We start from the raw sequence: 57,671 nt of genomic DNA, 5'->3' as shown, positions 1-57,671 counted from the left end.
TCAAGAAAAGATGCCATTCAAAATTTATCGGATAAAGCAACGTTTACTTTGCATCTGGATTACGCGGATTTTCAAGGAGAAAACAGTCTTGAAGTAACACTTATTCTGCATTGGAGTCCAAAAGCAGGTGCTAATGATGCAATTATCCAACAAAACAATGCAAATCTGGCTAGTTTCAAAGCGAAAGAAAAAGCAGAATATGAAAAAGCCTACGTGGAAAATGTTAAAGATAGGGTGACCAAAGCAAGTAAAATTCAATCGCGCGATAGTGATGAATTAAGGGAAGAAGAGCGTATAGTGGTGTACCGCCAGCTTGTTCAGGGGATGCTTTTAAACGATGTTCCACTGCCTGATGATCGAACTCGCCATGTTGTCGCAGAGCTTGTTAATTCTATTTTTGATATTGATAAAATGCTGTATTTTGTTTCGCCAGAATGGTGGCGGCCACGCTTACATCGCAGCAAACAACAGTTACAAGAAACACCAACACCCGTATTTAACCCATCAGGCCCAGTACTTAGTGGCGTCAATAAAGTGTTGCAGAAGGGATTGATGAACAAAATAAGCATTGCCGACTTAAATTCTGAAAACAATATTATGAGTTCCAGTACCGTGGGTTGGGGAGGTGTAAATGATCTACAAAGGGATAATTATTACATTACGGAAGATTCAGATCCTGCCAAATTAGGAAGTAGTTTGGGATGGTTGCTGCAGCTTGATGGGGATAATATGCGCAATGCATTTTTAAATGCGCCATGGGTCAAAGCGGTAATTCCTATCAGACCAGGCAAAGAAGAGGCGGCCATTAATTGGTTAAAAGGTGTTGAAGGCATGAATGGGATAACTGATGATGTTATTTATCATACCAACAATTCAGATGAAAAAGACATCAATGGCAATCCATTGGATGGGCAAAAAATGATAGATGTCATTATGGACTTAGCCAAAAAAATACAACAGAAATACCAGGAAGGAATCCAGACGGGAAAATACCCCAAACCGGGTGAAGTATCAGATCCCGCATTGGTTGATGACAGCAATACCGTAACGGCAACACCTATTGATAGAGTCTACGAGCATGGATTCTTTCCCTTACAAGGAGGCTTTCGTGCAAACGTGGGTAAAAACTATGAAATTTTTGATCAATGGATAGAAATTCTGCCAACCGATCAAATTGTTCCGGTCGAAGTAAAGTACGATCCCAAAACGGGTAGGCAGATCTAACCATGGCTAATAAATGGTTAAAAATATTTCCGGAGGCAACACGGAATCGTATTGACTATTTTGTCGATGGGGCGAATGCGTTTACTGCGATTGTAAAAGCGATTAAGACAGCAAAAACCCAAGATCATTATATTTACATTCTTGGGTGGATGCTGGATGTTGATTTTCCTCTTATTGAGAGCGATCAAAAGTCCACTTTGTTTGATTTATTAAATACCGCTACGGCGAGTGGAGTCGAGTTGCGGGTATTAATCTGGAATAACCCAAGTGTCGAGCTGCAACAACTGAACTTGAAGAATATTCCTAGATTAAATGGCCTTTCTAATACATATGCTCTCTTAGATGATCATACGTACTCCACGTCCGAGTCACAGCAATTTATCGGCCAATTCGTCCCTTTTATTATGCAGAAATTTAATCGATTTAAATCGATGTTCAAAGAGCTGGATCCCTTTTATGTCATCCTTCGCTATTGCTTATCCAAGAATGTAGGCAGCCATCATGAAAAAGTAATTATTGTGAAAGGGGGGGAGGGGCTCATTTCTTTTTGTGGTGGAATGGACATCAACAAGAATCGATTTGATGTATACCACAAGGACTATTCAAACGTTCATGATGTGCATTGTAAAGTTCAAGGACCAGCAGCGTATCAAATTCTCCAGAAATTTAAAAAAAGATGGCATAACCATCCTAGTACAAAAAATGTACTTCTCAAAGGTGAAAATGAAACGAAGCCAGATGAAATCACTTTTGGTGATTTTCATTATGGGAAAGTTGTTGGCACTTATAATGATCCCAATAGTAATGATAAAGATCGCAGTTTGAAGGACGCTTATTTTTCTATCATAGCAAACGCGCAAAAATATATTTATATTGAGGATCAATACTTAGTCAATGTTGATGTAGCAACGCAACTCAATAAAAAAATTCAAGAATCAAATTTTGTCAGTTTAATTTTAGCCATTCAAGACTCGCAAGAAACCACAGACATACTGATTCCTGATAGAAAAAGAGGAGAGTTTTGGGATGCGTTACTCAACGGGGTGAATCAACAGGTTAAGGATAAAGTGGCGCTTGTTTTAATCGATCGCGTCAATGCACCTAAAGAGAATTACCATCCGGCGATGCATTCCAAGATAATCATTGCAGATGATGAAATCGCAATTATTGGTTCTGCGAATGTGAATCAGCGTTCTTTTACTCTTGATAGCGAAACGTCGATTGTCATTTTTGATGATAATGGCAGTTTATTTAAAGATTCTTTGGCCAGAAAATTGAGACTGGAAATATGGAAAGAATTTGCCAGTAAAATGATGGCGCCTGATTCAGTCATTGCATCTTGGGAACAGTTTTCTAAAATTTTAATGAATAAGACCATACATCCACTGATCTTAATTCCCTATCTGAATAGCATTGAAGATCTGGATAAGCGAATTATCGACTACATTCATAATAGTGGTGTCATCGCACCAATTGCAGCCAATATCTTGGTTGGCGACAGCAGTGACTTATCTGTTGCATTGGCTAATGTTTCGGTAGTGCTTAGCCCTTTTCAGATTGTGCAAACATTTAATAATCTGTGGGATTATGTGATTGATCCTCAGGTTAAGTAATACCCTCATCTGCCCTCTTCTCCCCTGGTGGGGAGAAGGGATATTTAGTAAATGGAATGAATATAAAAGAACCCCCTCTCCCATTTATGGGAGAGGGGCAGGGGTGAGGGCATTCATTTACAGATCATTAAAAAAATAATTTTGTCTCATTATAAAGTACAAAGATGAGTTTGATTAATTTCTGTAGATGCGCTAACTCCCATCAAGGTCATGGCGATTCCCATTTCATTGCGAATCAGATCAAGCATATGTTCTACCCCTGCTTGCCCGCGTGCCGCCAAAGCATAGACAGTAGGCCTGCCTACGAACACGGCTTGAGCACCAAGGGCTAGCATACGCACTACATCGAGTCCTGAACGAATTCCTGAGTCAACAAGAATTGTAAGATCAGAACGGACCTTATCTACAATCATAGGCAGTGCTTTGGCGGTAGATAATACGCCATCAAGTTGGCGTCCGCCGTGATTGGAGACAATAATTCCATCTGCGCCGAATGCTTTTGCATCTTTTGCATCTTCTGGATCAAGGATTCCTTTAATCAGCAAGGGTCCTTTCCAAAACTGGCGTATCCACTCTAGATCGCGCCAACTGATTGAAGGATCAAAGTTGTTATTTAACCATCCCATATAATCTTCTAAGCCTATGTTTTTTTTTAAATAGCTAGAGATGTTTCCCAGCTCATGTGGACGTCCCATAAGGCCAACCTGATAAGCCCAAGAGGGTTTCATCATGGCTTGGAGGACGCGACGTGTGCGAGCAAATGGACCAGACATACCTGAGTGTGCGTCTCGATAGCGGGCACTTGGCGTGGACATATCCACTGTGAACACGAGATGAGTCACGCCACATTCCTGGGCTCGTTCAAGCATATTCTGCATAAAACCACGATCTTTCAGTACATACAGTTGAAACCATACTGGTTGAGGACTGTGGACGGATACTTCTTCCAAGGAAGATACTGAAACTTGTAGATAAGGTAAAGGGGATCCCTTTTTGTGCAGCAGCTTTGGCAGCTTGGAGCTCACCACGTCGGGCATACATTCCCGTAAGACCTATGGGACTTAAGATGACAGGCATTGCCAGTTTTTGTCCTAAAAGTTCTGTGTCAAAATGGAGCTGTCCTACATGTTTTAAAATACGTTGCCGTAAGGTTACCTTGGTAAGATCTTCGACATTGGCTTTTAGTGTTTGTTCCGCAAAAGCGCCGCCATCAATATAATCAAATAAAAAGCGAGGGAGTTTCCGTCGCGCGGCTTCACGGTAGTCAGTGATAGAAGAAATAATCATGTTCAAGTCCAATGTGAAATTAAAACCTTAGTACCTGGTTTTAAAAAGTAAAAAATTTTATCGTTCAAAAATATATTGGGCTAAGGACTCGCTTCTTAAAATCATACTATATCTCAAACTCATTGACAGATTAAGCTTTTGATATTGCTAAATATAAGCGTGATGAGAGGTTTGGGAAGTTAATATTGAGTTAAGAGTATTCGTCTATAATTGAATTATACCTGTTTGTAGGAGAAGTATTGTGGGTAAAAAGCGAAAACTTGCAGTCTTTGATGTTGATGGCCCTATAAATCGCGGATATCACAAACCCCAAGATACCTCTAATGATATCTACTATGTATCACCTAATCAAGATGAGGCAGCAATAGGTGCGGGTGATTTTGTTGCCATCAATATGCCTTTTGTAAAATTAACATTAGATATCTTACACCAAAATAATGTCCATCCAGTAATTGGCTCTCAACGTATTCAAATGGCAGATGACGATCCACGCTATGGAAGCTATATTAAAACCATGTATGGGGCTCTTGATCATTTTTTGGGAAAAGATAGGCCTTTCCTCAAAGAAGATATTGCAAGAGACATTGGTAAAGCGCTTCGAGAGACGAATACTGAACAGTCAAAGAACGAATTATTGAAAGCATATCAGGAGCGTTTGGGTGTAGCAGCCGAAGACATTATCTTTATTGATGATGATTTAGTTTATAAAAACGATGCGGAGCAAGCGGGGCATTTATTTGTTCATGCACCAGTTTCAATTAAGACTAAATGTAGTGTCGATGACAACGCTTACCTTTATGAAACACTTTTACGAACTGTTCCTGCTCATGATATTTATCGCAGTATTGAACAATCGAAGGCGAGCAGCCAGGAAAAAAATGAGTTTAAAAAGCAATTGTTAACGTATCAATTAGAACACCTAAACCAAGTGACACAGTGGCAACAGCAAGTATTGACTGATGAGGGACTACTTACTAAGAAGGACGTCTCAAAAGCGGTGCTTACCCCCAAGGAACAAGCCGCAAAGGCAACCTTACAAGGTATTCAATACCTTATTATGGATACTAAATGGGATATTGGTATGTTTGGTGGAGAAAAAATCGTTGATGAAGTTACAGGAATTAAGAATACCGTCCCTAAAGGAATGAATGAAGTCTTAAAAACAATTGAGCAAGCTAAAAATGGAGCAATAACTTGGAATGAAGCATTAACACAAGTTGAGAAACAAATTAATGAATCAGCTACTAAAAAAGATCATGGGGTCTTTAATCGAAGAGGAGAAACCTCACAACTTTTTTACGACAAAGCAAAAGATGTACTGAAACAATTGCGGGAGGGCGAAGTGTCGCAAGATGCTGAGCAAAGAAAAGACGATGGTATGCATTTGTAATTAGTTTGTCATTTACTTACAGTATTCGATATTCATGCTTCTGTAATAATAAAAAATTTCAGCACTGTAATAATGGAAGTTCATCATCTTTGGAGAGCGTCTTGAAGACGCTCCGCTAGTACGGCTACTTTGGGGTTGCTCCTCGGGTAGCGCATATTAGCGCAGTGTCATATGGTTATTTTCTTTTTATTTTGATGGTTGCGGGATGTTGTTGAGTTGCATTTTTACAAGGTTGGTAATTGCTTCAAGCATTTGTTGGCATGACTCGGGATTCCCTGGCGATTGTTTGTAAATAATATTCGCCAAAAATGCAGAGAGGGCTTGCGATATGATGTTGTTATTACGCAAATTGGGTGGTAGTTTTTCCACGGATTGAATTAAAGAGGACAATAAGTTTTGTCCGATAAAATTCATCGCTTTGGAATAGTCCTCATTGGTTAAGGTTCCATCTGCTTGCGTATTTTCGTCTCTGTTCATGCTTTATCCTGTGATTTTAACTAAGTGAAATTATAAAGTTTGTCTTAAAGCACTTCAATGTGGAAGAGACTTTTAATTGAAGCATGCATGCGTATTGCATAGACGAGTAGGCAAAAATCCCCTAGATTGGAATGAGAGAATGCCCATGAAAGTAGCCTGTACGCTGTTGCTAATAGAGGCTACATGTTTTTTAAGTACTTAAACCTCTTTGCCTGGAGTCTGATGGGGTGGAGGAGTCTTCGGGATTTCTCAGGTTATTCATGTTTTGACGCATACCACTGGTTGCCTCTTGCGATTTTGTTGCCAGCCACGAGTCAATATAAGCTTGTCCCTCTTTGAGTTTTGTTTTATCTCCAGTAGCAGTTGCTAAAGCCTCTTTTATCTGCGTTTTGATTTCTTCTAAGGTCCCTTGAAAGAGATGGCCACTACCACAGGAATACATGTGATAATTCGTGGGCTTACCGTTTTGATCTAATTTGGCTAAATGGAATTCGCGAGGCGAAGTTGCAGTTGCTTGCCCCTTTAAGAATTCAGTTGCTGATTCATGTGAACTAAAACCCAATGAACCATCTCTGTTAGGTTCTTTGTTGAACTTTTCTTTGAAATCCGCAACTAATTTGGGCATGTCTACACTCATTTTTTGTGATTGGAGTGTTATTTTTTGTCTATGTTGCTCTTGTTCAAGCTCTAACTCTTGCAACCTCTTTCTTTCTCTTTCGCGTGCTTCTCTAGCTCTGCCTCTTATTAATCGTTCCATTTCTGTATCAGACGTTGACATAAACAAATCTCCAAATAACGGCAGTATAAAAATCAAAATAAATTCAATTTGTAACAATATAGATCAAAAAAGAGGTGTGGCATTCAAGGAACTGCACTTTATTGCGATTTTTTTACAATTAATCGAGGGATGTTAGGCATCTAATTTGCATTTAATAAAAGGCTCTTTATGTGATCCAGGATCTTGATGTTATGAAGATGTATATTGCTCAATGTGATGCAACACAATTCAAAATTTATTCAACTTTTCTTTAAAAATAGTTATTAATCCATTAGCATTCATATTTTTTTATGAGTAAATTATGAGTTATGCTTTATTGCCTGAAAATGTTACAAGTAGTTTTGTAAAAGAACTCCGTGAGTTATCTCAAAATCATCATAAATATGAGATCAACCGTTTATTAAATAAGAATGCAAATTATGGAGGCTTAAAAAAAAGTAAGGAAGAGATTTTGGCTATAGCAAAAAATGGAAATAACTTTTTTTCTGCTGTTAATGATCTTTATAACATAATGCAAGAAGCAGAAGCAGAATTTTTTAAATCAATTCTCACAAAAGCAGCTCTGGTCATGCAGGCACCTACAAAGAAAAATCGCGAAGCATTACGAGCTGAATTCAATAGATTCAAAGCACAAGTACATGAATATAAAAATTCCCATCCGTTTTCGACAGGTCTAGGCAATATATTGATAAATAGCCTAGCCCTAACATTAGGAATTGCTTTAGTAATAACAAGTATCGCACTAGCAGCTCCTGTCAGTGTACCTGGATTAGTAATTGGGCTAGGCCAGGTTTTAATGAGTTCACTAGGGGTAATTACCACGGTTATATCTGCTAATATGCTAGCTCAAAACGCAAGTATGCACTATCGGTTTTTTAAAAATGAATATGAAAAACGTTCAGAATCTTTTATTAATGATATTGATTCTGATGACTATGAAGAATACCTCAAACATGCACAATTTATTGGTGGCGCATAATGCGTCACGCTATTAGAACCATGGCCCATCGGGAGTAATGGAACGGTCAACTGACTTAAGGGGAGGGGCCAAACAAAGCCCACCAATGTTCCAAGAGAGCAAAATTCAAGCATATATCTGCGTTGTTAGTTACACCATATTATCTAAGATATTGCTTATCTTGTTATGGTGAGAATTCACACCCACATTTAACAAACACAGTGTTTTCAGGCCATCACTGACTAAATTTATCAACGGAACAGATTGCAAAAGAACTGTGTTTAAATAAGGAGAATGCGCATTATATGGCAAGTATACTTAGCAGTGGCATGGTTGATAAAAAACCTCAGAGCAAGCTATCTGGCGAGGTAGAGTATGATGAGGTCTATGTTGCCGCAGGACACCAAGGCAATCCTTCTGCAGTCAAAAAAAAGAGACGCCTAGGCCGACGAAACCGACTTCGAGGCGCATGGCGCTGGTGAATATGCTCGGGACGAAGATGGTGGGTTTTCATGAAGTACATGTTAATACGATGGAAGGATTCTGGTCTCTTTTGCGATCCTGGCTTAGACCACACAGAGGGATTTCACAAGAAAAACTACCAATCTCTCTTGGGTTTTTCGAGTTTGTGCATAACGTAAGAAAAAGAGGGAGAGCACTGCTTGGGTCGTTAGTTCAATTGTTGGTAATATAAGACCCCGGATCACATAAAGAGCCTAATAAAATACTAAAGTGCTCATCTAAAATTTTATAGTAAAGGATTTTGATAATGGTGTAGATAACGGGTTGCTAAGTGGTAGGCCGCATAATCTGTAATATGTCCAGAATCACGAAATACAGGAATGCCATTAATCTCCGCATGACATCTGCCTTTGGGGCATTGCACCTTTTTGGGGTCAATAATGATTAATTGCGAATATTTGTTTTTCATACGTGCAAATAAATCATCCTGCCAGGGCTGCCAATTGGCCGACATATCAAAATCACATTGTTGGGGATCGTATTTGCTTCGTTGTTTGATGTGATTAAAAAAACAATCATAAGAGTCACGTACCGCGATGGATTTGAGCAAAATAGGCTGGGAGCCCGATGCAACAATAATGTGTAACGCTTTATCTAAAGCTTTTTCAATGCGTTCTTTCACTAATTCGACTGGTTCATTTGTAATTAATTTATTACCCAAATAACCGTCCCAATTTTGTCCCAAGATCACAAAATCATAATGATTTGTTTTGATCATCTGATAATAACGTTTTATCTGAGCATGGCATGCAGTATAAACTTCTTTATTCCAATCATATTGTTCGATTCCAGGTAAAGAAAGACATGCAACAGTCGAATGCGCAAGAATGGATATGTTTGCTTCTCGTGCCAGAGTATCCATAAATCCCCACAAATGATTCGCGTGTGAATCACCAAACATAAATCCTTTTTTGCTGTTTGCATTCGTTGCACCCAGGGTGCATTGGGTGTTTACGTCCACGTTTTTTTCCTGAAGACACAAAACTCTTTGGGGATTTGCATAGTCTTTTAATTGACTGCTAATGCGAGCCATTTCTTCAAAACGCTGCGGATATCCTTCATATTTTCTAATTTCATGATCACTGATATGCATGAAGATGACGGGGACTACGAATAAATAAGTAACACTATAACCAAAGTGAAGCTTATGAAGCTTGCGAGTAGGTTTCTCAATAAATCGCCAAGAACAATAAGCAATGATGAAAATGAGACCGAAAGCAAGTAATAAAACGGGCGTGGTTTCTGAGAACCCTAAATAACGAATCAACACAAATACGGGCCAATGCCAAACGTATAATGAATAGGAAATTAAACCTATAAATACTAGTGGTTTTACTGAAAGCAAGCGACTGAGCAGTGGTTTAGGGTTCAGTCCCCCTGAGGCAAGCAATACCCCAGTTGCCAAACATAAGATAAGCGCATACCAGTTGGGGAATCCTGCATTAACTTGTTCATGGGTAGCGATATAAAATAAACAGAGGAGCGCAATAATATTGATGAGCTCTACAAAATATTTATTGAATGTAAAACGATTCGAACTAAAAACAATGCAGGCACCAATTAAAAATTCAAAAATACGACTTAACAGTTGGTAATAGGTTTTTGTTGGTTCTTTAATGGAGAAAAATAAAGCCAAAACAAAAAAAAGTAGCGTCAGAAAATAGATGACTTTGGCAATATGTTGTTTGCTTACTATTCGATAAAGAGCGTACATGACGACAGGTAAGATCAGATAGCACTGCCACTCTATAGATAATGACCAGGTATGTAATAAAGGCAATTGGTTTATATTCGGTGAAAAATAACCCTTGGTTGCGTTTTCAAAAAAAACATTGGAAATAAACAGGGAGGTTTTGCGAGCACTCTTGGCATATTGAATCAAATCTTCAGGTAAGTAAAAAATTAAAGTCAAAAGTAGCGTTGTAACGATTAAACAGATAAGTACTGGTTGCAAACGCCAGAGCCTACGATTATAAAAATCAATAAAAGAAAAATGATTTTTTTGTAATGAATTATGAATGATGCTTGTGATTAAAAATCCAGAAATAACAAAAAATACATCAACACCAATAAAGCCAGAAGGGACTACTTTGAGACCTGCATGAAAAAATAAAACAAAGAGAATAGCAATGGCTCTTAAGCCATCAATATCCGGCCGGTATTCCATGTGATAAATCCTGGATGGAAAAAAACATAAGTTATAACATCTTAGGAAACGAAGTGGTATCCTGTTGGATGAATTTTGCTACGTGTTAATCAAGCTTCATAATGGAGTTTGGGGGAGTGCGAGTTCATTTCAGCAAACGCGGGGCTTAAGAGCCCTGTCGACGCATACTGTCTATAATTCAATCATCGCACAATCACTTATTGATGAGAAAGCGTATCAACCGAATTTTCCTCCGCAAGTTGTTGTTCAATCGTCACTGGGGAGATATCGCTCATCGTATCAACAGGGGAGTAGGCCCCATGACCTGCTCTTGGCAGTTTGGATTGACGCCCCTCATTTAATTGTCCTTCGGGATCTAAGATAATGAGATCATCGCCTGTTGCAGTTAAGTTAAAAACGGCGCTACTGCCAAATAACGGGGTAGGATTCACTCCTTTTTGCGTTAATAGTTTAAATGTTTGTTTATAACATAAACTGGGTTCTTCCTCGTCACTTCCTGCACCTACCAGGGTTACTTGATCTTTTAAGTGTGGCCAAGCGAGATTTCTTCCAGTAAGACTTTGCACATCTGAAAGTATTTTGTCCAATTCTTCTTGAACCGCCAATTTTGTGGTGCGAACGCCATAGATGTGGGCTACATAATAGCAAGGGTTTCCGCTTTGATCTGGGGGGGTAATCAAGACCCCCACACAGTCTACAAACCCTTCAGTGCCTAAGATGTCCAAATCACCTTGTTTAAATCCTGCTCCTGCATCAGCGCCTACCCGATAACAACTTAACCCACTCATACTCTTAAGCTGATGTGAGTTGGATGAGCTTGAAAATTCTTTGCATTTCTTTAAAAGCAAGGCAAATTCTGGTTCTGAAGCTTCCACCTGTTTCTTCTGTAAGGTTTTTAAGAGTATTGCTATTCTCCAGTTTTCATCGTTGGCAAGGTCAATTTTTGACATTTCATCTATCGCTTCACCGAGTTTGCCGCAGGATGAAAGTTTTCTATAATACTCTGATGAGTCACTGAGCCGGATCTTATCTGTATCCAGTAGAACGATCTCATGGTGATTTTTTTCTACAACAATCTTGACCATGATGTTACCTTTTTTGCAAGTAGATGTATAATTATACATCTTGTGCGTGGATTGTGTAAATATAATGATCATGTGGGTGGGAATGTGGATTATATGATTTATGATAAGTCAAAAAATAGTCTAAATCCGGTGGAGTATCCGTTACTCTTTACCTTTAGACGTTGCCCCTTTGCGATCAGGGCAAGAATGGCACTCCTGTACTCTAAGATTAAAGTTGCACAACATGAGGTTGAACTTAAACATAAACCTCAAGAGATGCTTTTGGTCTCACCCAAAGGCACTGTCCCAGTGTTAGTTTTAGAAGATGGTCGGGTTATTGATGAAAGCATTGATATTATGATTTGGGCTTTAACACAATCGGATCCGGAAGGATGGTTATGCAGCGAGCTCGAAGATCAAAGTAATGAATTAATCCATTTGAATGATGTACACTTCAAACCCATTCTGGATAACTATAAATACCCGCAACGCACAGAGAAAAATGATCCACTATATTATCGAGAAAAGGCGAGCCATTATCTCGATAAATTAAATTCTTTATTAATGAAACAACGCTTTCTTTTAGCGGAGCGGATCAATTTAGCCGATGTTGCTATATTTCCCTTTATTAGACAGTTTTATATGGTTGATCCACAATGGTTTGCCCGCAGTGGATATCCCTATGTACATGCTTGGTTACAGTACTTTTTGAACTCGGAATTGTTTCTTGCGGTGATGAAAAAACTAACACAATAAATAGGCGTTCTGATCTGGTAATGACGCTGCGTTAATAATCGCTATTCTAGTGCTCATTTTTATTATTTAACTGTACGTGCTGCTGTTCTATAAACTGCTTGTCTTCAGGAGTTAGGTGCAGTGGATTATTTTGCTTTGGCTGTGTAAGCAGTTGGATCTGGGTAAGATTGATTAATACCCGCGCGTGATGATGTCCAGTGAGTGCATGAAATAAGGTGCCTTTGATTCGAACGTGATGACCTTCCTTAATTTGCTCCCAGAACTGTTTTTCTGGGACAACAAGTTGGAGCAGTGAAACATTTTTTTCTGAGGAATTATCGTTACTGCCTTTTGTTGCAGGAGAAGCTTCTACATCAATTGGTTTATCTAAGATGATGTAGGTCCCAGTTTCTGCGGTATCACCGTTTTTGATGTCAGAATAATTTGGTGCTCCTGGAAATTGAAGTGTTTTAAGAACTCCAGTCAACACAACCGTTTGGGGGTCGTAGTAAACCGTTTGATTCTTTGCCAAAATCACAGTAGGGAAAAGCATAAGAAAGATTATTAGACGGATCATATAGTTTTGAATAACAATGAAATATGCTTAGTAAAATTATATCCCTAAATTTATTAAGATACACTATTAAAAAATCAAGGGTAATTTTTTAGTATTTAGGCTTTTGTAGCCTGGGTGCAGCGCAGCGGAACCCGGATTTCGGCATTGCCCTCCACCCAGCTATATTATGAAGCTGATTTTATTAAGCATTGTGATGCAGCCATTGGGCTAATGCCTCGACTCCTGTTTTTAAATCCTCTTCATTTCCGCCAAACGACATGCGCACATAACCCTCTTTACCAAAGGCAATTCCTGGCACAAGGGCAACATGTGCCTTTTCCAGGGCCTGTTTACAAAATTCTTCTGAGTTTTCTTCTGCAAAACCCAGATTTTTTATGGAAAGAAATAAATAAAGCGATGAAGCAGGTGGTCTTATGCTTATGCCAAACGCTGTATATAAGGCATTAATTATCGCATTTCTTCTTTTTTGCATGCATTGTTGTACCCAGATGTTTATATGATTTGCCTCGTTTAAGGCGGCCATGGCTGCCCATTGGCTTAACGTGGTCACGCCGCTGGTACTTTGGCTAACCAAGGTAGTTAAAGGTTGGATAATGGATTGAGGCGCGAAAACAAAACCAATGCGCCAGCCCGTCATCGCAAAATTTTTTGAGCAGCTTTGAATAACAACTACCCGCTCCTGAAATTGCGGAAACGAACCACACGATACATAGGCCTGTTTATCGTAGGTGAGGGCACTGTATACTTCATCCGCGATAATAAGCAGATTGTGTTCCTGAGCAACGTGGAGTAGTTCAGCGAGCTCGTCTGCAGAATATAATGCACCCGTTGGATTGGTGGCGTTATTCAGAATAAGCAGTTTACTTTGTGGTGTACATGCTTTTTTCAGTGCATGCGGGGTCAACTTCCATCCTTCTGCTTCTTTAGTGTCAACCATGACCGGAGTGCCGCCAAATAACTGGGCCATGGCTGGATATGAGACCCAATAGGGCGCTGGAATAATCACTTCATCGTTTTGTTGTACTAATAATTGCATCAGTAAATAGATGCCAAATTTTCCGCCATTCACGACAAGACAGTTTTCTTTTGTAAACGAACAACCATACATTTTATGCATCCACGAACTGGCCAAGTGTCGTAACTCTGGAATACCTGCGACTGGAGGATAAAGAGTTTTTCCCTGTTCCAGAGCCTCTGTGGTTGCGGTAACAATTGAGGGATGAGGAGGAAGTCTGGGTTCACCAGTGCTGAAATTATAAATTTTAATACCCTCATTTATTTTTTGCTGAGCTAATGAATTAACCGCGACGGTTGCTGAGTCTGCAGGTAGCATCTTTTTTATAAAATGAGTCATTATTTTTGTACCTTTCTAGAGTTGGATATGATTATTTTGAATAAGCGATTAATAAAGTCCTCTTGCAAGTGGTACTGTTTGGATAAATGATCATAATACTCAAATAATTGTTTTTCGCGCGAGCGATCCATTATTTTTTTCCCTTCTTTCGATTTTAAAGCACCGATTTGTTTTGATAGTTCTTGGCGTTTGGCTAAGGTTTCAATGATGCATGCATCAGCCTCTTCAATTTGTTCTCTCAATTCTTCGAGTGTCGACATGATATGCTCCTTACTTGAGAAGACTTGCGTGAATGTCATATTTTTTTACCAAGATAAAAGCAGTCTGATTTGGATGACGGTCTTGAATATTGGCCGCTTTTATTTCCAAACCATACAGTTGTGCGCAACGTTTTGGCGCAATGACTGCTGCATGGGCTGGCAATATTCCTTCAGCCAAATCTTTAGCGGCTTTTGCAGTATCAATCCATTCGATTTGTTCCGTATTGTTGAATTGTTTTTGCAGAAATTGGCGACATTGAGCAAGCCCTTGCGGGTGTGACACGATGTGCTTAATTTGCTGAGACTGGGTACCAGGTCGTACAAGCAAACATTGATTAATTTCATGCCATAACTCATCAATGGGGGTAAATAAATGCCGTCCCATCGCGTGCAAGGCGGGCTTAACCAAGCCACCGATTAGATTCACAACGGGCAGTATGCCCAAATCAATGGTTTCATGTTCAATGGCATGGAGCACACCTTCCATATCCAATAAGTGCACAAGAATCGGGTCGATTTCTTTTTGCTTGGCATAAAGCAAAGCTGCCTCTTCTGAAAACGAACCCGCATCACCGGAAACACCCAATAAAATGCTCATACGAGTTCCTCCATGGGTAATTGTTTTTTCTCTAAAGCGCGTAACTTCGCTAATTCCAACAGAAACGTTTCGGTACGTTCCCAACTTAAACATGGATCGGTAATGGATAGCCCGCTTAAATCCAGATCTTCAGGATTCGCTGAATCAACTTTTTGATTACCCTCTTTGATAAAACTTTCAACCATGAATCCTTTGACCAACTGTTTTAACTCTGGATGACTTTGAATACTTTCTAAAACACTTAAAGTAATGTCTGGTTGTAAGTGATGATTTTTTTTGCCATCGACCAGACAATTATCATGGCTGACATCGACGATGATGGATGGGTTGACGATCTGATGCATGTCCATATGTTGCTTTACTTCTTGAAGGTGGGCAATGGAGTAATTTGGGGCATGATTGGAACCGCGAAGAACCATATGTGCATGTGGGTTGCCATGTGTTTGCACTTCATAGCCATCAAATACAGCCACATGATTATGTTGTGAGGCCACAATACTATTTACCCCAATCGCTAATGAGCCGTGGGTGGGATTCTTTAACCCTACAGCGCAGTCTAGAGCTGAGGCAAAAATTCGATGCTCCTGATCTTCTGAACTGCGAGCACCAATTGCCACCCATGAGAGGAGCTCAAGAAATCCTTTGGCATTATGGGTAAACAACGCCTCATCGGCAATTGGCAGTCCCATTTCTATGACTTTAATCATCATATCTCGCGTGTACTTTATTCCTGCCGCGATATCTGGAGCAGAAAATAAATCGGGTTGGTTAACAGGTCCTGTCCATCCTTTAGTGGTCCTAGGTTTTTGAATATATACCCTCATGATTAATTTTAGTTCATTTTTTACGTGCTCATTTAATTGCGCTAAACGGCGGGCATACTCTAAAACAGCTTGTTTGGGCCAGGCAGAACAAGGTCCAACGATCATCAACAGGCGATGATCACGGCCTTCTAAAATTGCTTTGACCTCTTCGCGGTCGCGGGCAATTTGTTGATGGGCTTTAAGAGACAATGGGATTTCTTGAATAATTTCTTCTACTGGAGGTAGTTTTTTTAAGATTGAGTAGCTCATCATCCCCTCCTACACGCAGTAAGTACTTCGGATAGATCCAGGGAACGAGGTGCTCGTGGCTGATGGTACATGATGGACACTCCTTTTTTGGTTGTATCCAACTCCCATGCTTTTGATTGTCTGGGTATTCGGGTACCAAAAACCCCCAGACTATGCTGGGGGTTGGAGTGTTAGTTACTTCTACCGACCACCCAGCTCCGGGCTAAAAAAGCTAAAATAAAAAAAGCAAGCAAAGGCTTGAGTGAAGCCTGCTTCTTTATTTAACTTGTGGTGTACAGTAGAAAGGGACATAAAAATCTGTAAAAAAATATTTGTATTATTAATATACAGCTGTGTCAGTAACTTTGTCAATACCTCGAAGCCAGTTCGCTCCCTATTGGGGACCTGTTGTTCTTGCCAGCGACCTGCAACAAGGCTATATTTTGATCTCTTTTTCTAAAAACATAAGAAATGGCTAAAATTGCGCTTTACTTGGCTGGTGGTGGAGCCCGCGGAGCCTATCAGGCTGGGGTGCTCAAAGCGATCAGCACGATTCTTAACTCAAAACAAATTCCGTTCGACATGCTTACAGGCGCTAGTGTCGGCAGTATTAATGCAGGTGTATTGGCTGAGAATGCACTGGATTTTTCTGCGGGGGCGAACAAGTTAGATGAGTTATGGCGCGATATTACCTGCCAGCACATTTTCAAAGCCAGTAACTATGCACTAAGTAAATCTGCGATGCGCAATATGAGCAGCATGTTTATAAAGCAGCGGCTATTAGGGCATATTCTTGATACATCACCATTACAAAAATTTATTAATAACATTATTGATTTTGAAGTCTTGGATCGTGTCATCAAGAATAAGCACTTAGAAATGATGGAGGTCATTAGCAGTTGTTATGAAACGCAAAAAACCATCTCGTTCTATCAGCATCACGCGGATGATTTTGAGGATTGGCATGATCCACTCCACAGCAGCCAAAGAGTGAGCCTGCAAATGGAATATTTCCTGGCATCAACCTCATTACCTTTATTCTTTCCTCCAGCAAAAATCGATGGGTTTCATTATGGAGATGGGCATGTAGGCTTAGCGGCTCCACTCCGTGGCGCTATTCGTTGTCAAATGGATAAAATTTTAGTTATTGGCACGCGCAAATTACCGGATTTAAAAAGCCAAGAACAATCACAGAAGGGCGATATCGATTTCACACGCGTTTTGGGTAATATGGTCAACGGCTTATTTTTAGACAATCTCGAGCGCGATCTGGAGATGGTTAGCCACATGAATACGATGGCTCATATGTTACCTATGGAGAAAAAAGAGCATGCCCCTTGGCGACCCATTCAAACGCTACATTTGCGTCCAAGCGTGGATATCGCCACGATTGCGCAATCGCAGTATAACAATATGCCCATGTTATTACGTATTTTGCTTAATTTTCTGGGGGCGAAACGTCATTCTGGCGATTTACTGAGTTTTCTTTTGTTTGAAAAAAAATTCACCCGCGAACTCATCAAACTAGGTTTTGACGATACGATGGCAGCCCATGATTCCATTAGGGAATTTTTTAATAGCTAGGTTGTATGCAGCATTATGACCCTAAAAATTCAAACGCTTTCCATGGTCTTCCTCAATGGATGTGGTCATATGATCATACAAAGCCTCGTTGATCTTGCCATTGTCACGCAGTGATTGCAGTGTTAATGGCTGTCCTTTTTCCAGTGATTTGGGTAATTCAATTCCCAATTTTTGGGAGAAGTTCTGTAAATTTGCGGCTAAACGACTACCTGTTTCGCTTGAGGACATGCCTGTAAGCCCACTACGCAGGATATGGCGATATTCTTGCAGCATGAAATCGATAGTTCTTGCTATTTTTGTTTCAGGATCAAGATCCAGTTGTTCAAGTCGATCTATTTCTGCACGTATCCTCTCCCCTCCCTTTCTACTTGTTCCTGAGTCATTAATCGCTTTGATTAAATTTGATTTTACCTCTTGCCACTCAGGAATTTTTGGAGCGGCAGAATACGCTTTGTGCACCTGGTTTAATGCCTGTAACTCCTCGGCCATACGGAGATACTGTGGAGTGCTTTGTATCTTACTGACCTGTTCCTTATATTGTTGCGATAATTCTTTGTGCACTCCAAGATCTGCCATATATTTTTTCATTTCACGCTGATATTGTTCGGCGGGTTTCTGCACAGTACGATATTTATCTGAGTCATCACGATTATCATCAACCCATATAGAAGCAGGACCTTCAAAAGGAATGTATTCTTGTTCGGTATGAGAAGGCTCTTGTGGTATGGGTGGTTCTTTAGGTAACATTTTGGCAAGTTGTGCCTCTAAGTCCATGATTCTGTCAATTAATGAATCTTCAAATAAATAACCACTTTTAACTGAAATTTTTTTCTTACCATCATTCTTAATTCCGTGTTCGGTTAATAATTGGGTCAAACTAATGGGTTTTCCATTGATCAATATTTTCATTTTGGCAATGCTCTATTGATAGTACCTTATATAAATTATAGATTTTATTTGGAAAAAAATTGGTTCATTTTGTCTATTAATTATATGTGGTGATGGGTTTTCTTGAAGATATGATTTAGCGTCATACGCTAAAGAGAAGTGAGTGTCTGCGCAGTAGTCAGAAAGTAGCCTGGGTGAAGGCGAAGCCGTAACCCGGGTTTCAGATAAAAATCAGGCTCCGTTCTTCCAGGTTCCGCTTCGCTTTCACCCAGGCTGCAATTTAGCTGAGCAGGGATGAGCGTAGGTTGGGCTTTGGCCCAACACTACTTTTCTGATAATCAGGAAACGGTAGGGCTATTTGGCGTAGGATCTTCACTGGCATCAGCTTGTTGTTCTGTTGTTCTTGAGCTAGCAAATCTCCGCCAAGCATTTTGTATGGTCAGTGCTGCGCGATGGTGTTCGGCATGATAATTATCTTTGAAAAAATAATGACTTCTAATATACGCCGAAGTACTTGGGGTAATCAAGTTGTCTATTTTCGGTTCCTCATCATTGGGTGTTTGACCCACAATAGCGCGTACTTGGGTTGACGAAACTGTTAAAAACTCAGTGCCTAGGTTGAGTATCCTAATATTGTTTAACTGATGCTCTTCTATGGTTTGTGTTAACTGTTCAGTTTCATTTTCGCCTCTAGGCGCCACAATAACTTCTTCATAGTGTTTACAATATTTTGCTGAGGAGACCAATTGATTCATCACTTGATGCTCATAATCCAGCGTGAAGAGGGATCAATTTTTTGAATATTATTGGGATTGCCGGCAGTATAATGTTGGCTCATTAAGGTGCTGGTAGTCTTATCAAATTTATTTTTGCTGATGTGCTTTTTAAGACAAGTAGCCACAGTTTCGGTAGATGTTCCTGAACAAAAGGCTTGATTGAAATCGTAATATTGATTGAGCTGGCTCTTACTGGCAGTCGCACCAATGAAATTGTAGGTGATATAGTTTTTCAATTGCCAAGGTGTATTTTCATCCTGTCTTGATAGAGTTATCGTTTTAAACGAAGAAGCATTGCCGTGATCCACGCCAATAGAGGCTGAGTAAATGATGGGGATCACGAAGTCCTTATTCGCAATTTTAATGGCGTGGATCTCATCAAAATGAGAATGGGCTGCGAGCATGCCAATTACCGTTTCTGGATAAGTTTTAATAATTTTTTTAAATGGGGTTTTATAGGTTGATTCCCAACTCTGAGGTGGGACATGCATGGCTAAAATAACCTGATCATGATTTATTTTGCTTGTTTTAAACTCTTGTTCTAACCATTGCAGCGCTTCTGTAGCGCCTTCTCGAGAAGGATTAAATTGGGGTCTTGATACAAATAAAACACTGTTGAGCGAAATAAGTTTGAGATGCTCACCTAAATAAGCAGAGTAATAACCATATTTGGGGTTTTTATCATGGATGCAACTTTCTCCGTTAAAGGGACATTGTAGCCCTGTTGACAGAAATCCATCTTGAGTCCCGGTTATCGCTTTTAACAAATCAGCAGCAGATTCATCATGATAGGTAAAGGGGCCATAGTCTCTTTGAAACGAATCATTATTACCAAAAACATAAAAGTAAGGGGATGGATTTATTTTTTCAAACAGTTGCTCGAATACGAAGTTAATGTTAGCTCGGGTTGTCTTACGTGAGTATGCGTTATGCGCTGGTAAGTCGCCGAGTAAGACAAGGGCATGATTTGTTGCTTGAGCTAAATCGACTTGTGCACCTACCTTTGCGATTAAAGTGCTTAAACTTTGTTTGTCTAATTCTTTGGAAGTATGTGGTGGCGGGTTTATATTGGTTGTTTTTTTGCTGGTAACATCTACATGTGGGTCTGAAATTAAAAATAAATTAAGTTGATTTGGGTTTTTCTCGCTCACTGCCTGCGAAGGAAATGAAGTCATACAGAGTAAAGCGGTACTCCAAGCCATGATGAATTTTTTGCACGTCATTATTTATCTCCTAATATTTTTCTCGGGAGATGATACTGGCATTGACATTCAAATCGATTAAATAATGCCCAAAATTACGATTTATTTACATTGAACGCTGAAAAATCCGAGGTTATGCAAGAGGGCTAATATTGATTATCATAATAGGTTGAATGTTTTGCGCTATTCGCGCATATTGAAATTATTTCGATATCTCGGAGGAAATAGGACGATGGAAGGTGCGTTGATTTGTTTAATTCTTCTTTTTTTAATGGTGATCTCTGGGGTAATGACACGTTTTGTTCCTTTCCTACCAACACCATTAATACAAATTGCCGTAGGAACACTCCTGGCCGATTTATTTCCTGAGTTTTTTGCTGTGGGGTTTAATCCGGAACTGTTTATGTTGTTGTTCGTTCCGCCTTTACTATTTAATGACAGCTGGCATTTTCCCAAACGGGAGTTTTTGCTTTACACCAGACCCATTATTATGTTGTCGATTGGTTTGGTATTTTTTACGGTGGCAGGAATTGGTTATTTGGTGCATTGGTTAATTCCGGCCATTCCTTTGCCTGCAGCTTTTGCATTAGCAGCCGCACTTTCGCCAACAGATGCGGTATCACTCAGATCCATGACGGCGGGAGCGCGCATACCCGACCGCATCATGCACATTTTACAAGGAGAGGCACTTTTAAATGATGCCTCAGGTTTGGTGTCGTTTAAATTAGCTGTTGCTGCGATGCTAACTGGGGTGTTTTCACTGAAGGGGGCATTATGGAGCCTATTTTTTATTAGTCTTGGTGGGATTGCCATTGGGGTTACTCTGACCTATGTTTTTATTTCACTTTTAGGAAAGCTCACTAAGCATAACGTGCATGAGACCACCACGGAAAATTTATTATTGTTGCTCTTACCTTTTACGGTATACCTCATCGCTGAAAAGTTAGGCTTTTCGGGCGTTTTGGCTACTGTTGCTGCGGGTTTTACCGTGGATAGAGCTGGATTTTTAGATAGAACAATGGCCAAAATGCGTCTGGAAGGCCATTTTGTTTGGGGGGTTCTCGATATCACTTTAAATGGAATTATCTTTATTCTGTTAGGATTATATTTGCCCCATGCGATTAAATTCCTTAAGGCAACAGGCTATAGTTTATCTGAATATACCATGATTGTTGTTCTTATTACGCTGACCCTAATTCTCCTCCGTACTGCATGGATCTATTTAACCTTGCCTTTCGAAGCCTTAATATCCAGACGAAATAAGAGTTCTTGGCGTTTTCCCAACATAAAGATAATTGGTACTTTTTCGCTCGGGGGAGTGCGTGGCGCAATTGCTCTGGCAGCGATTTTATCGTTGCCGCATATGGCTGATGGTGGTCCTTTTCCTGAACGTAAGCTGTTAATTATTCTTGTTATTGGTGTTGTTCTTTGTTCTTTATTGATTACTAGCTTGTTTCTGCCTTTAATCACACCAGGTTTGAAAAACTTACTGCATAAGCACAATCAAGATGAAGAAAATGAAGCGGTACTTGCATTATCTAAAGCCGCAGTTGAAGCAATCAAAACAAAAATGAAGAGCTTATGTGACGAAGTCAATGGGCGAGAGCGGGACTTATGCATGGAGGTGGCTAATAAATTAATGGATTCTTTTAATCAATTTATTGTCTCAAACCATGGCACTGAAAATGAAAAATTAGAGAGTATCTTAGCTTTAACCTTCGAACGACAACTGCGATATGCTGCTTTGGAGGGGGCTCATCAGGAGTTGCGCTCTTTGCGGAAAGAAAGAAAAATCAATAACACGACCATGATGAAAATTATTGCTCGCCTGGATTTAAGGCAAATTGCGTTACATACAGAGCATCAAATACTTACTGGTTCTTTAGGAACAACGACTCAAGGAGTAAAAGGGGCATAAGATCGATAAGCAATCATAACGAAAAGCACAGTAGGCTGGGCTGTTAAGCCCAGCATGTGCAGAGTTAGTTCTTACTCTCGTGCTTATCCATTGGTCTTAGAAAAGAAACATATTGGCATGGTTACATGCTGGGCTTAGCAGCCCAGCCTACGTTCATTTAGCTTTGTCAACGAATTACCTAACATATACAGGGATGACGGGTTTCAATAGTAAAGGGTCCTCATTACCAGCCAAATTTCATTTCTACTCCGAGGTAATCCGAGTTATGTCCGCCCACGGCGGCAATTGCTTCGGCAACTTGAAAATGCACGAATTCAAGTGCACTGGTAAAATGATAGGACATTAACCAATCAAAACGGAGTTGGTAATAGTTTCCAGTATAGTTGCCTCCCTCGCCAGCTGTCCCAGGGACTGGGGTTAATGGCTGGGTATAAATTGCATCAGCTGTTGTTTCTCTCCATAAAGCGGCAGCCGCTATCATTGCGCTGAATACAGGATTAGGTTTCACGGTGAGTGAGGGTTTAACATGAATAAAGTTCGAATACCCAGTGTATCCTGCTAAAGTAATATAATAACCATTTGGAAACAGTGGATTAAATGTGCCTAAAGTATTGCCATTCTTATCATGATTACCTGATGCAGCATCAAACTGCAAACCAATTCTTGGCTGCCAAGCTATTTTTTTTATTGTATATCCTGAGCGAGATCCTATTGCCCAGGCACGAATTTTTTTATAAGAAATAGACCCTTCTTGTCCCATAACCTCAAAATCCCAGTCCAAGGCAACTCCCAGGCCGACGAGCCGTGCATCGAGAATATTGCGTCGCTCATTACCTGATACGGAAATATATTTCACATTATCGTGTTTGAAATGGGCGATATAAGAATTAATTTTACCTAATCCTGCTACTTTTCGCTCAATACGAAATCCGCTGAAGGTATAATTACTTGTACTGTAATCATCAAAGGCTCTAATGTTGCGTACGATGACAGGGCGGCTATAAAATGAAATATAGCGCCATAGACCATGTTCATAATCACCCCAAATTGCATCATAGGATTGACGCACATTAGGTCCGTCGCGTACAGAAACAAAGCGTTGTAAATCGAATGCAAACTGTTGTCGTCCTACACGAAACTTAAACGTACCACCGCCAATAGGCTCAACAAGTGTTGTAAATCCCTGTTCCAAATCTACTCGGTCCTGATCAACTGGAGTAATAATTGTTTTCCAAGGGGCATTGTCATTCTGTAATTGGACAAAGGATTGTAATTGATTGGCAATATGTAAATCCGCATGCGCTTCAAGACGACTAATTACGTAAGATTGCGGTACGCTATTGCCCACGCCGAAATTTACTGCATTATTACTTTCAAAACGTTCACGTGCATTAACCCCAAAAGAAAGATAGGTGTGGGGATCTGTTTTTGATAAGGGAATATACTTTAATTCATCAAATGGTTCGCGCGGAACTTTAGGATTAGCTAATACGGACCAATCTTCTTGCCAACGATTAAACATAATCGAAGGGCGTTTGGGCACCTCCGAAGAGGAGTTAAGCTGCGCGGCTGTTAAGGGGAAGTAACAAAATAACAGCGCGCAGAGAATGATGCTTTTAAAACTCATGCCATTTTAATCAGAGAGTACATGCTAATGACTCTTTTTTGACATTTCATGAATTTCAGCGATATAACCGCCTGGAAATTTAACCATTGCTGAGGTACGGTTGTCTGTAGCAAAAGGTGCAATAAGAATTTCTACACCTGCAGCTTGGGCCTTAGCCAGCGTTTCTTTCAAATTGCCCACCTCATAACCAGTCATTTCTCGTCCATACGGCCAGGGTAGATGTCCATTAGTCACCATAACCAACATTTTGCCAAAACCAGATTCAATCATAATGCGTCGATAAGCGCTTGCGGGTTGACCTATTTCTACTCCTGGAGCTTTAGGATTATCCTCAATAACTTTCCCCTTTGAGAATTGGGTAAAGCTATCAATGAACTCTTTGGCACGGTCAGGAGAAACATAGACTCTATTTTCTGGAATTGTCGTTAATGGATCATAATTAGGTGGGGTAAAATGCCAATAGATTTGCATGTTGACTCCACCAGGCCATTGGATAATTGCATCACGACCGATAGGGTCCTTAAAGGGGCTGACAATAATGTCTGCGCCTAGAGCGCGGGCATCAGCAAGGGCTTTATCAAAATCGTTCACGAGATAACCTGTACGCTCAAGCCCAAAGGGATAGGGGATAGGTGTTTTAAAACCAAATACAGAAATAGTCCCTGCAGGTGTTAAAGCAAGCTGTGACATGGTTTGACTAGGTGTTGGTGTGACTTGAAAAACGCCCTGTTTCGAGGTCTTGCCACCAAACGTAGCAGTGAAACTGGAGACAAAACTATCGAAGTCTTCTGGAGCAACATAGACATGTGTTGTGTCATATTGAGGTCCAACCGCATAACCTGCATTTTGAGCAATACCGATTGACCAATAGGTCAACATTAAAAAAATGAAAACCCCATGTTTCATGCGTAACATTTGCGCTCCTTGCAATAGTTGATGAGAGTCCGTCCCTCGTTGTGTAGAAAATTATAATCCTAATTAAATATTTTGTCGTTGATGAACTATATTTTAAGGAATCTAATTTTATCAACTCAATATTGTACAAGGACGAACATGATGGATAAGAAAATAGAGTTATTGACCCCTAAGAACTGCGCTTTATTAATGATTGATTATCAACCACAAATGGCTTTTGGTGTCGTAAGTATTGATAGACAAGCATTAAAAAATAATGCAGTGGCCCTTGCTAAGTCTGCAAAATTATTCCACGTTCCTACAATTCTCACTTCAGTAGAAACAGAAAGTTTTAGTGGGTTCATATGGCCGGAGTTACTTGATGTCTTCCCCAAAAACGACATTATTGAACGAACCAGTATGAATTCCTGGGATTCTGAACAAGTCAGACAGCAGATTAAAAATACCGGGAAGAAAAAACTTATTCTTGCTGGTCTATGGACTGAAGTCTGCATCAATATGTGTGCGTTTTCTGCCATGCAAGATGGCTATGAGCTTTACGTTGTTGAAGATGCATGTGGGGGAACAAGCGTGACAGCACATCAATCATCAATGAATCGCATGCAACAAGCGGGTGTTGTTCCCGTATGCTGGCAACAAGTACTGCTTGAATGGCAACGTGATTGGGCAAGAAAAGAAACCTATGATGGGGTGATGAACATTGTCAAAGAACACAGCGGCGCTTACGGTATGGGGGTTGATTATGCGTATACGTTGGTTCATAAGCAACCATCTCGAAGTGAATGGAATGGAAAAACGGTTAAATAATCGAGGAGTAATGCGCTCAGCTATTTTTTCATGAGCATTTTGCTAAGCGTCAGCGTCACAAGGAGGTTTCACTATGGACGTTATATACTACAATGGCAATTTTAAGGGTTCTGATATTCATGAAAAAATAACCGCTGTTGCCATTAAAGACAGTCGATTCGTTCAATTTGGCTCTGATGCTGACATCATGAAGTTAAAAACCGCGCAAACCAGACTGATTGATTTGCAAAAAAAAACCGTGATTCCAGGATTAAATGACTCCCACATACACCTCATTCGCGGTGGGTTAAATTTTAATATGGAACTGCGATGGGATGGGGTGCATAGTCTTCATGATGCGCTATTGATGCTAAAAGAGCAGGCAGAGCGTACCCCTGCACCACAATGGGTTAGGGTAGTAGGGGGGTGGACTGAGTTTCAATTCAAAGAACGAAGAATGCCAACCTTGGATGAAATTAATACGGCGTCAAAAGATACTCCGGTTTTTGTTTTGCATCTCTACGATCGTGCGTTGTTGAACAAAGCAGCATTGCATGCCATAGGCTACGATAAAGAGACTAAAGAGCTTCCTGGGACTTTAATTCAGCGTGATAAACAAGGAAACCCAACAGGGATGCTCATCGCGCATCCTAATGCAATTATCCTTTATTCTGCTCTAGCACAAGGTCCCAAGTTAAGTCGCGAGGATCAAATTAATTCTACGTTACATTTTATGCGGGAATTAAACCGTCTTGGCATTACCAGTGTGATCGATGCAGGCGGTGGTTTTCAAAACTTCCCAGAAGACTATGAAGTGATCAGTGAACTTGCCAATGAAAATAAACTCACGCTGCGGATTGCTTATAACTTATTTACACAAAAGCCAGGTCATGAACTAGAAGATTTTACCCATTGGACACAAACCTCAACCTACCACCAAGGTAATGAGTACTATAGACACAATGGCGCGGGGGAAATGCTGGTATTCTCCGCTGCGGATTTTGAGGATTTTTTACAGCCATGTCCCGATTTACCCTCCGTAATGGAAGATCAATTAAAACCTGTAGTGCGTGTTTTAGCAGAAAATAAATGGCCTTTTAGGCTGCATGCAACGTATGATGAGTCTATTGCCAGAGCATTGAATGTTTATGAAGAAGTTCACGCAGAAACGCCTATTGATAAACTGCATTGGTTCTTTGACCATGCAGAAACAATTTCTGAGCGCTCCATAGAACGAGTACAAAAGCTAGGGGGCGGGATTGCTATTCAAAACCGAATGGCATTTCAAGGCGAGTATTTCAGTGAGCGCTATGGCAAAGAAAAAACCTTATATACGCCACCCATTAAAAAAATTCTTGAGGCAGGAATTCCCATAGGCATGGGCACTGATGCAACGCGTGTTTCCAGTTATAACCCGTGGTTATGTCTTTATTGGCTTACTACAGGAAAAACTGTAGGCGGACAATTGCTTTATAATGAAGACAACATCCTTTCCAGAGAAAAAGCATTAGCGCTTTATACTCAAGGAAGCGCTTGGTTTTCTAATGAGGCAGAGACAAAGGGTTCTTTTTTACCCAATCAACTCGCTGATTTTGCGGTGTTGTCTCAGGACTTTTTCCAAATACCTGATGAGGAAATTAAAAATATTTATTCCATGATGACGGTAGTTGGTGGGCAAATTGTGCATGCTTGTGAACAATTTAAGCAATATAACCCACCGCTCCCACCGGTGAGCCCCTCTTGGTCACCGGTTAAATATTATGGTGGATATCAGCAACGGAAAGTGCCGTCGACCACTATGCAATCCCTCCATCATTATCACCACCACCATCATCACTGTAAAAATAACTCAGGTTTATGGGGCGGGTGTTTTTGTTGGGCATTTTAAAGAGTAAGTAGGTAACGAGAATGATTCCCTCAACCTTGCCCAATTCAAGTATCGTGTTTTTACTGTATTGTGAGTTACAACGCAGCTCTCAAATCTGACTTTTCTCTATGACTATGAGTCAGCAGGGTAGGCTGGGCTGCTAAGCCCAGCATGTAACACCGTGCTGAAATATGTCTTTCTTAGAAACATCATAGATAAGATACGCTTCATAATGGAGGGCCTGAAAGGACTCAGCTAATGCTGGGCTTAGCAGCCCAGCCTACCCGGCTATCTATGTATCCTTTGGGCTGGTTGCGCAAATAATTGTTCGTTTGTCTGAGCTTTCATTACCGGAATGAAACCATCCAACAGTTCATTCTTAAATACTCTCGATCGCTCATTAGTGATTTAGTATTTATGGGGACGGTCCGGGACGGACCCCTGTAAAAAAGAAACAAATTGCCATTTATTACTTGAGAACTGGGTTTATCTAATATCTATATCAGATAAACCATTGTAAATAAGCTTTCGTGGTTTAGCTACCGCCAAAGCAGGCATCTAAGGTGACTGCATCGCTTGCTGGAAGCCAGTGGCCGTAGGCTTCGCCATGCCAACGACTGCTTTCTTTTAGTTTCGCTTGCACAATGTGTTGTGTAAGCCCCATGCGGTTAACCCACTCACCGCAGCGCTTTTTAACTTGTCTTCGAATTTGGCCGCGCATAAACGAGTAACGACAAGGATTGTAGGCTTCATTTAAGTTATCTGAAATGTAGGGTTTTAGTAGATTTTCTTTAGTGACGTGCTTGGAAAACTCCCATATGCCATCATGCAAAACCAGGATCGGCGGCAGCGTACGCGCCCCAATTTTTACACTATGTGCAAGATTCATATAAAATTTCCATCCTGCATAGTTTCCTGCCAGATCACCATTGGAATAAACCCCATTAATTAAGGTGCCTAAATAAGTTTGTTCGAGAAACTGACCATATAAAACGATCGCAGCATGGGCTTGTTCTGCAGTTTTTCCATGATCTAGGTAATACGTATAAATTTTGTAGTAGGTATGTCCCATCATGAAAAAATGACCTAGTTTATCCGTACCAAAATAATAACCATACATATTAATTGTTGGTGCAAGTCCGATTACAAACAGGGGTGATTGTGAGAAAACCATCCAATAAACAGTTTTCCAAGGCAAGGTTTCTTTATGGAACACAGGTCTGGATTCTTTGGGTAAGCGACGTAACCAGCGTGGAAAGCCAGGACCAGTATATTTATAGACTAAGTCAGCAAGATAGACATCTTTACGTCGTGATGCCAATTGTGATGCAGCAAGCCGGCTGTGCTGCGCTCTTGGTACCAGCATTTGGATTTCTGCATTGGTTTGTGCGACCGCTTTTTCGAGTACTTCATAAAGTCTGTAGCTCGCAATTGGCCCGATGTCTTGTAGTTCGCCGGGGGGGAGGGTGAATTGATCCGTTTCTTCTGCTTGAGATTGCTGTATTCCGAAAATACTAAGTAATGTAATTAAAAAGAAAATCCGTGTAAAAAACATAATTCCTTTCTCATTTCTAAGTCCAATACGACATTAAAATACAAAATATTTCTCTCTGTCTAGAAAAATCGTTTAAGAAACATGATGCAATGGTTTTGTCCCCTTAAGCACTCAGTCCTTAATATAGTGTGGCATTTTTGCTAAACTAAGAATGTTTATTCAAAGGATTAAGGCATGTTGAAAAAGCTAAAAAGTGTTTCTTATCACACCTCGCCAGCCACTTTATTCGTGTTTGCGTGTATTTTTACATTCACGCTTATTTATGCGGTTAAAACAAATTTTCTGATAATTGATGCAGATATATTCTGGCATACTGCCAGTGGTCGCTGGATTGTTGAACACGGTCAGCTGCCAGCAAATGATCCTTTTTTATCTATTGCCGCCTCAGTAACCAATGATCGCACTTGGGTTTGTCATTTTTGGCTCACCGATGTTTTATTTTTTTACACTCAATCTTATTTTAATTGGATAGGTATTACGGTATTGACCTGCTTTTGTTTTGCCTTAGCTATGATGATTTTAATGCGTTATTTAGAACGCTATCTCAGGACTTCCGCGGCCTTACTTTTAACCCTTTTTAGTATGGGAATCCTCATAACGCATTTAATTGCCCGACCGCATATTATTATTTTGCCATTGTTGGTCATCTGGGTGGGGGAATGTGTCAAAGCACGCGATGAACAGAGGGCTCCTCCTTTTTGGCTCTTGGTGATTTATTTTTTTTGGATTAATTTGCATGGGATTGAGGGGATTCCTGGATTTGTCATTGCAATGGCTTTTGCTTTTGAGGCATTTATTGATGCAAAAAGCACAAAGCAACAACTCAAGGTTATAAAAACATGGGGGCTATTCTTAATATTAGCGCTACTCGTTTCTCTATTTTTATCCCCAGTAGGTGTTGCGACCTGGCAGTACTTTATTGCATTTTTTAAGTTCTCCCACATGCAATTTATTGCCGAATTTAATCCACCTGTGCTTGCTAATTTATTCATACTGGAAATTTGGTTGGCAGTGATTTTATTTATTGCTTTATCGAAGAAACTTTATGTGCCACTTTATCGTTTACTCATGCTTTTAGGCATCTTATTTTTAACGATAAATAGTTATTATGTGGTGAATTATTTTGCTATTTTATCAGCATTTTTACTGGCGCCCCCCTTACAGCAAGCCTTTGCACCGCGCTTGGATCCAACACCGAACAAAACGACGCACCCTGCTCTATTTTGGGTCATGATGCTGGCGATAACCTTATATACACTAGCCTTCAGCGGCTGGATAGTGAAACATCATGCGACCTTACCTGACAATTTGTCTACAGCCCCTTATAAAGCCATTAACTTTGCTAAAACCGCACAGCTCACAGGTCCGTTATTTAATGAAGAGGTGTTTAACGGGTATTTGGCACTTGCAGGTTTTCAGCCTTTTATTGACGATAAAGTGGAGCTTTATAATCAAGATTTTGCTAAGGCATATTTCTGTGCTACCACCCATGGCGGTATATTTTTAACTAATTTATTACAGCGTTATCAAATAAATTGGGTCATTTTAAGTCCATATACTGCCGCAGCAGTGACTACGTTAGAAACAGATAAAAATTGGAAATTACTCTACGCAGATAAATTAGCAGTAATTTTTCAACGGATAACACCTTACCCTGACTCACCGCCAATGAAGAGTATTGCCAGGTGTAAACTGTCGGATTAGAAAATTTATTGTTCAAGGATTCAATGTGGGGAGCGTTAGATATGGGGAGTAGTTTGAAGGAACAAGAAAATGCACGCGAGTTAAATTATAAACAAAAATTTAATGTTGACGCGGCCAGTGGGTTAATTGTTGGTGTCGCTACTTCAGGGATTTTTAATCCATGGGATCGCGCTTTATATTTATCTGTGAAATACAATCGTCCGTTTCTTACAGCTGCAAACTTTAAATCCCCATATCAAGGATTCTCGCAAGCTCTAGTACAACGCACTTTTCTTGGCGGCATTTACTATGTGGCTCAGGGGCAGCTTAACACGTATCTATTTCCTTACCTCCATAATCAGTTAGGTTTTAGCCAAACACTGTCTCAATTTTATGTAGGTATGGCTGCAGGAAGTATTGGTGGGGCCTTAACTAATAGTATTTCTGCCATTAAATACCACACATGGGGAAAAGAGGGCGCTTCTTTTCGTTCCAGTGCTCATGAGATGTGGACTCAGGGAGGCATTCAAACTTTTGTAAAAGGTACTACAGCGACAATGACACGTGATATGGCCTTTGGCAGTACGTATGAAATGTTACGAAGTCTGATGAGGACTAAGGCCGAAAAAACAGAGAGCAAAAAACTCAGCGCCAATCAATCATTTATTTATAATGCGGGCGCAGCGGCAGTGGCTACTGTTGTATCAAGCCCATTTAATTATGTTCGCAACATGCACTATGCAACGCCGCCAGACCGCAAACCAGCATCAGCGTATGAGGTGTTAACCCATTTATGGAATGAATCAAAAAATCCGGGGCAGTCTTTCGTAAGTCGATTGAGTTTTTTCCAACAAAAACTCAGATTTGGTTGGGGTACTGCAAGAGTTGCAGTTGGAATGGCCGTTGGTCAAAAACTATTTGATTGGACTCGCGACCAGCTGAGCCACGCATCATCAGATGCAACAGAGAATACTTTGAAAAAATAATGGGCTATAACAAATTAAAAGGAGTTAAAGTGATATTTTTTACAATGGCAGGGAAAAAACACACCCTTCAATTTAAGAGGCTCTCTGAGTTCACTGAAGATAAAGATGAGTATATAAAGCTCACGGCATCATGGGCAAAAACCGCATGGGGATATCTGCATCTGGACGATAAAAAATATTATCTAAGGGAGGTTAAGGAAAAACAAAACGAGATTTATGTTGCAACCTTTTATGGACTACCAGTTGCTATGTTTGGTTTATTTGAAAGAAGGCTCGATCCTTTTCGTGATGAGGATGATAATACGCTTGCTCCCAGCAATACCGAATTAAAAGCCGTTTACTTTGATTATGTTTTTGTGGAAGAGAAGGTAAGAGGTTTAGGTTTTGCACGCCAACTTTTGGATAAAGCAAAAGCTTTGGCGATTGAATTGGGCGCTGATTTAATTTATCTCGAGACTTTGAATCCTAAGCTAAATAATATGTATAAAAAACTCGATGCAAAGGTTATTTGTGAGGGACAATATATTGAAAACCCCACAGACGTATTAAGCATCAACATCAAAAAACCAGACGCCCAGGTTGTTTGTGAAGCGCTTGAGTTTGAACGTCGCCCACGGATGTATTAAATCTCAGATTATCCCCTCCCGATATATTTCATATAGGGGATAGCTCTGCCTCTTTTTTTGAGGTAGAGAAGCATCTGATTGTTGAGAATAGAAGATAAATAATCTCTCAATAAGTTGTTTAAAAAAACAAATTGCCTTGTTTTGCTATAATATGACTAACTAATTCATATTATTGGAGAGCTAAGATGCGAACTAAACTCACATCAGGGCTAAGTATGTTTGCTCCCCGGTCCTCTTTGCTATCTATGGAACCGTTTTTTAAACTGGATTCAAACATGTGGGGATTCGCATCGCATAGAAAAACGACTTTTGCAAGAGGGCCTTATATGCCCATATCTTTTGGTGGAACTCAATTAACACGAGATAATGCGCTTCCCAAATTAAGCACACTGACAAGAAGTCAATGTTATGCAAGAACAATGGATACTAGTGAGTTTGCACATAGCGCTCGGCTTGGAAGCTCAACTCAAGTACCTTCCGGATTGTGTGGTGCGTCTCAATTGGTAAAGTATCAGCGGGATGGAAGTGTGGATGCCAGAAGAACAGAAAGTGCTTTTACGGCACACCACAAGCAAACTGGCAAAGAATATCAAGGTGCTGCGTTATCCTTCTCGCATCAATGGTCAATTTATCATGTTTGTTCTATTGTTTCTGGAAAATCAAGCATCGTTTTGGTTGATCCAACAGGGCTTCCTGATGATCATATGCATGTCCAGGGAACTGGGACAGAAGAAGGAGGCGGATATGATCCATCTGGTGACCGTGACACGTATTCTTTTGAGCATGAGGTAACACTACAAGATGTGCCGGCGATACTTATTCCCGGAAGACTTCACCGGCAAGCTACGAAGGTGGTCTATTCGACTAACCCATTTTTTATTGATCTACAAAATAAATCATTACCAGAAGAAGTACGATCCTTAGCGCTCAAAGCGGTTCAAGATTATGCCATAGCCAATGCCATACGCAGAACAGGCAAACCCGTACCAGGACGTCCAGTTGTCACCATAGATGAAGCGATTCAATCTCAAGTACAAGCAATAGATAGAAATTTTGAGGCAATGATTGAGATACTGGGTATGGGCCCCCAAGTGCAGAATATGTATTACACCATGCTTTGTGATTTGCGGGGAAGAGACAGAGTAGCTCCTTCCCATTATACACATATTGAAGTTGAGGAACCAGAACAAGCGCCAACTGAAAGCTCAGTTAAAATAGAAGAGATTACTGATGAGGAAGCAATAAAATTAGAAGGAGAAGAGGTTCAGGACGATGTAACTGCACCAAAAAGTAAATCACCCTAATGCTGGGCGATACTTAAAAACGTACAAGTATCAATAGCATATAGTTCAATTTTGATAGTTAATTTGCTAAATTGAGTAAATTTTATTAAAATAGACTTCGCTCATTACTTAGCAAATTTTAATTCAAAAGAGTATATATCTATGATGCTGAAGCTTATGCGACCATTTACAGTGAAAAGCCCTCTTTTTTTTCAGTCTTCATCTTTCTCGAGTCAAGCTGCTACTAACCCTGCATTTCGTGTGCGACTAATGGAAAAAGGTGGCGATAGAATTGGTGTAATCACCTCCAAAGAAAATGATGTTGAAAAATTATCAAAATTAAAAGAAGAGTTGGCTGCGAAAGATTATGAAGTGTACTCAGTAAGACCAGATGAAATTATGGTGGTACAAAGTAAAGCTAAATTCCTAAAAGACATCAATGATTCTGCAAAAGCGATTGAGAATAATGCCTCTAAGTTAACGCCTTAGTGCTTCAACTAAGGGCTTAATAGCGATTGAATTTTGGCTCAAGTTTTCTAATTGTATTGCTCAATATAAATTGATCTTAGAAAAAGCTGCAGGTACTATGCGTTCATTATGCTAAAATGAGAGTCTATTATGTTTTTTAAATACCCGAATCCTGATATTTCACCTCAAGAATTACAGCGAGTCGTTCGAAACTTACAGACACAACGTGAGTTGATCGAACGCCAATTGAAAGATGGCTCTATATCGCAACAGACTGCACAGGATGAAATGAAGCGTTTGTCAACACTTATAAGTGCTTATAACAATAATACACTGTCAGTATTAGACGCCCAGCAACCCAATTACACACCACAGTAACCGCACTGTATCTCAGATGTAGCCTGATTGCTTGCAACCAGGCTACATTTTGTTCCATTTTGTTGTCGCGCGTGTTGGCATTAAACGTACGATCAATCGATTACACACTATAGTAAGATCAGTTCAATAGACCCTATAATACAAGAAGATGGCTTTAATATTGAGGGACATATGCCCAAGGCAGGGATGGATCATTTTGTACTGAATGTAGCAAATATTGATAGGATACTGGCATTTTATGAGAATGTTTTGGGATTGCATCCCGAACGAGTAGAGGAATTTCGTGCTGGCAAAATATCGTTTCCATCAGTCCGTATTAACGCGGATACGATCATTGATCTTTTTCCCAAAGAAATATCGACACACCAGGATGATGAACAGTCGAATCATTTAAATCATTTTTGTCTTTCCTTTGATAAAAATGAATGGGATAAGGTATATCAAAGAATTAAATCTCATAATATCTCAATTGAAGAAGGTCCAGTAGAACGTTGGGGTGCGCATGGACAAGGCATTTCGATTTATATTTTAGACCCAGAACATAATAAAATTGAACTACGCTATTACCCATAGCAAGGGGCCTGACTTGCTAAATTGTAGCCTGGTTGCAGCCAAGCGGAACCCGGGGGAGTGAAGCCTGATTTTTTATCTGTAACCCGGGTTACGGTTTTTGCCTCATCCAGACTACTTTCGCTTTTACTCATTTTAATTACCCCAATAGTGCATTGATATAGGTTAATTATGGAAGAACGTTTGGTTTGTTTTTTGATCTTATTGTATAATAAAGTTCTAATTCATAAACACCGTGATCAATACGGTATTAAAAATTTTAAATTACGAGCAGAATAAGAAGACACTTTATGGAAAAAATTACCTGGCTAAATGAGTGAGTTTATTAATGCGATTATTTCCTAAAAAAGAACAAAGTAAAGCCCTAGTGAGATTTGTCTTTTTAGCCGGACTATTTGGCATAGCCATCCTGTTTTTTGAGTCTCTATCTTTGCATGATGCCAAAGACAAATCAGATGGTATCTTATTCGCTATTTCAATATATGTTTTTTTACTCGCCTTTTTTGCAGGAAAGCCCGTTGAGCGTTTACGATCCTTGTGTACTATTTTGTTTGGCTTAGTCTTAATGTGTTTTTCTATTTTCTTTCAGGTCTTTTATTTCAGAAGTATTTCGATGACGCATATGCTCTTTACGTTTATCTGTCTTGGATGTATGTGGGGTTTGGGACGTACTTTGTCCGTCATTGTTACATGCTTTTGATGCAACACGATTAAGCTCTTAGTTCTTTAGCAGGCGTACGTTGGGATAAGGGAATATGTGTACATAAGTTGAACATTATTGTATAATAATGCTAATAGCTTTTTATCGATGTATTATGATTACGCGTAAACTTGCCCACTACATGTATGCAGAAGCCTCTCTCACTACAGGCCTGGATAATATTTTAGATACTACCCTGGCAAATATCTATGTCAAAGATAAAAAAGGATGCTATTTAGACTGTAATCATAACATGTTACATGTTAACAAGATGCAAGATATGAAGGGAAAAATGGATTATGACTTGTTATGGAAAGAACAAGCTCCTCTCCTTATGAAAAATGATGCAGAGATAATACAACAGAATAAAGCGAAAACGTTTCTTGAGACAGTTCAGCTGGATGGTTCGATTCAGCATTATCTTAGTCGTAAGGCACCGTTATACACTCGACAAGGAAAAATCATTGGTGTCGTTGGAATATCCTTTTTGATTGATGGGGATACCCCTTTGTTTTCGACAATGCATGAGACGGCTCTAGTTGCTAAGCCTAACGCGAATGTTCACTTTAATCCATCCCTCTTACCTGAGCAAAATGCCAATGGTCAACTGACAACGAAACAAGTTAAATGCTTGTACTATTTGGTTAAAGGGATGACAATAAAGCAAATTGGTCAAAAATTAAATTTATCCCCCAGAACAGTTGAAGACCATCTTAATGCAGCTAAAAATAAACTTAACTGTTATAACCGGGCGGAGTTAATTGCAGCAGCATTGCAACTGCCGATTATTAGAAATCAATTGTAATAAGGCTCACTCTTGATTGTGGACAAAGATTTGATTCTGCCTCAATGAGTTGGCGCCGTAACTCGGGTTTCGCTACGCTGCACACAGGCTACAGTTGTTCATATAGCTGAGTGGCTGCAAAATGTGCTCGAGAGATTTAAATCGACCAACTGAGTTGGGTTGCCTCATACTTTGGAAGTGGGTCTCTAACTCTTCCTTCTTTTATGTATACCTTTTTCTGCTCATCTGTCCTGAAAAATAAAATATTATCATGATAGGGCTTTACTGTTGAGCGATGAGCAATACTAATAATTGTTGTTTTTGGGAGACGTTTTTTAATGAGTTCGTAGACTAGCGCTTCTATATCTTCATCTAAGGACGCTGTCGCTTCGTCTAAAAACACCCAGTCTGGTTTTCTTAATAAGACGCGAGCAAAGGCAATTCGTTGTTGTTCTCCTAGAGATTTAAAGCCAATTTTTTCATCCAATTTATTAGCTAGTGCCCCCAGGTTAACTGCTTTTAGTGCATTAATTAACTCTTCATCCGGATAAGGGCAATATGAGTCGGGATAAGCGAGCACATTCCTTAATGTATCATCAGGAAGAGTTGGTTTCTGAGGTAAAAAATAAATAGATTTCCTGCTGTTAGGAATAAAAATTTCACCCTCACCAGATTGCCAAGTACCTGCTATAGCTTTAAATAGACTGCTTTTTCCTGTTCCTGAAGGGGCTTGAATTAGAGTATGTACACCGGCAGTGAATTTTAAAGTAAGTCCTTTCATAAGTAGTTCATTACTGCTATGGAGTGCAAGATCTAAGTCTCGCACCTCAAGATTTTTACTTTGCTTATCTATAATATGAATAATTTTTTGTGTTGACTCACCGGCATTCTTTTTATTTAAAATGGTTTGCAATTCATTAACGCGATCCAGGCTTGTTCTAAATTTATTAATTGTCTCAAAGGATTGAATAAACCAATTGAGTGAACGTGCCACCATGGAGAAGTAATAACCAACAGAATAAAAAACATCCAAGCTGATGAGATCGGCCATATATAAAGGAATTGAAATCATGAACGGAACAATTGCTTGAACAATACTATTAAACACATTAAACGTTTTGACTTTATTTTCAACGGATAGCCTGTTTATGGTTTTTGCGTTTAAGGAGTCTACTTCATTTTCAAGTCGATTTTTGTAATACGTCTCCGCTTGTTCAATGGCAATTTCTTCAGAGTGTTCCTTAAGTTGGTGTAGTGTCCCTCGCAAATTGGACTGCGCTTTAGTCTCATCGTTGGTCAGTTTATTCAAACGATTGGTTATATAGTAACCAATTAGAGAGGATACACTACCTATCAAGAGGGCGGTGAGAATTAAGTAGCCTGGTCCTAAAAACATGAACGATATGGAGCTTCCAGCTATCCCTAAGAGTACAATGTACATTGTAAGATTAGAAAAATTATCGATAAATCCTAAAGTTAGCTCTAAGGAGGACTCAACAATTTTATCGATATCTTCTTGAATGCGTTGTTCTGGATTATCAAGATCTTTGTAAATTCTGGAAATTTCTAGATAATTCGTTTTGTTTTTTAAGTACTGATTGATTATTTTCTTTGTTAACCACGACCGCCAATCAACATATAACTCATTTTTAAATAGGTTCGCCAAATAAGTCAATCCAGCCATTCCTCCTGCAATCAAAAGACCTGCCCCTATCCCTATTGCAAACAGTGCTAAATCCTTCGCCATAAACGCCGCAAAAATATAGGGAAAGCACCACCATCCCATAACAAAACCCAAAGCAGATACAGCTAAGACACAAAGCACACTTCCAGAAAGCAACCAATAGGCTAACTGCTTGTCTTCTGAGTTTTTAAAATAATCAAACAACAATTTGATGCTACGTTTGAAATAAGAGGGTTTGGAAGGCGACTTATTGGGCATAGTGCGTAACTGTTAAATAAAAACGCAATATAACATAGCCTTTATTTTGTTCAATAGGATTGTGATTCACGAGTAGGCCGGGCCTTGACCCGACAATTTACAATAATTTAAGGAAAGAGCTTATCTGTAGGCTGGCCGTTCGCAACCAGGATTTTCAGTGTTCCCAAATTAAACTCCAACTGCAAGCAGCCAGGTCACGCGGTGCCAGGCTTTAGGGAAAAGATGCGCCCTGTGTCTTACCATGTTGGGTCGAAGTGTCATAATTTGTATCCCAAGTATTATGTCTCTTCACGATACCTTGAGCTGTATTTTCAATGTTCGCTTGCAGCATCTCGCACGAAGACATGGGCGGGATTTGTAATAAGGCCTCTTCTATTTCAGCGGCCACCTCCTTACCATTGTTTCCGTGCCCCTCTTCATGTTTGCTCAAATTACTAAGGTAAGTCTCCCACTTTAATTGGGACTCAGCACTTCCGTGCTCTTTGTCTTCCCATTCAGGTAGAATGGTCACAATATTAGCGCTGACCTTTACTTCAGTAAGATAACAAGGATTTTTCGTAGCATTATCATAATGCCATCTATAGTTCCAATTGATATGCCAAGATGTTTTTGCATCGTAATGTTTATCGGTAGAAACAGGTCCTAACTCATTAAGATGGTTGCGCAATTCTTGTTCAGTAGCTCCGCTTACTTTATAGAAAGTCTGGGTCGTATAGATGGCAGGGGTAGCAAAGATTTTGGTAGTAAAAACTGTAAGAGGAAGTAAAACAAAGGCAAGTTTCTTCATTATTTGTTTACCTTATAATCGAATGAGCAACCTTGATAAGCCAAGGTTTAACCTACAAAAAGAGCGAATTAATTGGAGTCAAATTGTTCGCTTAATGTGCAATTATAAATGATTTTCCTTAAAATATTATTAACCAAAATAAACCAATTGAGCGAGAAGTATTTTGCGATACAGTTCTGGAAAGTCAGATAATATTTTAATTTGAAGGGATTTTAACCGCAGCCTGGTGGCTCGCAACCAGGCTACACTTAATAAATCTCATTCTTAGAAACCAACGAAACCTTTCAAAAGAGAAGCTTGTAAGTCGGTAACTTCATAATCTAAATTTTCTATACTATAGAGTGTCTTAGCTGAAATCTGATGCATGTTAAGTGATGGAGTGGAAAGAAATGTTTGGGCTTTTCTAAAATCGTCGTCTTCGACAATTCTAAATTTTAATGTTGGTTCAAGCGCGCATACTTTAGACAATTCTGCTTTAGTGATTGAACCAACTAAAATATGCCAAACTCCCGAACAGTTTGTATACGGTAAATTATCGCCATTCCGATTATAGCCCAACCAAGACTTAAACTTTAAATCATCTCTTCCAAGACGTGTTTTAAATAAACTAAATCCAGGATTGTCTTCATAAGAAATTAAAATATGCATTGATACGCCCAAAAATATTCATTTAAAAATTAATTATATCTGAGAATATTTAATAAAAACATCAGGTTATATAGAAGTCGCTAATAAAATTTTATCAATGAGGGGCGGCCAAATCAATTTAAATGCAATTGATAATCATTCTCATTGACATTTGGTTTTTGTAATGTAATGCTGTCCTTTAGTTACATGTTAAAAATTGAATAAGGATTATTATGTTTGATAAAACTAGCGCAGGCTCACAGTTATACGATATATCATTAAGGTTCTGCATCAAATGTCTAAAAAAATTCTGTCCCCAAACAGAGCAAATAAACTCTGATACGGTGAGGTTTTTTGTGCCCACTCTCGATGCATTATTTAGAAATCATTTCGCTTATATCGAGTTACCTAGAAAAATGGTTGATGTCATTTATCATATTGAAGATCATTCCAGTGTGGACTTGTCAGAAATTGCTAAGGTATTGCATGTTGAGTTAGGGGATTTGCCATCCTATGAACGCGAGGAAGAGATAAAGTCATTTTACTCCTATTCAACGGAGAGTCATTTTCATTTTATTAATTAGCTTAAAGTTTAATTCACTTTAGCGTGCAATATAGCAAGAGACTCTTAACAATCTTTTTTAATCATAGTCTTACTTCTAGATTAGCGTTTATATGGGACTATATTGCTACATTTAAGTAAAGATGAAAATTAACGCCTTTAAGTAAGAAACACCATAGTAAGGTTAAAGACTAAGAAAAAATAAGCGCTTGTGTTTGAGATAGATATACTTTATCTATCTCAAATAAGTCATTTTCTGAAAATGATGACTAAACGTTCAGCTATAGTTCAAACTATAGCTATTTATATAGTGGTAAAAATAGTATGGCTATCACAGATATTAATCACATTACGCTTGCATGCACTGATATTAATCGCTCTTTCTTATTTTACAAGGATATTCTAGGATTTAAGCCGCTCGTAAAATGGGATCAAGGAGCATATTTTCTCATCGGAGATTTTTGGTTCTGTCTCAATGTTGATTTAGCAAGGAAACCACAACCTTGTTACACTCATTATGCATTTAGTGTAAGCATGAAAGATTTTCAATTTATAGCTAAAAAAATTACTGAATCAGGAGCATCTATATTCAAGGACAACATTTCGTCAGGTGAATCACTCTATTTTCTTGATCCAGACGGACATAAACTCGAGATTCATGTGGGTAACTATCAAACCAGGATCACCGCTAAAAAAATCGATATTGGCAATTGGAAGAATGTAGAGTGGTTTGTATGATCAAAATTGATTTTTTAAAAAAGTATCCACACCTCATACCAGAACTTGCGAATATTTGGCATGAAGTTTTAGGTAAAATTTGGATGCCAGAGATTGGGATTGACGAAATTGAATCGTTGTATCACGAAGAACTGCATCGAGATATCCCATTTACTTACATTGCACTATACGGTGAGACTCCTGTAGGCTCATGTACACTGGAATTAAATGGAGGAATTCGCCCTGATTTAGGACCTTGGATTGGTGATTTGGTGGTTGCTCCTAAATTTCAAAAACAGGGGATCGGTAAAATGCTGGTTGATGTTATAGTTGAGAAAGCAAAAAAGTTGGGTTTTGAAAAACTTTATTTGTTTGCTTTTGATCCAACCATACCAGAATATTATGAGCGACTTGGATGGAAAAAAATTGGCATGGATGAATTTAACGCTCATCCAGTAACAGTAATGGCAGTGAGTTTATGAAAAAAAACTCTAAGCATTATGTTCATTGCACATAAAATAATTAACATTTAAGTTAGGTAACAGTTGGTTCGAAAAAAATGGCTCCTCTATATTCCAAAATAGAATTGAGGCACCTAAGTATTCTTTTGCAAAAGAATAGAAATCATAAAAAGTATAAAAATCACCTGTACTGGGATTTTTATAAGTATAATCAGGTTCTTGGATAGCTAGAGCCGTTAAGATGTTACCTTTATATTGATGAAAAAAAGGATAGCTATTCTTCATCTGTGAATTTTTATAAGGTACAACATCTGGGCCACCTAAACCAATGTGGTGCTTCCTGGCAAAAGTAAATAAGCTACTCATGTAATGATGATCATTATTCCATTCTCCTGGAAAAAAATTGACATATTGAATCACCTGACTTTTCTTAAACGCTTTTTTTAAATAACGAATATTCTTAATGACTGAGTAAAAATATTTATCAGATGTGAAGTCTTTAGGCATATGGTTAGGATCGAAATCAGCTGATGTTTCTGGTAGGTTGATACCGTAAATTTTTCCATCAAATTGAGATGCTAATTTTCGTATTAATAATTGAAAACGACCTCTTACGGCAGGATCCCATGTTCGTGCAACCCATCCTGTCGTAATAGGTTTGCCTTCGCCTGGAAAATCATACTGCATTTCCACTCCACCATGATATACACTCTCTTGACGAATATAGTCAGGAACATTAACTACGTCTGGAGTAAAGGAGCGGTCTTGTATTTGGATAAAAAGCTTTTTATGTTCTTTATTAAGAAACTTTAAATCTTTCTCAATTTTGGAAAAATCATAGAAGCCTTTTTTAGGTTCTAATTGCTTCCAAGAATAAATTATTTGTAATCCATTGATGCAATTATTTTTGAGCATATGTTCATATGAACTTGCCTCGTCTCCCCCTAAAAACAAAAATAGCTGCGGTAATCTACCTTGCGCTAAAATAGTGCCACTAGACAATGATAAAAGCCAAACAAGTAATATCTTTTTCATTTTCATTAAATTGTACTGCCTTAAATCAAAGTTGTAATATTTTATCCTTCAAAGATACGAGCGAGCAAAGTTTTTATTTTGATGGTGACGTTTGTCAAAGACTCATTAAACCCCAAACATTAGCGAATAAAGCCAAAACACTTGGATTAGCCAATGATTCTCTAGATAAGTAAAATATGCAGCCAATTAACATGTATAATGGCAGCTTTGGGGATAAACCGTTTAAACGGCCATTAAAAGGATGTGCCTGTATTGAAATACGGATAAAACAAATGAGGTAAATATGACAGAAGAAACACAAATAGAATTCATACAAAATAATCAGGAATTAATCCAAAAATTTCTTGAGGAATCCAAACCTCTCGAAGATGAAATATGTGCTAGTATTCAAGCAACTATCGCCCAATTTTTATTAAACACACGCATTGAATTAAATAAACGTGCAAATGGTCAACAGTGGATTAGCACAGAAGACATTATACAAGCACAAGTAACCGTGTTGAGGCGCTGTATAGTCGATTTGGAGCAGTATTATATAACACTACGAGATGGCGGAACTTTGCAGTGAAGTAGCAATTTTTCTCTCGTTCATTTCATGTTTTTAAATAACGACTTAGCTTAGAAAGCTTGGGTCTATACTATTATTAATGTAAATATTTTTTACTTTTTATCCAAATGCATCATCAAACGTTAGCAATTTTCATCTTTATGGCTTTTTCTACGGTCACTTCAGCACAATGTATCCAAGACCAATATGGAGAAGTAGTGTGTGGGAAGGGAGCTTGCCTTACAGACAGTAATCTCAAGGTGGTTTGTTCACCTTATAAAAATGGCGAATGTGAAAAAGATAGTTATGGGAAAGTTATTTGTGGTCCTGGACAGTGTTTACGAAATCGTGACGGCTCAGTGGTTTGCTCCACCTATCCAGAAGGTGGCTGTGCTAAAGATCAATACGGTGAAGTGGTCTGTGGCGCAGGAGAATGTGTTAAAGACAGAAATGGCATGGTTGTTTGTGGGGGCGAAGGTGAGAGTTGCGAACTGAATTCTTATGGAGAAGTTAAGTGTGGTAAATAGTGTTGTAGCCTGGTTGCCCACAACCAGGATTTTAAAATAATCTTTTTATTCTCGATAAGGTGCGCCTAATTCTGGTCCCATTTCAGGTGCAGGTGCTTCTAAAGTGCGTACATCTGCTGAATGAGCTCGCATTAGGGTATCTACGCTTCCTGTTACAGGCTGTCCATTAAATCGTTTCGGCGCAAACATCGAGGCAGGAATGGGTTCGCTGTAGAGCACTTCTCCTAATGCATTTTCTCTGTGTAGAGTTCTACTTAGAAGTTCCATTTTTCTCGTTGTTGACTCCATTATTTGTATACTACAACAGGCGGCGAGTGCTTTAGGAAGCGCCTTATTGCTTAAAATAGCCATTTTATCTGCTTCTGTTAATTCAGAGCGATTCATTGATAAGAGAATATCGGTACTAATTTCAGCGAGACCTGCAGCGATGGCCATTCTCAGCGGTGTTGTTGCCGTTGTATCTTCTGTGTTTATGGCTCCTTTTTGTAATAGGAGCTGCACTAATTTTCTTTGCTCTAGCGCAGGATTTTCTATTACAAGATGCAAAGCAGTCATTCCATCATTATTTGTTACATTTGGGTTTCCGCCATGTTCAAGGATTAACATGGCTAATGACGTATCTCCTTTTTTGAACGCTTCTAAAAGTGGGGATTTGCCTACATTAGGATCTGCCCCTTCTTTTAATAACAGTTCTACTAGATCTCTACGGCCTGCTCTTACTGCGATCAACAAGGGGGTTTCTTCTGAGTTATCCAGGATATTAGGATTAGCTGGAGCAAATTCAGCATGTAACAATTGGTGTGCAATCGCAAGATGTCCTGATTTAACAGCGAGATGCAAAGGGGTCATGCCGTCAGCGCGTTTTTTATTCACCTCAATGTGCGGATGACTCAGAAGAATTTTTACAGCATGAGGATGGTTTTGCATAGCGGCCACATGCAGCGGTGTATTATGGTCCTTGGGCTCACTCTCATTAGGATCCTGGCCAGAGTTAAGTAGCTGCTCTACAATCACTTTATTTCCTTTGTAAGCTGCTCGATGTAAGGGAGGCATAGAACCATGGGTTGCTAGCGATTCTGATAAACTGGTATGGGTGGTTCTACGTAAAACTAAAGCCGCTGTGTAGTCTTGGCTCGCATTTGTAACCTGCTCAAGCAATTCATCGCTCCATTCTAAGTTTAATCTGACCCCACAATCAGCAAAAATCCTAAGAACAGCCGGCTCGTTAAATGCATCGAATACTTCAAAAAAGCTATGAGAGCCTCGTGATGTGTAATCCGACATAAACGCTTTTATAAAATGATTTACATCATCCTCCAGGGTAGGGCTACTTCGATTAAGCTGCATATATTTTTCTAATCTTGCTACCATACCATATGCATGGCCTGAAATATTACCTGCAAAAGCAGAACGTCTTGCCAAAGGGGAGTAAGGAGCCGAGCTTCCTATTTTATCTGTGGTTTTGTTAATATAATCTTGTTGCGTTATTTCGTCGCCAAAGCTTGGCTGATTTGATACCATAACTCCCCGATTGCGGCTATGGATGGAGGGTGATGATAATGCTGTCGGTGATCCTGCCAGCGATTTGTGATGAAATCCGGGACGATACGTTTTTACGCGGTCACGGAAGAACTCAGATTGAGCAGATAATTCTTTATAGCGATGATGCATTTCTTCACGAGCATAGTGGGGCGGCTGACAGAAATCAATTACAGCACTGACTGCGTCTTTAACAACCTGAGCAGCCTCAGGTGATCCGGGAGTAATCCCGTCTGTCTCAAAACGGACACCGGTGATCGCCAAACAAATGCGGTTAATGCGTTCAAGTTCAACTGCTTGTCCAAGGAAGGTTTGGCCTAATCTTGTTTCAAAAAATCGTCTGGGATAATTTTTAGAGCGATTAACTTCATTTAAGCGTGGAGAGCGAAGTGTGATTGTATCCGCAAGAGCGCCTCCTATTGCCTCTCTGTGATTTACACAAAATTCATTTATTTTTGTTATCGCGTTTTCATAGTCTCTTGCCATATATAAGCGTCGAATGTGATTTAATTCTGCTTTTTGTATGCTACTTGCGCCTGATGGCGAGTCATTATGCAACACGTCTTTTAGTACTCCCAGCGTGAGTAAAATAAATTCTGAATAATCAAGCTCGGCTTGAATGGCTGTTTTATATTTTGTGGGACTGATTTTTCCGGTATGTTTTTGGGCTTCTACTGTTGTAATAATTTTTGCAGTTTCATGATAAGCATAATCAAGCAGTTGGAGTTCGTGTGGGGGCAGTATTTGTGCATAGAGCGTTTTCTTCATGCTCGTACTAATAAAACCATCAGGGACATTTCCAATTGCCCTTTCCAAAAGAAGAATTCTTTTGGCGGGACTTGCCGTCTGGCCATCTGCAGGCTCGACTAGCATTTTAATTAATGTGACTACTGTAGGGTTTAAAAAATATTCAAGCCGACCGCTTTCGGCCACTTGATTTAAACGTTCTTTGTCAATAGCTGCTAGTGTGGGTATCTCAGACAACATATTTCCCAAAATATCTCTGTCATTACTGATAAGAGCGGAAATTAATTTTGCTTTTTTTTCTGTAGGGAGATTGCTTAGATATCTGCTCAATGGGCTGTTAGGCCCATCTTTTAACGCGACATCAATGGAGACTCTCGCAATATTGATTTCAGCTGGCTCTCGACACAGTAATTCATAAATTCGACTTACAGCAGTCGTAGAATCTGTTATTTCATGTGGCCCGGTTGCTAAGGTATTGTTTCTTGTAATGCCATCATAGCGATCTAAGGCATTCTGCAACTCGTGCTTTTTTGCTGGAGTCATCTCGTCAATTAATGTTTTATTAGTCACTAACAAATAATCAAGCCAATCAATCGCAGGTCTTTTTATGCGGTCAGTTGAAGAGGTAGAGTAATGAAGCTGTCCTGCAGCTTGCAAAGGTGTTCTAATGCCAATAGAAGAGCTAAGAGCAGAAAAAAGGTATTGGCAAATATTCTTTTTTATAGGGAGAGGAAGATCATGGTCTGAAATTCCTCTCATTGCTTTTTCAAAGAGAGCCATTGTTTTGTCTTGTGTCAGTGCAGGCGCTCCATCTGCAGGTTGACATATCTTTGCAATCATATTGGCAACCAAGGTATTGGTAAAAGCACCATAATTAGCCACCTCCATGGCACTTTTATGATAGATTATTTGTTTTAATTGCTCTGCTGGGACTTCTGCAAGCCCTGGTGCATTTTTCAATATCAGATAAATATTATCTGCATTATTATTAATCAGTGCTGATAAAAACAATACTTTGTCTGAGTCGGAAAGATTTTTTAAATAGTTACTTAAAGCTCCTGAGGGATTGAACATTTCCTCTAATAGCCTGTCTTGCAAAGCACTTACTTCTGGCGTTACTCTGCAGAGCAAGCTCGAAATGCGCGCTATAGTAGGGCTTAGATCAAGGGGACGAGGAGGCGGATAAGATATGCTGAGTTGAAGCTCATTCGCCCCATTTCTAATTTGCTCAGCGATCCAGGATTCATACTTGGGGATAGACGCTCGAAGGCGGGAATTTAATTGTTCAAATGAATCTAATTCTGCTAAATTTCGTTGTAACTCTGCTGCTTCGCTGGCATTAAGACTGGCTACAATATTTTTCTGAATATGTAAAAGATAACCCAAGTTATATCCAGCTGCTCCCATAAAACCTCCAGGCGGTATTGCTCAGATATGATAAATTATAGACAATGCTTGGTCTTTTTGGTTTTTATTTGCCCCTTGATTGATAAAAAATCACCAAAAGAGCTCAATAGTTAACTCAATGGAGATGAGTACAAAGAGTGATGGATAAGCAGTGTCGATGAATTATTGATGATTTGTGGGAGTAATGGAGATGATTAGGAGCTTTTCCAGATCTAATTCAGATGAAGCGACAATTGCAATCGTTGCACTACAAAACACGCTGTCCCAAGCTTTGCAGTGCCTATTTGAAGTCATTTATTGTGTGTAATAAAAATTTAAAGCCATTCCATTAATGAGGGTTCATATCGCCGTCTGGTTGATTGGCCTCTTTGTGTCGCTCCGTTTGCACAAGATGAGAGACAGAACCAACATATTTATCTCTTAGTTCTCGAGCATGGGTTAAATGAACCAATTCATTCACCTGTTCACTTGTAGGAAACTTCTTTTTTTCTTGAATAAAATACGTAGAGACGTAGCGTTGAGATTCTTCGCGGATTATTTTTTCCATATGTATTGCCATTTCCGCATGACTCCTTTTGACCATGCCGGTACAAACGATGCCTTTAAAATCAATTAATTCTTGCTTTTCTGGTTCAGTCATAACTCGAATCGGACTCTCAGTGTAGGTTAGCTTTTCAATGGGTTTAATAAATTTCGCTGTGGCATTTGCATTCATTATTTCTTGACGCATTTCAGGGTATTTATCCCATTCGCCACCACCTAAAGAACAAGAAATTGCCAAGGCCTCATCATTACCCATGCGACTAATAAACGAATTAGCAATTGCGTGATAGTGTTCCTTTATCGTCTTGATTATCTCATCATCAAGTTCCATACCGCTATCAAACAGAAGAGCTGCTTCGGGGCCAAGTTTTTCTTTCATAAGTTGGGTTATCGTTGCTGGCCTCTCGCTGATACATGTTGCAACAGCTTTATCTACAAGGTATTTCTTTAAAATGGCAGCCGGCTCCTCGGAAACACTCCGGGTAACTGGTTTCACCATATAAACTTCACCCTTAGAAGAATCGCCATCAGGATAGTCCACGTAACCCATCCAGGGGAACCAGGTTTCCTTGCTATTGCTATTAAGACCAGAAGACGTGTAAAAGGGATACAGTACCGATGAATTCCCTTTAACTAGTGTAATTGTTCGTGCTTGGGTCTGATAAGCATGAATATCTCCATCTTTAAATGTATACATAAACCCTCCATGGTTTGCGGTGTTGTATGTTTAAATTATAGGCACAAACCAAGAGAGTTTGATTTTTGTTGCATGGCTATCAAAGAAAACAAGCAGCTAGCCTGGTTGCTTGCAAGCAGTATTTATCCGTGAGTTCCTGGCTGTAGTTCTATTGACGCAATTATTGCTTATGTTACATTTGGGCATTTAACGTCTTGGCGCGGGATAGGAAATCGAAATGGCTAAAAATAACAAAGATCTTGAAGATTTACAGCGGACTATTACGATACTCAAAGATGCTGCAAAACGAAGAGGAGATTCTCGTTGTGATGCTGCACTTGATAACCTATATTCAGCAATAGATACTTTAAAACAAAGTACATCTCTAATTACACGTATAAGCAATTATTGGAATGAGTTAACTCTGTGGCAAAAATTGCTAGGTGGGATTGCCCTAGGTGGTTTTCCTTTAGCACTGGGTGCGGTTGCCAATATCAGTTTTTTTATGGAAATAGCAGGAGCAAGTGCAACAGCCTATGCCCTGAGTTGGTGGCTCTTGGAAGACCATATCCAGTGTACCAAAGAGAGTCGAAATAGATTTGTTTCTTCTGCTAAAAATGTACTTTTTTTTGCCGCGAGAAATATGGAAATACCTCTTGAAGATTTAAATTTCAGCGATGATCTTGCGCCAACCACATGAACCCCTGTCCTGATTTGTGCAACATTGTAGCCTGGCTGCAAGCAGCCAGGCTAAGCTAACATCTTCGGTGCTTTGCACGTTTGCACCGTATACCAACCCGCTTAAGATATACGATCGACAGTGTTCGTTGATGAAAAAATAATACCATCAGGTCCTGCAGTTTGACCGCCACCGGCTCCAAACATGGTTTCTCCTGTTACACCTAAAATAGAAGGCAGAAACAATAAAGCGGCAGCAATAAAGACTAGAGAAATTGGTGTTCCAATTGGAATTTGAGTCGGATTATCTTTGTGCTGTTTAAATTTCATAATCGCCCCAATAGAAAATCCCAACCCAGCCAAATAAGAACCAGCGGTCACCAATTTAGCCAAGTTCGTGAATGAGCTAGTAATGTTTGATGCCATTGTTCCTAAAGACACACCTCCGACAGTACCAGCTGCTGCACCGTGGCTTACTAATGTCAGAAATGTAAGACAAGCAATACTGCTTAACCAATATCTAAAACCAGATTTATTTATAATGTTACTGTTCACACCTGATACTCCTAAAATTAATGATTAAAAAACTCCTGACAATGATATTAGGTAACATGCCCTGAAAATTTATGGACTCTATGTCTTTCTTATTCTTATTGGCCTGCTATGTAGCGCAAGTATAATCTTATCTTAGTTGCTTGCAATAGGATTTTTCTAGAGTGTCCCGTTAGCCCCTTACCTGTTTTAACCGAATTTAAAATGAAGGTTATAAACTATTTAATCGTTATGAACAAAAGGCTTAAAAGGATTAAAACCAAGGCCACGTGCGCCACAACATAGCCAGTCGTAGCCTGGTTGCTTGCAACCAGGATTTTCTAGTGAATTTCCATTAGCAGGTGTAGGTTGGTTTGGCCAACATAGTAAGACCCTATCCATTATTCCACCATCCGCCGCCTAGGGATTGGAAGAGCGCGGCGGTGTCATTATAACGAGCTGCTTCAGCTTGAATTACTTTTAGGTGTATTTTTAAATAGGATTCTTTGGCTCTTAAAACAGTTAAATAGTTTGCTTTGCCGAGTTGGTGTTGCATTTTTACTATTTCAAAATATTTTTTTGTGTTTATTTCTGAATTGACTCGTTCGCGTAATAACTCGGCATCAAACTCAAGCGCATGTAATGCATCTGCAACCTGTTGAAAGGATTCAAGTACCACTTTTTTATATCGCGCAAGTTCATATTCATACAGAGCAATGGCAACTTTACGTTTGGCTCGTAATGCTCCACCTTTAAGTAGGGTTTCAAATATTTGCCCACCATAGTTCCACACATTATTTGCTGGATTGAACAAGGTACTCAGTGCCGTTGAGTACCACGCATAGGTGGCGCCTATATTTAATTTAGGGTAGAGATTGGCGGTTGCAACACCGATTTCTGCACTTGCTTTATGCAATAACGATTCAGAAGACCTTATATCCGGCCGTTGTTTGACAAGCAGTGAGGGTAGTGTCATTGGAAGATCTGTAGGCAATTGCATATCGCGCAGTGTAAAATTAAAAAACTCAGTTTCACTCGGTAATGAGCCTATAAGTACTGCAAGAGCATTATATTTTTTAGCTAAATCATTTTTGAGGATAGGGAGTTGCGCTTGAGTTTCCTTAAGTCGATTGTCACTATTGAGTGTTTCAAGCTCGGATGTATGTCCTTGAAGGTAGTTGCTATTTTCTATTTGCACCAATTTTTTTTGGCACTCTATCAGTTCTTTTGTTGCTTTAATTTGTTCTTGTAACGAGGCAATCGTAATGCCAGTTGTCACTATATTTGCTGTTAGGGTTAAATAGGTTGCTTCCAATTCAAAGCGTTCATAATCAATTGCGGCTCTTAGGGATTCTAATTGACGACGAGTACCGCCAAATAAGTCTAAATTATAGCGAACACTAATAGAGGTATTGTACAGATCAAATGTATTGACTGACGAAAACGGAAGTTTGGTTCCCGGAATCGGGGTAATATTAATTCCTGTGGCAAGTAAACTGTTTCGTTCACGACTTCCTAAAAACTGGGTATCTACAGTAGGAAATAAATTGGGCCCTGCTTCAGCAAGTAAATTAGCCTGTGCTTTGCGCAAATTAGCTTTGCTCATTTCTATTGATGGATTATTTTTTAATCCTTTTTCAATGAATGAATTTAATTCCTTGGAGTGGAATACTTCCCACCATGATTTGGATATATTTTTTTTAAAGTTGAAGCGTTGCGAACGGCCTCCTCGACTCTTCGCGCCAACTGTTTTCGTTTTCACCGGTCCTGCATTATAGTGAATTGTTTTGGGGGCATCGGGTGAATGAAAATTAGGTCCGACCTTACAACTTGTAAGGATTAATGTGCATAAAAATAAATAAATTTTTTGCATTTGATCTTCTTATATAACGAGAGCAAAACAATTCGCTTTAACTATCACGAAATCAAGTTGATGCTGACCGGCTGCCCTGGATGTAAATATTTAAATGCTGCTTTGCTTGGTTTTACCTCAACTCGATAAACAAATTTCGTTCTTGAACTTTCACTAAATATGTAAGGAGGAGTATATTCGGTTTTTGAAGAAATATAGCTTATCGTTGCCGGGTATGTTTCTCTGCACCCATCGCAGCTGATGGTTACTTGATTTTTTAATTTTAATTGGGCTAATAAAGGTTCAGGGATAAAAAAAACCACCTTTAGATTTTCAGGCGTCACAATAGATAATACAGGGCGTCCGGATAATACTAATTCACCAATGGTAAAGTAGGTATCGTAAATATAACCTGAAACGGAAGAGTACACTTTTTTGTTTGCTTTACTCCATTTGGCTTGGGTTAACCCTGCCATGGACGACTCAACTAATGCCTGTTGGGTGATTAATGATGCTTTCGCATTAAGGTAATCGTTCTTTACTTCTTCAAGTTGTTCTATGCTGACCCCACCTGATTTGACCAGTTTTTGATAACGGGTGAATAATGCACTCTGGTAATCAAGATTAACCTGTTTTACTTCGACTTGTGCCAACGCTTGTGCGAGCTCGGCTTTGGCTTTTTTGAGTTGGGATTGTTGGGGTTCTACGTCCAAAGTGAACAGCAATTCACCTTGGTTAATTGTATTGCCTTTGGAGACATCAAGGCTGATAAGATTGCCCGCAAAATTGCTTGAGATATAAGTATAATTTGCATCAACATACCCCTGCAGTGAATTGTTCTCTTGCTTGCAGCTCGCAATAAGTATGCAAATCATGAAGAAAAACAGCCACCTTGGAATGAGTTTTTGCATATTATTTTGATCTTAAACGAATTAATCAATTGAATTGAGAGAATAAAAAAACTTACCATCAAATGGTCATATCTGACAATACACTGATTTAAAATATATTAAAGAAACTTCAAAATGGAGGCATAGACTGTCAGTCATGATCATATTAAGATACGATACACAAAATGAGCTGTATCAACAAAATCATCTGCTATGGATATTTTCCGGGAAAATCCAGATATTGTTTTGAGAAAAATTGAGCATTTTTAATGCTCATTCAAGGATGATAAATGATAAAAAACGAATTTCTACGTATCTGGTCGATTGCAAAAAAGGAAATTATTCAAATTAGACGGGATTTTTTGATTTTCTCATGGTTAATTATTATTCCAGTTACCCAAATACTTTTATTTGGGGCGATTATTAACACGAATCCCAAACATCTTCCAACGGTAGTGATTACTTCTGAGGATACTCCTTTTACGCGAACTTTATTGCAGGGTTTAAAAAATACGAGTTATTTTTCAATTGAAACAATAACTCGAGATGAACAACAAGCTGCACGGTTATTACTTAGTGGAAAAGTACTTTTTGTCATTAATATTCCACCTAATTTTACCCGGGATTTAATTCGTGGAAAGCACCCGCATGTTTTAATTGAGGCCGATGCTTCAGATCCAGTAGCGGTTTCAAATGCGTTTCGTGCAGCATCCGAATTACCTGCCAAAGTTTTTGAACATGATTTACAAGGACCACTTAGTTATTTAGCGTCCCAGGAAGCACCATTCATTTTCGATATTCAGGCCAAATACAATCCTGAATACATTCCGCAATACAATACTATACCTGGATTAATTGCTTTATTAATCTTTTCAACGTTGACTGTATTGACTGCAGTATCGATAAACTCAGAATTTGAGCGAGGAACTTTTGAGACCTTACTAATCACACCTTTAACCCCAGCGAATATTATTTTTGGTAAGGTGATACCGTATTTTATTTTAGGGTATTTCCTTTTATTTATATTGTTAGCAATTGCTTATTTTATTTTTTCTATTCCTTTTCATGGCAGCTTTTTGTTGTTTTTATTACTTGTAGCACCTTACTCCATCTCGAGTTTAGGGACCGGACTTGCTATTTCAGCGATTACCCGCACGCAGTTTGCTGCGGTAGGTTTAACCAACGCATATGGGCTTGTAGCCATTATGGTATCGGGTTTTTTATTTCCATTTACTGGTGTGCCTCATTGGGCGCAATCGATAAGTCAAGTTATTCCGCTCACACACTTTTTAAGAATCACCCGCAATAGTATGTTAAAAGGAGCGGGTTTGGATATTTTATGGCCAGATACTTGGCCTATAATTTTATTTTCAGTCATTATTATTTTTTTGGGAATCTTACTTTTCAGAAGAACGTTAGACTAGGCTGATTGCAATTCTATTATTGGCTCAATCTAGCGAGACCTTAATAATGATTATGACTATTATGAGTACAGACGATTTATGAAAAAGAATTCTGAACATTATGAGGATCTTATTTTACAACATCCTCTTTTCTGTCTTCTCAATCCTACAAATGCACAGCAGTTAATTGGGTATGCACAATCTGAATCCGCTGAAGCAGGCCAAATTATTGCTGTAGAAGGTGAGGCGATAGACTGTATTTATTTTATTGTTTCAGGAAGTGCAGAAGTAAGCAGAGCGGTGCATACATTAGGAAAAAAGCAGGCTATGCGTATTTCTGAATTAAGGAAAGGAGATATTATTGGCCTATCATCTGAGGGATTTGTCTCGCATACAGGTTTACATACGGCTACTGTGAAAGCACTTAATCCTCTGCAGTTACTAAAAATTAGTCTTTATGATTTTCTTAGTTTTTTAGAACAGCCACAAATAAAGTATCCCAATTTAAAAAAATTAAGTGAAGAATTTCTTTTAATTCAGTTTATCCGCGCTCATCATCTATTTAGTAATTTTTCTCACGAGAAAATACAAACAATGGTGAAAACAGCCAAAAATATTAAGGTTAGTGCAGAAACTTGTTTGTATAAAGAAGGGGATATTGCTGATGCTTGTTATTATCTCTTCAAAGGCGAGGTTGTTCTTCTCAATTTAAAGAATAGTAGTTCTACTGTTGTTAAAATAAATCAAATGTTTGGGGATTTGGAATTTATGACGGATATGAAAAGAAAAGAAGCGGCTTTTGCAAAAGTCGATAGCGAATTGTTAGTTATTGAAGCTGAACTTGTTAAAAAATTTATATCCATTCAGCACCAGTCCTTATTTCAAAAAATTCTTTTGAAAATTTCGGGAAACAAGTAGAGTTAGCTTGTATAGAAATATGATTTTTTATTACTTCATCAATGAATAAGAGTAGTGTGGAAATAAATTGTTTATAGGTATTTTATGGATAAAAGCAATTATATTATCGATGTAAGGAATTTAACTAAAAAGTTCAATAAATATCAGGCTGTTAGGGATCTTAATCTTCAGGTTGAATATGGTGATATTTATGGTTTTCTTGGACCGAATGGAGCTGGAAAAACGACTTCTTTAAGAATGCTATGTGGTCTGATTACTCCTGATTCGGGTTCTGGTGAATGTGTTGGGTTTGATATCTTAACCGAATCTAGCCGGATCAAAGCGCTTGTTGGATATATGTCACAGAATTTTGGTCTCTATAAAGATCTTACTGTCTATGAAAATATGATTTTTTTCTCTGAGGTTTATGGAGTAGTTGATAGAAAAAATCAAATAGAAAAGTATTTGCACAAATTTGATTTAGAACAATACAAAGATCAGATTGCAGGCACATTATCTGGAGGGTGGAAACAGCGTTTGTCATTAGCCGTTTCTTTATTGCATGATCCTCTATTGTTATTATTAGATGAACCAACCGCTAATATTGATCCTAAAGCCAGACGAGAATTTTGGGAGCTGATGCATCAGTTATCAAGAGAGGGAATTACCATTTTATTGAGTTCTCATAATTTAGATGAAGTCGATAAATGCAATAAAATTGCCTATATGTGTTACGGAAGCACTTTGATGTCGGGAACGATTGAGGAAATTTTAAACTCTGTAAATTTAACCACTTGGGAAATAAAAGGAAAAAATATTGCGATGTTATCTCATCAATTGGAGTCTACCGAGGGTGTTGATCAAGTATTACGATTCCATAATACACTGCATGTAAGCAGTAAAAATCAGGAGCAATTATCTAGAGCAATCCAGCCCTATTTCGAAAATGAGTTTTTTTATGGAAAAATAATTGATTCGACTTTAGAGGATGTTTTTGTTTGGCTCTCTACGTTTGGCGATCAGAGATTATAAATGATAACAACAGATTTATATCGTGTCTTATCCGTTGCGAAAAAGGAATTTATCCAGATCAAACGAAATATGTCTACTTTTTTGTTTTTATTCTTAGTTCCTATAATGCAAATATTATTATTTGGTTTCATGATTAATACGAACCCCAAATACCTACCAACGGCGGTTATATCTTCTGAAATTGATTCATTTACTCGCACGTTATTAGAAGGTTTTAAACACACAGAATATTTTTCTTTAGATACCTTTGCCCGCACCGAACGCGAAGCAGAGAATTTGTTACTTAGCGGGAAGGGCTTGTTTGTCATTAATATTCCTCCTAATTTTACAAGAAGCTTATTGAGAGGAGAAAAACCACATGTGCTCATTGAGGCGGATGCTTCTGACCCCGTGGCGATTTCAAATGCATTTCGTGCTGCAGCAGATCTCCCAGCACAATTGTTTGAACATGATCTGCAAGGCGCTCTTGGCTATCTTCCTTCACAACAAACACCTTTTGAATTTGATATACACGCCAAGTTTAACCCGGAAGGGTTTTCACAATATAATATTATTCCGGGATTGATTTCCGTATTAATGTTTACAACACTGACGCTGCTCACCGCAATGTCCATTACAGCTGAATATGAGGTGGGTACATTCGAAACGCTATTAATCACGCCACTTAGTGCAGCAAATATTATCTTAGGCAAGGTTATCCCACATTTTATAGTAGGTTATCTTATTTTATTTATGCTATTAATCATTTCTTTTTTTGTATTTTCTGTACCTTTTTATGGGAGTTTCCTCCTGTATCTTTTCATTATGGCACCTTACTCTATTGGAAGTTTGGCAATGGGCTTAGCTATTTCTGCTTTTGCAAAGACTCAATTTCAAGCCGTTGCGTCAACTAATGCGTATATTTTAGTTGCAGTGATGATTTCTGGATTTTTGTTCCCATTCAGTGGCATGCCAATGTGGGCTCAATATATTAGCCAATTGATCCCATTAACACACTTTTTAAGAGTTACACGTAATATCATGTTGAAAGGGGCGGATTTTAGTATTCTCTGGCCTGATATTTGGCCTATTCTATTATTTATGGTTTTTATTGTTATTTCAGCAACGTTGCTGTTTAGGAAGACTTTGGATTAAAACTATTTTTGTAAGTATTCACAGATATGTCATCTCGGGAGCAAGAGATCCAGCTGTAACAAAATCAATGTATGAGCACCGTGAGGTTTCTGGAAACCTGCAGAAACCTCACAATTTGGAAGTTTTTTTATTGGAGCCCAAAAGAAAGTTGGCTCGAGACTAAGGCTTTGCTCTGCTCATTCCGGAACTTAATTTAGGCGATGTTGCCTGTGGAGTCTGAGTATTTTGACCAGGCGAAAACAACAAAAATGAATTGTTCCCGCGGGGTATGAATTCCTGTGAGCTTGGCTTTAGCATGCTGGATGATAAGAATGTATTGGGCTTTTCTGGAGTGGGTACTGCCAAGTTGTCCTTATCTGCAGACAATGTATCGGGATCACTTGTGCTCTTGAGGGCTGCTTTTGTTGTAACAGAAAGATGAGCTGCTCCGAAATTATGTGTCTCTTCCTGCAATACGACATCATAATTTTGCAAGCAGTTCTTTA

The 57,671-nt window shown here is 39.1% G+C and carries 58 protein-coding genes (1 of these 58 running past the window's edge); 29 read left to right on the top strand and 29 right to left on the bottom strand.

The genetic code is table 11. The features are described 5' to 3' along the window. Positions 1 to 1,224, top strand: the 3' portion of a protein-coding gene (locus BGO44_RS11415; RefSeq protein ID WP_273200420.1) for a hypothetical protein. It extends 1,656 nt beyond the left edge of the window; only the last 1,224 of its 2,880 coding nucleotides appear in the window; the start codon falls outside the window, past its left edge; it ends in the stop codon at positions 1,222 to 1,224. 2 nt (positions 1,225 to 1,226) lie between these two features. Then, the gene (locus tag BGO44_RS11410; RefSeq protein WP_273200418.1) at positions 1,227 to 2,837 is read left to right on the top strand and encodes a phospholipase D-like domain-containing protein; all 1,611 of its coding nucleotides are present in this window, start codon (positions 1,227 to 1,229) and stop codon (positions 2,835 to 2,837) included. Positions 2,838 to 2,986: 149 nt separating this feature from the next. On the opposite strand, the gene BGO44_RS11405 is transcribed toward BGO44_RS11410, so the two are convergent. Both BGO44_RS11405 and BGO44_RS18680 read right to left on the bottom strand, forming a co-directional pair. Next, complete coding sequence (locus tag BGO44_RS11405) at positions 2,987 to 3,787, bottom strand: L-lactate dehydrogenase (protein ID WP_273200416.1); 801 nt, start codon at positions 3,785 to 3,787, stop codon at positions 2,987 to 2,989. Further along, positions 3,699 to 4,124 (bottom strand): alpha-hydroxy-acid oxidizing protein, encoded by a 426-nt coding sequence (locus BGO44_RS18680; protein ID WP_273200414.1) that lies wholly within the window; start codon positions 4,122 to 4,124, stop codon positions 3,699 to 3,701. Before BGO44_RS18680 ends, BGO44_RS11405 begins: the two co-directional genes overlap by 89 nt. A 241-nt stretch (positions 4,125 to 4,365) precedes the next feature. On the opposite strand from BGO44_RS18680, the gene BGO44_RS11395 reads away from it, so the two are divergent. Then, on the top strand, positions 4,366 to 5,514 hold the full coding sequence (locus BGO44_RS11395; RefSeq protein WP_273200412.1) for a hypothetical protein: 1,149 nt from the start codon (positions 4,366 to 4,368) through the stop codon (positions 5,512 to 5,514). Between the two features lie 186 nt (positions 5,515 to 5,700). On the opposite strand, the gene BGO44_RS11390 is transcribed toward BGO44_RS11395, so the two are convergent. Both BGO44_RS11390 and BGO44_RS11385 read right to left on the bottom strand, forming a co-directional pair. Then, a complete protein-coding gene (locus tag BGO44_RS11390; protein WP_273200410.1) occupies positions 5,701 to 5,991 on the bottom strand; it encodes a hypothetical protein in 291 nt (96 codons plus the stop codon). Positions 5,992 to 6,181: 190 nt separating this feature from the next. After that, entirely contained in the window at positions 6,182 to 6,769 is a 588-nt protein-coding gene (locus BGO44_RS11385) for a hypothetical protein (RefSeq protein WP_058509846.1), read from the bottom strand. Positions 6,770 to 7,070: 301 nt separating this feature from the next. On the opposite strand from BGO44_RS11385, the gene BGO44_RS11380 reads away from it, so the two are divergent. Continuing rightward, positions 7,071 to 7,748: a hypothetical protein gene (locus BGO44_RS11380; protein WP_273200408.1), complete on the top strand. Its 678-nt coding sequence runs from the start codon at positions 7,071 to 7,073 to the stop codon at positions 7,746 to 7,748. A gap of 284 nt (positions 7,749 to 8,032) precedes the next feature. Continuing rightward, positions 8,033 to 8,209 carry a hypothetical protein gene (locus BGO44_RS11375; RefSeq protein ID WP_202814161.1) on the top strand — a complete coding sequence of 59 codons (177 nt, stop codon included), beginning with the start codon at positions 8,033 to 8,035 and terminating at the stop codon, positions 8,207 to 8,209. A gap of 266 nt (positions 8,210 to 8,475) precedes the next feature. Here the strand turns inward: BGO44_RS11375 and BGO44_RS11370 are convergent, their stop codons facing one another. Together BGO44_RS11370 and BGO44_RS11365 are read right to left on the bottom strand one after the other, a co-directional pair. Next, positions 8,476 to 10,416 (bottom strand): acyltransferase family protein, encoded by a 1,941-nt coding sequence (locus BGO44_RS11370; RefSeq protein WP_058509849.1) that lies wholly within the window; start codon positions 10,414 to 10,416, stop codon positions 8,476 to 8,478. 197 nt (positions 10,417 to 10,613) lie between these two features. Beyond that, positions 10,614 to 11,501 carry a hypothetical protein gene (locus BGO44_RS11365; protein WP_273200405.1) on the bottom strand — a complete coding sequence of 296 codons (888 nt, stop codon included), beginning with the start codon at positions 11,499 to 11,501 and terminating at the stop codon, positions 10,614 to 10,616. Between BGO44_RS11365 and BGO44_RS11360 the strand changes: the two genes are divergently transcribed. Beyond that, positions 11,469 to 12,236: a glutathione S-transferase gene (locus BGO44_RS11360; RefSeq protein ID WP_333663653.1), complete on the top strand. Its 768-nt coding sequence runs from the start codon at positions 11,469 to 11,471 to the stop codon at positions 12,234 to 12,236. The genes BGO44_RS11365 and BGO44_RS11360 overlap by 33 nt on opposite strands. Before the next feature lie 46 nt (positions 12,237 to 12,282). Here the strand turns inward: BGO44_RS11360 and BGO44_RS11355 are convergent, their stop codons facing one another. The 5 genes from BGO44_RS11355 to BGO44_RS11335 all read right to left on the bottom strand — a co-directional run bounded on the left by BGO44_RS11355 (position 12,283) and on the right by BGO44_RS11335 (position 16,077). After that, positions 12,283 to 12,768 carry a DUF4431 domain-containing protein gene (locus tag BGO44_RS11355; RefSeq protein WP_273200404.1) on the bottom strand — a complete coding sequence of 162 codons (486 nt, stop codon included), beginning with the start codon at positions 12,766 to 12,768 and terminating at the stop codon, positions 12,283 to 12,285. A gap of 205 nt (positions 12,769 to 12,973) precedes the next feature. Beyond that, positions 12,974 to 14,146 (bottom strand): pyridoxal phosphate-dependent aminotransferase, encoded by a 1,173-nt coding sequence (locus BGO44_RS11350; protein ID WP_273200402.1) that lies wholly within the window; start codon positions 14,144 to 14,146, stop codon positions 12,974 to 12,976. Then, positions 14,146 to 14,406 (bottom strand): chorismate mutase, encoded by a 261-nt coding sequence (locus BGO44_RS11345; protein WP_058509853.1) that lies wholly within the window; start codon positions 14,404 to 14,406, stop codon positions 14,146 to 14,148. The genes BGO44_RS11350 and BGO44_RS11345 overlap by 1 nt, the downstream gene beginning before the upstream one ends. Before the next feature lie 10 nt (positions 14,407 to 14,416). Further along, positions 14,417 to 15,004 (bottom strand): prephenate dehydratase domain-containing protein, encoded by a 588-nt coding sequence (locus BGO44_RS11340; RefSeq protein WP_058509854.1) that lies wholly within the window; start codon positions 15,002 to 15,004, stop codon positions 14,417 to 14,419. Next, a complete protein-coding gene (locus BGO44_RS11335; protein WP_058509855.1) occupies positions 15,001 to 16,077 on the bottom strand; it encodes a 3-deoxy-7-phosphoheptulonate synthase in 1,077 nt (358 codons plus the stop codon). Before BGO44_RS11335 ends, BGO44_RS11340 begins: the two co-directional genes overlap by 4 nt. A gap of 450 nt (positions 16,078 to 16,527) precedes the next feature. On the opposite strand from BGO44_RS11335, the gene BGO44_RS11330 reads away from it, so the two are divergent. Next, positions 16,528 to 17,640 (top strand): patatin-like phospholipase family protein, encoded by a 1,113-nt coding sequence (locus tag BGO44_RS11330; protein WP_058509856.1) that lies wholly within the window; start codon positions 16,528 to 16,530, stop codon positions 17,638 to 17,640. Positions 17,641 to 17,661: 21 nt separating this feature from the next. On the opposite strand, the gene BGO44_RS11325 is transcribed toward BGO44_RS11330, so the two are convergent. The 3 genes from BGO44_RS11325 to BGO44_RS11315 all read right to left on the bottom strand — a co-directional run bounded on the left by BGO44_RS11325 (position 17,662) and on the right by BGO44_RS11315 (position 20,527). Beyond that, positions 17,662 to 18,549, bottom strand: coding sequence for a hypothetical protein (locus BGO44_RS11325; protein ID WP_058509857.1), 888 nt, complete (start codon positions 18,547 to 18,549; stop codon positions 17,662 to 17,664). A gap of 317 nt (positions 18,550 to 18,866) precedes the next feature. Beyond that, the gene (locus tag BGO44_RS11320) at positions 18,867 to 19,286 is read right to left on the bottom strand and encodes a hypothetical protein (protein ID WP_157070699.1); all 420 of its coding nucleotides are present in this window, start codon (positions 19,284 to 19,286) and stop codon (positions 18,867 to 18,869) included. After that, positions 19,283 to 20,527, bottom strand: a complete 1,245-nt coding sequence (locus BGO44_RS11315; protein ID WP_273200398.1) for a metallophosphoesterase — start codon at positions 20,525 to 20,527, stop codon at positions 19,283 to 19,285. The genes BGO44_RS11320 and BGO44_RS11315 overlap by 4 nt, the downstream gene beginning before the upstream one ends. 211 nt (positions 20,528 to 20,738) lie before the next feature. Between BGO44_RS11315 and BGO44_RS11310 the strand changes: the two genes are divergently transcribed. Next, on the top strand, positions 20,739 to 22,424 hold the full coding sequence (locus BGO44_RS11310) for a Na+/H+ antiporter (RefSeq protein WP_058509860.1): 1,686 nt from the start codon (positions 20,739 to 20,741) through the stop codon (positions 22,422 to 22,424). A gap of 223 nt (positions 22,425 to 22,647) precedes the next feature. Here the strand turns inward: BGO44_RS11310 and BGO44_RS11305 are convergent, their stop codons facing one another. Together BGO44_RS11305 and BGO44_RS11300 are read right to left on the bottom strand one after the other, a co-directional pair. Next, complete coding sequence (locus tag BGO44_RS11305; RefSeq protein WP_058509861.1) at positions 22,648 to 24,051, bottom strand: alginate export family protein; 1,404 nt, start codon at positions 24,049 to 24,051, stop codon at positions 22,648 to 22,650. Between the two features lie 24 nt (positions 24,052 to 24,075). Beyond that, positions 24,076 to 24,966 carry a glyoxalase gene (locus tag BGO44_RS11300; protein WP_273200396.1) on the bottom strand — a complete coding sequence of 297 codons (891 nt, stop codon included), beginning with the start codon at positions 24,964 to 24,966 and terminating at the stop codon, positions 24,076 to 24,078. A 138-nt stretch (positions 24,967 to 25,104) separates the two neighbouring features. Here BGO44_RS11300 and BGO44_RS11295 point away from each other — a divergent pair, with 138 nt between their 5' ends. Next, positions 25,105 to 25,773, top strand: coding sequence for a hydrolase (locus tag BGO44_RS11295; protein ID WP_273200394.1), 669 nt, complete (start codon positions 25,105 to 25,107; stop codon positions 25,771 to 25,773). Positions 25,774 to 25,846: 73 nt separating this feature from the next. Further along, positions 25,847 to 27,640 carry an amidohydrolase gene (locus BGO44_RS11290; protein WP_273200392.1) on the top strand — a complete coding sequence of 598 codons (1,794 nt, stop codon included), beginning with the start codon at positions 25,847 to 25,849 and terminating at the stop codon, positions 27,638 to 27,640. Between the two features lie 514 nt (positions 27,641 to 28,154). Here the strand turns inward: BGO44_RS11290 and BGO44_RS11285 are convergent. Then, positions 28,155 to 29,174, bottom strand: coding sequence for a hypothetical protein (locus tag BGO44_RS11285; protein WP_058509865.1), 1,020 nt, complete (start codon positions 29,172 to 29,174; stop codon positions 28,155 to 28,157). A 174-nt stretch (positions 29,175 to 29,348) separates the two neighbouring features. Here BGO44_RS11285 and BGO44_RS11280 point away from each other — a divergent pair, with 174 nt between their 5' ends. The 7 genes from BGO44_RS11280 to BGO44_RS11250 all read left to right on the top strand — a co-directional run bounded on the left by BGO44_RS11280 (position 29,349) and on the right by BGO44_RS11250 (position 35,171). Beyond that, on the top strand, positions 29,349 to 30,878 hold the full coding sequence (locus BGO44_RS11280) for a hypothetical protein (protein ID WP_273200390.1): 1,530 nt from the start codon (positions 29,349 to 29,351) through the stop codon (positions 30,876 to 30,878). A gap of 23 nt (positions 30,879 to 30,901) precedes the next feature. Next, the gene (locus tag BGO44_RS11275) at positions 30,902 to 31,843 is read left to right on the top strand and encodes a hypothetical protein (protein ID WP_237760422.1); all 942 of its coding nucleotides are present in this window, start codon (positions 30,902 to 30,904) and stop codon (positions 31,841 to 31,843) included. After that, a complete protein-coding gene (locus BGO44_RS11270) occupies positions 31,843 to 32,469 on the top strand; it encodes a GNAT family N-acetyltransferase (protein ID WP_273200388.1) in 627 nt (208 codons plus the stop codon). The genes BGO44_RS11275 and BGO44_RS11270 overlap by 1 nt, the downstream gene beginning before the upstream one ends. Before the next feature lie 185 nt (positions 32,470 to 32,654). Further along, the gene (locus BGO44_RS11265) at positions 32,655 to 33,773 is read left to right on the top strand and encodes a hypothetical protein (RefSeq protein WP_273200386.1); all 1,119 of its coding nucleotides are present in this window, start codon (positions 32,655 to 32,657) and stop codon (positions 33,771 to 33,773) included. Between the two features lie 141 nt (positions 33,774 to 33,914). After that, on the top strand, positions 33,915 to 34,241 hold the full coding sequence (locus BGO44_RS11260; protein WP_058509868.1) for a hypothetical protein: 327 nt from the start codon (positions 33,915 to 33,917) through the stop codon (positions 34,239 to 34,241). A 129-nt stretch (positions 34,242 to 34,370) separates the two neighbouring features. Continuing rightward, on the top strand, positions 34,371 to 34,598 hold the full coding sequence (locus tag BGO44_RS11255) for a hypothetical protein (RefSeq protein ID WP_273200383.1): 228 nt from the start codon (positions 34,371 to 34,373) through the stop codon (positions 34,596 to 34,598). Positions 34,599 to 34,769: 171 nt separating this feature from the next. Then, positions 34,770 to 35,171, top strand: coding sequence for a VOC family protein (locus BGO44_RS11250; RefSeq protein WP_058509870.1), 402 nt, complete (start codon positions 34,770 to 34,772; stop codon positions 35,169 to 35,171). On the opposite strand, the gene BGO44_RS11245 is transcribed toward BGO44_RS11250, so the two are convergent. Beyond that, complete coding sequence (locus tag BGO44_RS11245; protein WP_273200380.1) at positions 35,162 to 35,302, bottom strand: hypothetical protein; 141 nt, start codon at positions 35,300 to 35,302, stop codon at positions 35,162 to 35,164. The genes BGO44_RS11250 and BGO44_RS11245 overlap by 10 nt on opposite strands. Positions 35,303 to 35,496: 194 nt before the next feature. Here BGO44_RS11245 and BGO44_RS11240 point away from each other — a divergent pair, with 194 nt between their 5' ends. Continuing rightward, entirely contained in the window at positions 35,497 to 35,868 is a 372-nt protein-coding gene (locus BGO44_RS11240; protein WP_058509871.1) for a hypothetical protein, read from the top strand. Between the two features lie 115 nt (positions 35,869 to 35,983). Further along, positions 35,984 to 36,673, top strand: a complete 690-nt coding sequence (locus BGO44_RS11235; RefSeq protein ID WP_058511646.1) for a helix-turn-helix transcriptional regulator — start codon at positions 35,984 to 35,986, stop codon at positions 36,671 to 36,673. 136 nt (positions 36,674 to 36,809) lie between these two features. Here the strand turns inward: BGO44_RS11235 and BGO44_RS11230 are convergent, their stop codons facing one another. From BGO44_RS11230 to BGO44_RS11220, 3 genes are all read right to left on the bottom strand, one after another. Next, positions 36,810 to 38,594: an ABC transporter ATP-binding protein/permease gene (locus tag BGO44_RS11230; RefSeq protein ID WP_273200378.1), complete on the bottom strand. Its 1,785-nt coding sequence runs from the start codon at positions 38,592 to 38,594 to the stop codon at positions 36,810 to 36,812. A gap of 211 nt (positions 38,595 to 38,805) precedes the next feature. Beyond that, positions 38,806 to 39,381: a DUF922 domain-containing Zn-dependent protease gene (locus BGO44_RS11225; RefSeq protein ID WP_237760423.1), complete on the bottom strand. Its 576-nt coding sequence runs from the start codon at positions 39,379 to 39,381 to the stop codon at positions 38,806 to 38,808. A 264-nt stretch (positions 39,382 to 39,645) separates the two neighbouring features. Further along, a complete protein-coding gene (locus BGO44_RS11220; RefSeq protein ID WP_058509874.1) occupies positions 39,646 to 40,029 on the bottom strand; it encodes a hypothetical protein in 384 nt (127 codons plus the stop codon). Between the two features lie 335 nt (positions 40,030 to 40,364). Here BGO44_RS11220 and BGO44_RS11215 point away from each other — a divergent pair, with 335 nt between their 5' ends. The 3 genes from BGO44_RS11215 to BGO44_RS11205 all read left to right on the top strand — a co-directional run bounded on the left by BGO44_RS11215 (position 40,365) and on the right by BGO44_RS11205 (position 41,769). Beyond that, complete coding sequence (locus tag BGO44_RS11215; RefSeq protein WP_237760424.1) at positions 40,365 to 40,592, top strand: hypothetical protein; 228 nt, start codon at positions 40,365 to 40,367, stop codon at positions 40,590 to 40,592. A gap of 302 nt (positions 40,593 to 40,894) precedes the next feature. After that, on the top strand, positions 40,895 to 41,308 hold the full coding sequence (locus tag BGO44_RS11210; RefSeq protein WP_058509876.1) for a VOC family protein: 414 nt from the start codon (positions 40,895 to 40,897) through the stop codon (positions 41,306 to 41,308). Then, positions 41,305 to 41,769, top strand: a complete 465-nt coding sequence (locus tag BGO44_RS11205; protein WP_273200374.1) for a GNAT family N-acetyltransferase — start codon at positions 41,305 to 41,307, stop codon at positions 41,767 to 41,769. The genes BGO44_RS11210 and BGO44_RS11205 overlap by 4 nt, the downstream gene beginning before the upstream one ends. Positions 41,770 to 41,778: 9 nt before the next feature. Here the strand turns inward: BGO44_RS11205 and BGO44_RS11200 are convergent, their stop codons facing one another. Then, positions 41,779 to 42,789 (bottom strand): hypothetical protein, encoded by a 1,011-nt coding sequence (locus BGO44_RS11200; protein WP_273200372.1) that lies wholly within the window; start codon positions 42,787 to 42,789, stop codon positions 41,779 to 41,781. Between the two features lie 277 nt (positions 42,790 to 43,066). On the opposite strand from BGO44_RS11200, the gene BGO44_RS11195 reads away from it, so the two are divergent. Together BGO44_RS11195 and BGO44_RS11190 are read left to right on the top strand one after the other, a co-directional pair. Then, a complete protein-coding gene (locus BGO44_RS11195; protein ID WP_273200370.1) occupies positions 43,067 to 43,351 on the top strand; it encodes a hypothetical protein in 285 nt (94 codons plus the stop codon). Positions 43,352 to 43,491: 140 nt separating this feature from the next. Then, a complete protein-coding gene (locus BGO44_RS11190) occupies positions 43,492 to 43,857 on the top strand; it encodes a hypothetical protein (protein WP_157070702.1) in 366 nt (121 codons plus the stop codon). A 45-nt stretch (positions 43,858 to 43,902) separates the two neighbouring features. Here the strand turns inward: BGO44_RS11190 and BGO44_RS11185 are convergent, their stop codons facing one another. Both BGO44_RS11185 and BGO44_RS11180 read right to left on the bottom strand, forming a co-directional pair. Then, positions 43,903 to 47,550: an ankyrin repeat domain-containing protein gene (locus BGO44_RS11185; RefSeq protein WP_273200368.1), complete on the bottom strand. Its 3,648-nt coding sequence runs from the start codon at positions 47,548 to 47,550 to the stop codon at positions 43,903 to 43,905. A 328-nt stretch (positions 47,551 to 47,878) separates the two neighbouring features. Then, complete coding sequence (locus BGO44_RS11180; protein ID WP_273200366.1) at positions 47,879 to 48,790, bottom strand: hypothetical protein; 912 nt, start codon at positions 48,788 to 48,790, stop codon at positions 47,879 to 47,881. 217 nt (positions 48,791 to 49,007) lie between these two features. On the opposite strand from BGO44_RS11180, the gene BGO44_RS11175 reads away from it, so the two are divergent. Continuing rightward, entirely contained in the window at positions 49,008 to 49,469 is a 462-nt protein-coding gene (locus tag BGO44_RS11175) for a hypothetical protein (RefSeq protein ID WP_058509883.1), read from the top strand. A 101-nt stretch (positions 49,470 to 49,570) separates the two neighbouring features. Here the strand turns inward: BGO44_RS11175 and BGO44_RS11170 are convergent, their stop codons facing one another. The 4 genes from BGO44_RS11170 to BGO44_RS11155 all read right to left on the bottom strand — a co-directional run bounded on the left by BGO44_RS11170 (position 49,571) and on the right by BGO44_RS11155 (position 52,705). Beyond that, positions 49,571 to 50,002 carry a type IV secretion protein IcmD gene (locus BGO44_RS11170; protein ID WP_273200364.1) on the bottom strand — a complete coding sequence of 144 codons (432 nt, stop codon included), beginning with the start codon at positions 50,000 to 50,002 and terminating at the stop codon, positions 49,571 to 49,573. A gap of 219 nt (positions 50,003 to 50,221) precedes the next feature. Continuing rightward, the gene (locus BGO44_RS11165; RefSeq protein WP_286823138.1) at positions 50,222 to 50,380 is read right to left on the bottom strand and encodes a hypothetical protein; all 159 of its coding nucleotides are present in this window, start codon (positions 50,378 to 50,380) and stop codon (positions 50,222 to 50,224) included. Further along, positions 50,373 to 51,851 (bottom strand): efflux transporter outer membrane subunit, encoded by a 1,479-nt coding sequence (locus tag BGO44_RS11160; protein ID WP_273200362.1) that lies wholly within the window; start codon positions 51,849 to 51,851, stop codon positions 50,373 to 50,375. The genes BGO44_RS11165 and BGO44_RS11160 overlap by 8 nt, the downstream gene beginning before the upstream one ends. A gap of 44 nt (positions 51,852 to 51,895) precedes the next feature. Further along, entirely contained in the window at positions 51,896 to 52,705 is an 810-nt protein-coding gene (locus BGO44_RS11155) for an HlyD family secretion protein (RefSeq protein ID WP_237760425.1), read from the bottom strand. A gap of 305 nt (positions 52,706 to 53,010) precedes the next feature. Between BGO44_RS11155 and BGO44_RS11150 the strand changes: the two genes are divergently transcribed. The 4 genes from BGO44_RS11150 (at position 53,011) to BGO44_RS11135 (ending at position 57,186) form a co-directional block, all read left to right on the top strand. Continuing rightward, the gene (locus BGO44_RS11150) at positions 53,011 to 54,144 is read left to right on the top strand and encodes an ABC transporter permease (protein WP_273200359.1); all 1,134 of its coding nucleotides are present in this window, start codon (positions 53,011 to 53,013) and stop codon (positions 54,142 to 54,144) included. A gap of 78 nt (positions 54,145 to 54,222) precedes the next feature. Further along, positions 54,223 to 55,041 carry a cyclic nucleotide-binding domain-containing protein gene (locus BGO44_RS11145; protein WP_058509887.1) on the top strand — a complete coding sequence of 273 codons (819 nt, stop codon included), beginning with the start codon at positions 54,223 to 54,225 and terminating at the stop codon, positions 55,039 to 55,041. An 84-nt stretch (positions 55,042 to 55,125) separates the two neighbouring features. Further along, the gene (locus BGO44_RS11140; protein WP_273200355.1) at positions 55,126 to 56,052 is read left to right on the top strand and encodes an ABC transporter ATP-binding protein; all 927 of its coding nucleotides are present in this window, start codon (positions 55,126 to 55,128) and stop codon (positions 56,050 to 56,052) included. Then, entirely contained in the window at positions 56,053 to 57,186 is a 1,134-nt protein-coding gene (locus tag BGO44_RS11135; RefSeq protein ID WP_058509889.1) for an ABC transporter permease, read from the top strand. A 159-nt stretch (positions 57,187 to 57,345) separates the two neighbouring features. Here the strand turns inward: BGO44_RS11135 and BGO44_RS11130 are convergent. Next, positions 57,346 to 57,671 (bottom strand): hypothetical protein (locus BGO44_RS11130; protein WP_286823137.1); only part of this gene is annotated, 326 nt, incomplete at its 5' end.

The sequence above is a fragment of the Legionella sp. 39-23 genome (genome assembly GCF_001897665.1).
Lineage (GTDB): Bacteria > Pseudomonadota > Gammaproteobacteria > Legionellales > Legionellaceae > Legionella > Legionella steelei.
Note: the sequence above shows the minus strand (reverse complement) of the source record. Positions and strands in the feature narration are given on the sequence as shown.

Coding starts and splice junctions, on each gene's coding strand:
- BGO44_RS11410 (WP_273200418.1), top strand. CDS start 1,227: ATGGCTAATAAATGGTTAAAAATATTTCCGGAGGCAACACGGAATCGT.
- BGO44_RS18680 (WP_273200414.1), bottom strand. CDS start 4,124: ATGATTATTTCTTCTATCACTGACTACCGTGAAGCCGCGCGACGGAAA.
- BGO44_RS11390 (WP_273200410.1), bottom strand. CDS start 5,991: ATGAACAGAGACGAAAATACGCAAGCAGATGGAACCTTAACCAATGAG.
- BGO44_RS11385 (WP_058509846.1), bottom strand. CDS start 6,769: ATGTCAACGTCTGATACAGAAATGGAACGATTAATAAGAGGCAGAGCT.
- BGO44_RS11380 (WP_273200408.1), top strand. CDS start 7,071: ATGAGTTATGCTTTATTGCCTGAAAATGTTACAAGTAGTTTTGTAAAA.
- BGO44_RS11375 (WP_202814161.1), top strand. CDS start 8,033: ATGGCAAGTATACTTAGCAGTGGCATGGTTGATAAAAAACCTCAGAGC.
- BGO44_RS11370 (WP_058509849.1), bottom strand. CDS start 10,416: ATGGAATACCGGCCGGATATTGATGGCTTAAGAGCCATTGCTATTCTC.
- BGO44_RS11360 (WP_333663653.1), top strand. CDS start 11,469: ATGGTGATTTTTTTCTACAACAATCTTGACCATGATGTTACCTTTTTT.
- BGO44_RS11365 (WP_273200405.1), bottom strand. CDS start 11,501: ATGGTCAAGATTGTTGTAGAAAAAAATCACCATGAGATCGTTCTACTG.
- BGO44_RS11355 (WP_273200404.1), bottom strand. CDS start 12,768: ATGCTTTTCCCTACTGTGATTTTGGCAAAGAATCAAACGGTTTACTAC.
- BGO44_RS11350 (WP_273200402.1), bottom strand. CDS start 14,146: ATGACTCATTTTATAAAAAAGATGCTACCTGCAGACTCAGCAACCGTC.
- BGO44_RS11345 (WP_058509853.1), bottom strand. CDS start 14,406: ATGTCGACACTCGAAGAATTGAGAGAACAAATTGAAGAGGCTGATGCA.
- BGO44_RS11340 (WP_058509854.1), bottom strand. CDS start 15,004: ATGAGCATTTTATTGGGTGTTTCCGGTGATGCGGGTTCGTTTTCAGAA.
- BGO44_RS11335 (WP_058509855.1), bottom strand. CDS start 16,077: ATGAGCTACTCAATCTTAAAAAAACTACCTCCAGTAGAAGAAATTATT.
- BGO44_RS11330 (WP_058509856.1), top strand. CDS start 16,528: ATGGCTAAAATTGCGCTTTACTTGGCTGGTGGTGGAGCCCGCGGAGCC.
- BGO44_RS11325 (WP_058509857.1), bottom strand. CDS start 18,549: ATGAAAATATTGATCAATGGAAAACCCATTAGTTTGACCCAATTATTA.
- BGO44_RS11315 (WP_273200398.1), bottom strand. CDS start 20,527: ATGACGTGCAAAAAATTCATCATGGCTTGGAGTACCGCTTTACTCTGT.
- BGO44_RS11310 (WP_058509860.1), top strand. CDS start 20,739: ATGGAAGGTGCGTTGATTTGTTTAATTCTTCTTTTTTTAATGGTGATC.
- BGO44_RS11305 (WP_058509861.1), bottom strand. CDS start 24,051: ATGAGTTTTAAAAGCATCATTCTCTGCGCGCTGTTATTTTGTTACTTC.
- BGO44_RS11300 (WP_273200396.1), bottom strand. CDS start 24,966: ATGTTACGCATGAAACATGGGGTTTTCATTTTTTTAATGTTGACCTAT.
- BGO44_RS11295 (WP_273200394.1), top strand. CDS start 25,105: ATGATGGATAAGAAAATAGAGTTATTGACCCCTAAGAACTGCGCTTTA.
- BGO44_RS11290 (WP_273200392.1), top strand. CDS start 25,847: ATGGACGTTATATACTACAATGGCAATTTTAAGGGTTCTGATATTCAT.
- BGO44_RS11285 (WP_058509865.1), bottom strand. CDS start 29,174: ATGTTTTTTACACGGATTTTCTTTTTAATTACATTACTTAGTATTTTC.
- BGO44_RS11280 (WP_273200390.1), top strand. CDS start 29,349: ATGTTGAAAAAGCTAAAAAGTGTTTCTTATCACACCTCGCCAGCCACT.
- BGO44_RS11275 (WP_237760422.1), top strand. CDS start 30,902: ATGTGGGGAGCGTTAGATATGGGGAGTAGTTTGAAGGAACAAGAAAAT.
- BGO44_RS11270 (WP_273200388.1), top strand. CDS start 31,843: ATGGGCTATAACAAATTAAAAGGAGTTAAAGTGATATTTTTTACAATG.
- BGO44_RS11265 (WP_273200386.1), top strand. CDS start 32,655: ATGCGAACTAAACTCACATCAGGGCTAAGTATGTTTGCTCCCCGGTCC.
- BGO44_RS11260 (WP_058509868.1), top strand. CDS start 33,915: ATGATGCTGAAGCTTATGCGACCATTTACAGTGAAAAGCCCTCTTTTT.
- BGO44_RS11255 (WP_273200383.1), top strand. CDS start 34,371: ATGTTTTTTAAATACCCGAATCCTGATATTTCACCTCAAGAATTACAG.
- BGO44_RS11250 (WP_058509870.1), top strand. CDS start 34,770: ATGCCCAAGGCAGGGATGGATCATTTTGTACTGAATGTAGCAAATATT.
- BGO44_RS11245 (WP_273200380.1), bottom strand. CDS start 35,302: ATGAGTAAAAGCGAAAGTAGTCTGGATGAGGCAAAAACCGTAACCCGG.
- BGO44_RS11240 (WP_058509871.1), top strand. CDS start 35,497: ATGCGATTATTTCCTAAAAAAGAACAAAGTAAAGCCCTAGTGAGATTT.
- BGO44_RS11235 (WP_058511646.1), top strand. CDS start 35,984: ATGATTACGCGTAAACTTGCCCACTACATGTATGCAGAAGCCTCTCTC.
- BGO44_RS11230 (WP_273200378.1), bottom strand. CDS start 38,594: ATGCCCAATAAGTCGCCTTCCAAACCCTCTTATTTCAAACGTAGCATC.
- BGO44_RS11225 (WP_237760423.1), bottom strand. CDS start 39,381: ATGAAGAAACTTGCCTTTGTTTTACTTCCTCTTACAGTTTTTACTACC.
- BGO44_RS11220 (WP_058509874.1), bottom strand. CDS start 40,029: ATGCATATTTTAATTTCTTATGAAGACAATCCTGGATTTAGTTTATTT.
- BGO44_RS11210 (WP_058509876.1), top strand. CDS start 40,895: ATGGCTATCACAGATATTAATCACATTACGCTTGCATGCACTGATATT.
- BGO44_RS11205 (WP_273200374.1), top strand. CDS start 41,305: ATGATCAAAATTGATTTTTTAAAAAAGTATCCACACCTCATACCAGAA.
- BGO44_RS11200 (WP_273200372.1), bottom strand. CDS start 42,789: ATGAAAATGAAAAAGATATTACTTGTTTGGCTTTTATCATTGTCTAGT.
- BGO44_RS11195 (WP_273200370.1), top strand. CDS start 43,067: ATGACAGAAGAAACACAAATAGAATTCATACAAAATAATCAGGAATTA.
- BGO44_RS11190 (WP_157070702.1), top strand. CDS start 43,492: ATGGCTTTTTCTACGGTCACTTCAGCACAATGTATCCAAGACCAATAT.
- BGO44_RS11185 (WP_273200368.1), bottom strand. CDS start 47,550: ATGGGAGCAGCTGGATATAACTTGGGTTATCTTTTACATATTCAGAAA.
- BGO44_RS11180 (WP_273200366.1), bottom strand. CDS start 48,790: ATGTATACATTTAAAGATGGAGATATTCATGCTTATCAGACCCAAGCA.
- BGO44_RS11175 (WP_058509883.1), top strand. CDS start 49,008: ATGGCTAAAAATAACAAAGATCTTGAAGATTTACAGCGGACTATTACG.
- BGO44_RS11165 (WP_286823138.1), bottom strand. CDS start 50,380: ATGGATAGGGTCTTACTATGTTGGCCAAACCAACCTACACCTGCTAAT.
- BGO44_RS11160 (WP_273200362.1), bottom strand. CDS start 51,851: ATGCAAAAAATTTATTTATTTTTATGCACATTAATCCTTACAAGTTGT.
- BGO44_RS11155 (WP_237760425.1), bottom strand. CDS start 52,705: ATGATTTGCATACTTATTGCGAGCTGCAAGCAAGAGAACAATTCACTG.
- BGO44_RS11150 (WP_273200359.1), top strand. CDS start 53,011: ATGATAAAAAACGAATTTCTACGTATCTGGTCGATTGCAAAAAAGGAA.
- BGO44_RS11145 (WP_058509887.1), top strand. CDS start 54,223: ATGAAAAAGAATTCTGAACATTATGAGGATCTTATTTTACAACATCCT.
- BGO44_RS11140 (WP_273200355.1), top strand. CDS start 55,126: ATGGATAAAAGCAATTATATTATCGATGTAAGGAATTTAACTAAAAAG.
- BGO44_RS11135 (WP_058509889.1), top strand. CDS start 56,053: ATGATAACAACAGATTTATATCGTGTCTTATCCGTTGCGAAAAAGGAA.